Origin of the sequence: Ruegeria profundi (assembly GCF_001507545.1) — a bacterium.
In the GTDB taxonomy this organism is placed as follows: domain Bacteria; phylum Pseudomonadota; class Alphaproteobacteria; order Rhodobacterales; family Rhodobacteraceae; genus Ruegeria; species Ruegeria profundi.
The window spans coordinates 57,672-103,001 of the sequence record NZ_LQBP01000011.1; the positions used below are offsets into that span (position 1 = coordinate 57,672).

41 protein-coding genes, 1 tRNA gene and 3 pseudogenes (1 of these 45 cut by a window edge) are annotated in these 45,330 nt (G+C 57.6%); 31 read left to right on the plus strand and 14 right to left on the minus strand.

Annotated features, from left to right (window positions below; all coding sequences use genetic code 11):
• The 6 genes in view from AVO44_RS17980 to AVO44_RS18005 are tightly spaced (at most 22 nt apart) and all read left to right on the plus strand, a layout consistent with a single transcriptional unit that may run on beyond the window.
• Positions 1 to 1,002 carry the 3' portion of a GMC oxidoreductase gene (locus AVO44_RS17980; RefSeq protein WP_068340104.1) on the plus strand. 489 nt of this gene lie to the left of the window's left edge, so the window shows 1,002 of its 1,491 coding nt (coding positions 490-1,491); its start codon lies off the left edge, out of view; the stop codon is at positions 1,000 to 1,002.
• The gene (locus AVO44_RS17985) at positions 999 to 1,757 is read left to right on the plus strand and encodes a 3-ketoacyl-ACP reductase (RefSeq protein WP_068340107.1); all 759 of its coding nucleotides are present in this window, start codon (positions 999 to 1,001) and stop codon (positions 1,755 to 1,757) included. The genes AVO44_RS17980 and AVO44_RS17985 overlap by 4 nt, the downstream gene beginning before the upstream one ends.
• Before the next feature lie 22 nt (positions 1,758 to 1,779).
• Positions 1,780 to 3,372 carry a GMC family oxidoreductase gene (locus AVO44_RS17990; protein WP_068340111.1) on the plus strand — a complete coding sequence of 531 codons (1,593 nt, stop codon included), beginning with the start codon at positions 1,780 to 1,782 and terminating at the stop codon, positions 3,370 to 3,372.
• Positions 3,369 to 3,677, plus strand: a complete 309-nt coding sequence (locus tag AVO44_RS17995) for a Dabb family protein (RefSeq protein ID WP_068340114.1) — start codon at positions 3,369 to 3,371, stop codon at positions 3,675 to 3,677. Before AVO44_RS17990 ends, AVO44_RS17995 begins: the two co-directional genes overlap by 4 nt.
• Positions 3,678 to 3,681: 4 nt before the next feature.
• Positions 3,682 to 4,851 carry a dihydrodipicolinate synthase family protein gene (locus AVO44_RS18000; RefSeq protein ID WP_068340117.1) on the plus strand — a complete coding sequence of 390 codons (1,170 nt, stop codon included), beginning with the start codon at positions 3,682 to 3,684 and terminating at the stop codon, positions 4,849 to 4,851.
• Positions 4,852 to 4,856: 5 nt separating this feature from the next.
• The gene (locus tag AVO44_RS18005; RefSeq protein WP_068340120.1) at positions 4,857 to 5,864 is read left to right on the plus strand and encodes a LacI family DNA-binding transcriptional regulator; all 1,008 of its coding nucleotides are present in this window, start codon (positions 4,857 to 4,859) and stop codon (positions 5,862 to 5,864) included.
• 108 nt (positions 5,865 to 5,972) lie between these two features.
• Here the strand turns inward: AVO44_RS18005 and AVO44_RS18010 are convergent, their stop codons facing one another.
• Together AVO44_RS18010 and AVO44_RS18015 are read right to left on the minus strand one after the other, a co-directional pair.
• Positions 5,973 to 8,207 carry a CHASE2 domain-containing protein gene (locus AVO44_RS18010; RefSeq protein ID WP_068340123.1) on the minus strand — a complete coding sequence of 745 codons (2,235 nt, stop codon included), beginning with the start codon at positions 8,205 to 8,207 and terminating at the stop codon, positions 5,973 to 5,975.
• 102 nt (positions 8,208 to 8,309) lie between these two features.
• Positions 8,310 to 9,353: a FecR family protein gene (locus AVO44_RS18015; protein ID WP_233422019.1), complete on the minus strand. Its 1,044-nt coding sequence runs from the start codon at positions 9,351 to 9,353 to the stop codon at positions 8,310 to 8,312.
• Positions 9,354 to 10,686: 1,333 nt separating this feature from the next.
• Here AVO44_RS18015 and AVO44_RS18020 point away from each other — a divergent pair.
• The 8 genes from AVO44_RS18020 to AVO44_RS18055 all read left to right on the plus strand — a co-directional run bounded on the left by AVO44_RS18020 (position 10,687) and on the right by AVO44_RS18055 (position 19,941).
• A complete protein-coding gene (locus AVO44_RS18020; protein WP_157770028.1) occupies positions 10,687 to 12,111 on the plus strand; it encodes a capsular polysaccharide export protein, LipB/KpsS family in 1,425 nt (474 codons plus the stop codon).
• A gap of 4 nt (positions 12,112 to 12,115) precedes the next feature.
• On the plus strand, positions 12,116 to 13,126 hold the full coding sequence (locus AVO44_RS18025; RefSeq protein ID WP_068340129.1) for a KpsF/GutQ family sugar-phosphate isomerase: 1,011 nt from the start codon (positions 12,116 to 12,118) through the stop codon (positions 13,124 to 13,126).
• Positions 13,127 to 13,212: 86 nt separating this feature from the next.
• Positions 13,213 to 14,475 carry a stealth conserved region 3 domain-containing protein gene (locus tag AVO44_RS18030; protein WP_082677541.1) on the plus strand — a complete coding sequence of 421 codons (1,263 nt, stop codon included), beginning with the start codon at positions 13,213 to 13,215 and terminating at the stop codon, positions 14,473 to 14,475.
• A gap of 35 nt (positions 14,476 to 14,510) precedes the next feature.
• Positions 14,511 to 16,586 (plus strand): capsular polysaccharide biosynthesis protein, encoded by a 2,076-nt coding sequence (locus AVO44_RS18035; RefSeq protein WP_099045681.1) that lies wholly within the window; start codon positions 14,511 to 14,513, stop codon positions 16,584 to 16,586.
• Positions 16,587 to 17,807, plus strand: a complete 1,221-nt coding sequence (locus AVO44_RS18040; RefSeq protein WP_068340135.1) for a KpsE/RkpR family capsule polysaccharide export protein — start codon at positions 16,587 to 16,589, stop codon at positions 17,805 to 17,807.
• A gap of 10 nt (positions 17,808 to 17,817) precedes the next feature.
• Complete coding sequence (locus AVO44_RS18045; RefSeq protein WP_068340138.1) at positions 17,818 to 18,585, plus strand: ABC transporter permease; 768 nt, start codon at positions 17,818 to 17,820, stop codon at positions 18,583 to 18,585.
• A 2-nt stretch (positions 18,586 to 18,587) separates the two neighbouring features.
• Positions 18,588 to 19,241 (plus strand): ABC transporter ATP-binding protein, encoded by a 654-nt coding sequence (locus AVO44_RS18050; protein ID WP_068340142.1) that lies wholly within the window; start codon positions 18,588 to 18,590, stop codon positions 19,239 to 19,241.
• 427 nt (positions 19,242 to 19,668) lie between these two features.
• Entirely contained in the window at positions 19,669 to 19,941 is a 273-nt protein-coding gene (locus AVO44_RS18055; protein ID WP_157770029.1) for a relaxase/mobilization nuclease domain-containing protein, read from the plus strand.
• 83 nt (positions 19,942 to 20,024) lie between these two features.
• Here AVO44_RS18055 and AVO44_RS18060 read toward each other — a convergent pair whose 3' ends face one another.
• Positions 20,025 to 20,939 carry a LysR family transcriptional regulator gene (locus tag AVO44_RS18060; RefSeq protein WP_068340148.1) on the minus strand — a complete coding sequence of 305 codons (915 nt, stop codon included), beginning with the start codon at positions 20,937 to 20,939 and terminating at the stop codon, positions 20,025 to 20,027.
• Between the two features lie 106 nt (positions 20,940 to 21,045).
• On the opposite strand from AVO44_RS18060, the gene AVO44_RS18065 reads away from it, so the two are divergent.
• Together AVO44_RS18065 and AVO44_RS18070 are read left to right on the plus strand one after the other, a co-directional pair.
• Positions 21,046 to 22,053, plus strand: coding sequence for an ornithine cyclodeaminase family protein (locus AVO44_RS18065; RefSeq protein ID WP_068340151.1), 1,008 nt, complete (start codon positions 21,046 to 21,048; stop codon positions 22,051 to 22,053).
• A 1-nt stretch (position 22,054) separates the two neighbouring features.
• The gene (locus tag AVO44_RS18070) at positions 22,055 to 23,581 is read left to right on the plus strand and encodes an aromatic amino acid ammonia-lyase (RefSeq protein ID WP_068340154.1); all 1,527 of its coding nucleotides are present in this window, start codon (positions 22,055 to 22,057) and stop codon (positions 23,579 to 23,581) included.
• A gap of 260 nt (positions 23,582 to 23,841) precedes the next feature.
• Here the strand turns inward: AVO44_RS18070 and AVO44_RS18075 are convergent, their stop codons facing one another.
• Genes AVO44_RS18075 through AVO44_RS21630 form a run of 3 tightly spaced genes read right to left on the minus strand, consistent with a single transcriptional unit; the run spans position 23,842 to position 24,763 of the window.
• Positions 23,842 to 24,327 (minus strand): DUF1214 domain-containing protein, encoded by a 486-nt coding sequence (locus AVO44_RS18075; RefSeq protein WP_068340156.1) that lies wholly within the window; start codon positions 24,325 to 24,327, stop codon positions 23,842 to 23,844.
• A gap of 33 nt (positions 24,328 to 24,360) precedes the next feature.
• Positions 24,361 to 24,660: a DUF1214 domain-containing protein gene (locus AVO44_RS21485; protein WP_233422023.1), complete on the minus strand. Its 300-nt coding sequence runs from the start codon at positions 24,658 to 24,660 to the stop codon at positions 24,361 to 24,363.
• Complete coding sequence (locus AVO44_RS21630; RefSeq protein WP_233422024.1) at positions 24,569 to 24,763, minus strand: hypothetical protein; 195 nt, start codon at positions 24,761 to 24,763, stop codon at positions 24,569 to 24,571. The genes AVO44_RS21485 and AVO44_RS21630 overlap by 92 nt, the downstream gene beginning before the upstream one ends.
• 39 nt (positions 24,764 to 24,802) lie before the next feature.
• Here AVO44_RS21630 and AVO44_RS21490 point away from each other — a divergent pair, with 39 nt between their 5' ends.
• From AVO44_RS21490 to AVO44_RS18095, 4 genes are all read left to right on the plus strand, one after another.
• Positions 24,803 to 25,066 carry a hypothetical protein gene (locus AVO44_RS21490; RefSeq protein WP_068340157.1) on the plus strand — a complete coding sequence of 88 codons (264 nt, stop codon included), beginning with the start codon at positions 24,803 to 24,805 and terminating at the stop codon, positions 25,064 to 25,066.
• Positions 25,067 to 25,527: 461 nt separating this feature from the next.
• Positions 25,528 to 26,340, plus strand: a complete 813-nt coding sequence (locus tag AVO44_RS18085) for a formate/nitrite transporter family protein (RefSeq protein ID WP_068340160.1) — start codon at positions 25,528 to 25,530, stop codon at positions 26,338 to 26,340.
• Positions 26,341 to 26,391: 51 nt separating this feature from the next.
• Positions 26,392 to 26,658 (plus strand): DUF7218 family protein, encoded by a 267-nt coding sequence (locus AVO44_RS18090; RefSeq protein WP_068340163.1) that lies wholly within the window; start codon positions 26,392 to 26,394, stop codon positions 26,656 to 26,658.
• Positions 26,659 to 26,713: 55 nt separating this feature from the next.
• Positions 26,714 to 26,929 carry a hypervirulence associated TUDOR domain-containing protein gene (locus tag AVO44_RS18095; protein WP_068340165.1) on the plus strand — a complete coding sequence of 72 codons (216 nt, stop codon included), beginning with the start codon at positions 26,714 to 26,716 and terminating at the stop codon, positions 26,927 to 26,929.
• Positions 26,930 to 26,936: 7 nt separating this feature from the next.
• On the opposite strand, the gene AVO44_RS18100 is transcribed toward AVO44_RS18095, so the two are convergent.
• The gene (locus AVO44_RS18100; RefSeq protein WP_068340167.1) at positions 26,937 to 27,149 is read right to left on the minus strand and encodes a hypothetical protein; all 213 of its coding nucleotides are present in this window, start codon (positions 27,147 to 27,149) and stop codon (positions 26,937 to 26,939) included.
• 282 nt (positions 27,150 to 27,431) lie between these two features.
• Here AVO44_RS18100 and gdhA point away from each other — a divergent pair, with 282 nt between their 5' ends.
• The 5 genes from gdhA to AVO44_RS18125 are packed head-to-tail and all read left to right on the plus strand — an operon-like array spanning position 27,432 to position 32,884.
• On the plus strand, positions 27,432 to 28,775 hold the full coding sequence (gene gdhA, locus AVO44_RS18105; protein ID WP_082677544.1) for an NADP-specific glutamate dehydrogenase: 1,344 nt from the start codon (positions 27,432 to 27,434) through the stop codon (positions 28,773 to 28,775).
• The gene (locus AVO44_RS18110) at positions 28,775 to 30,406 is read left to right on the plus strand and encodes an acetolactate synthase large subunit (protein WP_068340173.1); all 1,632 of its coding nucleotides are present in this window, start codon (positions 28,775 to 28,777) and stop codon (positions 30,404 to 30,406) included. The genes gdhA and AVO44_RS18110 overlap by 1 nt, the downstream gene beginning before the upstream one ends.
• Before the next feature lies 1 nt (position 30,407).
• On the plus strand, positions 30,408 to 31,361 hold the full coding sequence (locus AVO44_RS18115; RefSeq protein ID WP_169794874.1) for an amidoligase family protein: 954 nt from the start codon (positions 30,408 to 30,410) through the stop codon (positions 31,359 to 31,361).
• The gene (locus tag AVO44_RS18120; protein ID WP_068340179.1) at positions 31,358 to 32,119 is read left to right on the plus strand and encodes a gamma-glutamyl-gamma-aminobutyrate hydrolase family protein; all 762 of its coding nucleotides are present in this window, start codon (positions 31,358 to 31,360) and stop codon (positions 32,117 to 32,119) included. Before AVO44_RS18115 ends, AVO44_RS18120 begins: the two co-directional genes overlap by 4 nt.
• Positions 32,120 to 32,179: 60 nt before the next feature.
• A complete protein-coding gene (locus tag AVO44_RS18125) occupies positions 32,180 to 32,884 on the plus strand; it encodes a hypothetical protein (RefSeq protein ID WP_068340182.1) in 705 nt (234 codons plus the stop codon).
• A 26-nt stretch (positions 32,885 to 32,910) separates the two neighbouring features.
• Here the strand turns inward: AVO44_RS18125 and AVO44_RS21635 are convergent, their stop codons facing one another.
• The 3 genes from AVO44_RS21635 to AVO44_RS18135 all read right to left on the minus strand — a co-directional run bounded on the left by AVO44_RS21635 (position 32,911) and on the right by AVO44_RS18135 (position 35,498).
• Complete coding sequence (locus AVO44_RS21635) at positions 32,911 to 33,273, minus strand: hypothetical protein (protein ID WP_233422020.1); 363 nt, start codon at positions 33,271 to 33,273, stop codon at positions 32,911 to 32,913.
• 7 nt (positions 33,274 to 33,280) lie between these two features.
• Positions 33,281 to 34,120: an MFS transporter gene (locus AVO44_RS18130; RefSeq protein ID WP_233422021.1), complete on the minus strand. Its 840-nt coding sequence runs from the start codon at positions 34,118 to 34,120 to the stop codon at positions 33,281 to 33,283.
• A gap of 142 nt (positions 34,121 to 34,262) precedes the next feature.
• Positions 34,263 to 35,498 carry a DUF2254 domain-containing protein gene (locus AVO44_RS18135; protein ID WP_267885782.1) on the minus strand — a complete coding sequence of 412 codons (1,236 nt, stop codon included), beginning with the start codon at positions 35,496 to 35,498 and terminating at the stop codon, positions 34,263 to 34,265.
• Positions 35,499 to 35,717: 219 nt separating this feature from the next.
• On the opposite strand from AVO44_RS18135, the pseudogene AVO44_RS21640 reads away from it, so the two are divergent.
• Together AVO44_RS21640 and AVO44_RS18145 are read left to right on the plus strand one after the other, a co-directional pair.
• Positions 35,718 to 36,184 (plus strand): annotated as a pseudogene (locus tag AVO44_RS21640) (site-specific integrase); the annotation flags it as partial.
• Between the two features lie 687 nt (positions 36,185 to 36,871).
• Entirely contained in the window at positions 36,872 to 37,813 is a 942-nt protein-coding gene (locus tag AVO44_RS18145) for a hypothetical protein (RefSeq protein WP_205626557.1), read from the plus strand.
• A gap of 356 nt (positions 37,814 to 38,169) precedes the next feature.
• Here AVO44_RS18145 and AVO44_RS18150 read toward each other — a convergent pair whose 3' ends face one another.
• The 3 genes and pseudogenes from AVO44_RS18150 to AVO44_RS18160 form a co-directional block, all read right to left on the minus strand.
• Positions 38,170 to 40,275 carry an alkyl/aryl-sulfatase gene (locus AVO44_RS18150; RefSeq protein WP_082677545.1) on the minus strand — a complete coding sequence of 702 codons (2,106 nt, stop codon included), beginning with the start codon at positions 40,273 to 40,275 and terminating at the stop codon, positions 38,170 to 38,172.
• 164 nt (positions 40,276 to 40,439) lie between these two features.
• On the minus strand, positions 40,440 to 41,444 hold the full coding sequence (locus AVO44_RS18155; RefSeq protein ID WP_169794875.1) for an AraC family transcriptional regulator: 1,005 nt from the start codon (positions 41,442 to 41,444) through the stop codon (positions 40,440 to 40,442).
• A 533-nt stretch (positions 41,445 to 41,977) separates the two neighbouring features.
• Positions 41,978 to 42,202, minus strand: a pseudogene (locus tag AVO44_RS18160) (transposase); the annotation flags it as partial.
• A 259-nt stretch (positions 42,203 to 42,461) separates the two neighbouring features.
• Between AVO44_RS18160 and AVO44_RS18165 the strand changes: the two are divergent.
• From AVO44_RS18165 to AVO44_RS18180, 3 genes are all read left to right on the plus strand, one after another.
• Positions 42,462 to 42,551: transfer RNA gene (locus tag AVO44_RS18165), tRNA-Ser, on the plus strand.
• Between the two features lie 147 nt (positions 42,552 to 42,698).
• Complete coding sequence (locus AVO44_RS18170) at positions 42,699 to 43,886, plus strand: tyrosine-type recombinase/integrase (protein WP_068340192.1); 1,188 nt, start codon at positions 42,699 to 42,701, stop codon at positions 43,884 to 43,886.
• Positions 43,887 to 44,305: 419 nt separating this feature from the next.
• Positions 44,306 to 44,515 carry a MerR family transcriptional regulator gene (locus tag AVO44_RS18180; protein WP_058272409.1) on the plus strand — a complete coding sequence of 70 codons (210 nt, stop codon included), beginning with the start codon at positions 44,306 to 44,308 and terminating at the stop codon, positions 44,513 to 44,515.
• A 159-nt stretch (positions 44,516 to 44,674) separates the two neighbouring features.
• Here the strand turns inward: AVO44_RS18180 and AVO44_RS21360 are convergent, their stop codons facing one another.
• Positions 44,675 to 44,863 (minus strand): hypothetical protein, encoded by a 189-nt coding sequence (locus AVO44_RS21360; protein ID WP_169794876.1) that lies wholly within the window; start codon positions 44,861 to 44,863, stop codon positions 44,675 to 44,677.
• 169 nt (positions 44,864 to 45,032) lie between these two features.
• Here AVO44_RS21360 and AVO44_RS18190 point away from each other — a divergent pair.
• Positions 45,033 to 45,330: pseudogene (locus tag AVO44_RS18190) on the plus strand (helix-turn-helix domain-containing protein); the annotation flags it as partial.

Here is a 45,330-nt window from a genome sequence, read left to right on the forward strand (position 1 = left end):
CGGCTCGGCCGTGCAGGTCTGACACCGTCTTCGGTGCCGCTTGGGGTGGATATCGACAGATGGCTGGCGGCAGGTCAAACGACCTGGGATGCATTTCCCAACACCTGCGGTGGCAAGATGGATGCGGAAACCTCTGCCTTGGCAAAGGCGCTTGTGCACAAAAATGTCTCGCTTTTGACGGGGGCGACGGTACGGGAATTGATCGCGGATGCGACTGGCAAGATCACGGGGATCAAGGTCGACGGGCACGGCACGTTGAAGGCACCGCTGGTGGTGCTCGCTGCTGGTGCTGTTCAATCGGCGGCCTTGCTGCTGCAATCTGCGAATGACGCCTATCCTAGGGGGCTGGCGAACCGGTCCGATCAGGTTGGGCGCAACTTCATGAACCACAACAGCTCGGCCGTGCTGGCCCTGCACCCTTTGCGCCGCAATCGGTCGATCTATCAGAAGACGCTGATGTTCAACGATTATTACAACAGTGACGGCAACGGCGGGCCGCCACTGGGCAATGTTCAGATGCTGGGCAAGATCACAGGCCCGATCCTTGCCTCTCAGACCGGGTTGCCCGGCCCTATCGCCGCGCTGATTGCAGGCCGTAGCTATGATTTCTACGCCATGTCAGAGGACCTTCCGAACCCCGATAGCCGTGTGACTGTCGAAGGTAACCAGATCCGGCTGGATTGGAAACGTTCGAATTGGGCGGCGCATGAAGCTCTGGTGGAGCGGCTGAAAACGCACCTGCGCCGGTCGGGTTTTCCAATTGTTCTGTCGCGGGCATTCGACCGCCGAACACCATCCCACCAATGCGGGACCGCGAGGATGGGAAGCAACCCTGACAACAGCGTTGTCGATCCCTTCTGCCGCAGCCACGATTTCCGAAATTTGTTCATCGTTGACGCGTCGGTCCTGCCGACCTCGGCTGCGGTGAACCCGGCCCTGACCATCGCGGCGCTGGCCCTGCGCGCAGGCCGCCACATCATTGAGACGGAGTTTGCAGCATGACCGGGATTGCGTTGGTCACAGGTGGGCAGCAAGGCATTGGCCTTGGCATTTCGCGCGCGTTGATCGCGGGGGGATACAAGGTGGCGCTGGCGTCGCGCTCGGCCCCTGACAAACTAGCAGTGCAACAGGCTTTGGCCGAGCTTGGACCAAACGCGATCTATGTGCAGCATGATGTATCGGATATTGACCACGTACCCGCCATGCTGGATCAGGTTGAGGCTGACTTGGGTCCGATCACCGCTTTTGTCAACAATGCCGGCGTCGGCGCTCCGGTGCGCGGCGACATGCTGGAGCTGAAGCCCGAGAACTGGGATTTCGTTCAGAACATCAACCTGCGCGGAGCCTTCTTTCTGGCGCAGGACGTTGCGCGGCGTATGCTGGCGCAACCTCAGGACCTTTATCGCTCGATCACATTCGTCACCTCGGTCAGCGCCACTATGGTGTCTATCGAACGGGCTGAATACTGCGTTTCAAAGGCGGCCGCGGCCATGATGGCGCAACTCTTTGCCGTGCGTATGGCGCCGCACGGGATAGGTGTGTTCGAACTGCGCCCCGGCATCATCGCAACCGAGATGACGGCAGGTGTGCGCGACAAATACACCGACCGGATCGAAGGTGGCCTTGTACCCGCCGCACGATGGGGTGAGCCCCAAGATATCGGGTCGGTCATTATGCCCATTGTCGAAGGCCAGATGCAGTTCGCCACCGGTGCTGCAATCCCTGTGGATGGTGGCCTATCGATCACGCGTCTCTGAGAAACTCTGAGGACAAATCAACATGTCTGACGGATATGATTTCATCGTGATCGGCGGCGGCTCGGCCGGGTCGGTCATTGCCTCGCGCCTGTCCGAAGAACCCTCGGCCAGGGTTCTGCTGTTAGAGGCTGGCTCAAACGACCGGCATCCGTTTTTTCACCTACCCGCCGGGTTTGCCAAGATGACCAAAGGCATTGGCAGCTGGGGCTGGTCGACGGTGCCGCAGAGGCACATGCAGGATAAGGTTTTCAACTATACGCAGGCCAAAGTGATCGGAGGTGGCTCGGCCATCAATGCGCAGATTTACACGCGCGGTGCAGCACAGGACTATGACGACTGGCGTCAGATGGGGTGTGAAGGCTGGGGCTTTGATGATGTGCTGCCCTATTTCAAGAAGTCCGAGGACAACGACACCTACGACAATGAGTTCCACGGCAAAGGTGGTCCGTTGGGCGTGTCGAGGCCTGCCGCGCCTTTGCCGATCTGCGATGCCTATATCAAGGCCGCCGGGCAGGTTGGTATCCCTGAAACCCGCGATGTGAATGGGGCGAAACAGGACGGGGCGGGGTATTACCAACTGACCCAACGCAACGCGCGCCGGTCCTCGGCCGCGATGGCGTTTCTGGCGCCGAACCGGGGCCGGACGAACCTGACCGTCCGCACTGGCGCGCAGGTTCGGCGCATCATGATCGACCGCGGCCGGGCGACCGGGGTAGAAATGATGGATGGTGAGACAATCACCGCCGCGCAAGAGGTTATTCTGTCTTCGGGTGCAATCGGCTCACCACGTCTGTTGCAACTGTCGGGGATTGGTCCGGCAGATCACCTGGAAAGTCTGGGGATCAGACCGGTTTATGATCAGCCGAATGTGGGGGAAAACCTGCAGGATCACCTTGATCTCTACGCGATTTGCGAGGTGACGGGACCGCATACTTATGACCGGTTCGCCAAGTTGCATCTTTCGGCATTCGCCGGGCTGCAATACCTTCTCACGCGCAAAGGGCCGGTGGCGTCGAGCCTGTTTGAAACCGGAGGGTTCTGGTATGCCGATCCTGACGCGCGGTCGCCTGATATTCAGATGCATCTAGGGCTGGGCACCGGGATTGAGGCCGGGGTCGAAGCTATGCCCAATGGCGGCGTGACCCTGAACGCATGCTTCCTGCGGCCCCGGTCCCGCGGCTCGGTTCGACTGCAAAGCGCGGACCCGGCGGCGATGCCGTTGATCGACCCGAACTATCTGGCCGATCCCTATGACCGTGAGATGTCGATCCGGGGTTTGAAACTGGTGCAAAACATCCTCGCGCAGGATGCGCTGAAACCGTATGTTTTGGCCGAACGTCTGCCGGGGCCGGATGTGCGGACCGATCAGGATTACTTCGACTTCATCTGTGTGCATTCCAAAACTTCGCACCATTGCGCAGGTACGTGCCGTATGGGCAGCGACCAAGAGGCCGTACTTGACCCACGTCTTCGGTTCAACGGGATTGACGGGCTGCGTGTCGCGGATGCCTCGATCATGCCCACTGTCAATTCATCGAACACCAACGCTCCGACCATCATGATCGCAGAGAAAGCAGCGGACATGATCAAACAAGATCAGGGATTTACACAATGATCCGCCATATCGTGCTGACCAAGTTTCGCCCCGACGTGACCGAGGAAACGGTTGCGGCCATCTATGCCGGACTCGCTGATGTGGCAGAAACACTGCCGGGTGCCAGCGGGTTCACTGGCGGCCGCAGTCAAAGCCCTGAACAGATTGAGCGCGGCTATATGCATGGCTTCGTGATCGATTTCGACGATTGGGCGGCGCTGGAAGCCTATCAAAACAACAAAACCCACAAGGCGCTGGGCGCGCAGTTGGTCGAGAATGCGATAGGCGGGATCGACGGCATACTGGTTTTGGATCTGGAGGTCTGAGGCGATGACACTGATACTGCCAACCCCTGAAGGCGTGCTGCAACCTTATGCGTTGACCGGAACCCCCTTGGTGCCCCGTGCACCGCAGGTGCCATTGACACGTACCGCGTTTGCTGCGGCGCATGTCGTCTCAGACCCGCTGGCTGAGCGCAACCCCTGGACAGACCGTCCGGCGGTGGATTGGGACACGACGCTCAGCTTTCGGCAGGGGCTTTGGGATCAGGGGCTGGGCCTGGCCGAGGCGATGGACACCGCGCAGCGCGGCATGGGTGTGGATTGGGACACCGCACTGGAGCTGATCCAACGCACCATGGCTGCCGCCCGGGCGCATCCGCTCTCACCGCGCGTGGCATGCGGGGCAGGGACCGACCATGTGTCGCTTGGCGCGCTGAACACGGCGGGCGAAATCCTGTCCGCCTACGAACATCAGGCCGAAGCGATCGAGGCCGCTGGCGGGCAGCTGATCCTGATGGCGTCGCGTGCTTTCCCGACGATCGGCGCTGGGCCGGACATTTATCACGACGTCTACCGCACGCTGATCGACGGCGCGTCAGAGCCTGTCATACTGCATTGGCTGGGTGACATGTTTGACCCGGCACTCAAAGGGTATTGGGGCAGCACGGATGTTGCTGCGGCCAGTGACTTCGTTCTGTCCCTTATCGCCGAAAACCAGGGCAAGGTGGATGGCATCAAAATCTCATTGCTTGATCAGGCACACGAAGAGTCGTTTCGCGCACGCCTGCCAGATGGCGTGCGCCTCTATACCGGCGACGATTTCAACTATGCTGATCTGATTGCCGGGGATGGGACGCATTTTTCGCACGCGCTGCTGGGTATTTTTGCCGCAATCGCCCCAGCCGCAAGCCAGGCACTTGAAGCCCTGGCGATGGGGGACATGGACCGCTACCACGCGCTGTTTGCGCCTACGGTGCCTTTGAGCCGTGAGATTTTCCGGGCACCGACGCAGTTCTATAAAGCAGGCATAGCCTTTCTGGCTTGGCTGAACGGCGCACAATCGCATTTCGTGATGCCCGGCGGATTCCAGTCCAGCCGCGATATTTGCCACTATGCGCAGGTATTCCGGCTGGCGGATGAAGCGGGTTTGCTCTTGGACCCAGATCTGGCAAAGGAGCGCATGATCACATTGCTGGCCCTGCACGGAGTAGACCAATAACCTGAATGCGTAGACCGACGATCATAGATGTCGCCAACAAGGCAGGTGTGTCGAAATCGACGGTCAGCCTGGTGTTGCAGGGCGGCGCGCAGGTCAAGCCCGAGACCAAAAAGCTCGTCCATGCGGCGATGAAAGAGATCGGTTATGTCTACAATCGCTCAGCCGCCAATCTGCGGGCGTCCGGGACGGCACTGATCGGGCTGGTGATCAATGACCTGAACAACCCGTTCTTCACGGAATTTGCCACGTCGCTGCAAATGGCGCTGGGCTTGCGCGGCTATGCGGTGGTGGTGGCAAATACCAACGAGGATGCAGCGATACAGGATCAGGTCGTCGCGGCGATGTTAGAGCACGGAGTCTCGGCTCTGATTGTCTCACCTGCTTACGGGGATGTATCCGAAACCCTGACCGCTTTAGCGCGCGCCCAGATTCCCGTCATGCAGGTCTTGCGTCAGGTCAGCGACGATACCGCCCGATTTCCCTTCATATCCCCGAATTATCAAGAAGGCGGACGTGTCGCCACGCGTTATCTGATCGAGTCAGGCGCGCGCCGTATCGCTTTTGTGGGTGGGCTGGATGGGCGACAAGTCACGCAGGAACGGGTTTCGGGGTATTTGGAGGTGATGTCCGAACACGGGCTTTCGCCTTTGGTGCTGTCCGGTCGCAGCAGCCGGTCTTTTGGACACCGTGTCGCCGCGCAATTGTTCCGCGACTATTCGGAGTGCGACGCGGCCTTGTGCTTCAACGATCTGGTGGCGTTTGGCATGATCAACGCCTGTCACGAAGCCCGCAAGGATATTGGCACTGATTTTCAGATCATTGGGTTCGACGACATTCAGGAAGCCGCCGAGTGTTGGCCAACCCTGTCCACAGTCCATTGCGGCGTGGATGCCTTTGGGAAACAGGTTGCCGACACGGTCTTGGAGTGGTTGCAGAACGCAACGGTGCCTCCGCCCAGTACCCGCACCCCGGTTCGTCTGATTCAGCGTCAGACAACAAGGCAGGGAAGGTGAAAGCACATTTCAAAAGGGTTTTGTGACAACGGTCGCAATAAATTGCGATGCGCCGAGGGTCGGGAAGTGAAGATAGCGATTGCCCGCTCAGCGGGTCCGGGCGCCGTCTTAGGCAGATGGTTTGCCTGCACGTTCGTGATGGCTAAAGATCAACTGCCCGGATTGGAAATCTGACCGAAAATCAGCCAATCTGCCGGACAGGGCGTGGTAAAACCCGATCAGTCCCGGCTCAACCTGCCGCGCCTGCGCGACGCAATCCTCACATGTCTTTTCGATGTGTTCCTGCGGGTGACGGTCCCGAATGGATTCGATCAGCTTTTGATGGGTTGTTTCCAATCTTTGGAAGGCGGGGGTTTCCAGCACCTCTTGGTTGCCGACCAGAACGAACACGGGCTCAAGGTCGGTTCTGCCTTTCAGGTCGATAAACCCGGCTTCAAGCATCGCCATGTGGTCCCTCATTTTTTCATACACCGAAGTTGAAACGAGAATGTCATAGTCGACATGCCGGCAGCTTTGTTCGATCCGCGCGGCAACATTCACCACATCCCCGATCACGGTGTAGTTGAACCGGCGTTTCGATCCGATATTGCCGACGCAGGCCCGTCCAGTGGCGCAGCCTGTTGCCAATGCAATCGGTGGTCGCCCCTGCATCACCTCTGACGCATTGAAATTCACTAAGGCCTGACGCATCAACAGCGCGGCTTCAGCCGCGCGGCGCGGGTGGTCTTCGACTGGCAAGGGGGCATTCCAAAATGCCATCACCGCATCGCCGATGAACTTGTCAATAGTGCCACGCTCCCGCAGTATCTGGTCGCCAACCTGAGAGAATAACTGGTTCAGCAAGGTCACAAGATCGGTGGCCGAGACGGATTCTGACAAGGGGGTAAAGCCCCGAATATCCGAGAACATAACCGTGATCTCCTGCGTTGAGCCGCCCAGTTGCAGTTGATGTCCGCTTCCCTCCATCTCATCCAGAATTTCGGGGGCGACATAGTGGGAAAAGACCTGCCGGATGACGCGCTTTTCGCGCTCAGTTGATACAAACAGATACCCCGCCAGCAGTCCGAAATTGGCCATACCCCCCAGCAGCGGAAAGGTTACATCGAACAGGACCAACTGGTTCTGAAACGCCAGCCAGCTGATACCAAGCACGACCGTCGCCGATGCTCCGCCTGCGACAAACGATGCCACTGCGCCGAACCGTGCCATGACGGCCGTTACCACAAGGCCCAGAGTGACGAAGGACAGTATTTCAAGAGCCGCAGTGACGTCAGAGCGGCTTAGCATTTCACCGGTCAGGACCTGTTCCAAGATCTGCGCGTGGATTGATACACCTGGAACGGATTCGCCCAACGGCGTCTGATGCCTGTCGAACAATCCTGCCGCCGATGTACCGACCAGAATGATCCGCCCTTCAATTTCGGCGCGCAGGTCAGCGTTGTCCTGCGGCTGCATCACATCATGCGCCGATAGATACAGGTCTTGATTGTCACGTCTGTATTTTATCCAGACCTCGCCATTCTCGGTCGTTGGCAAGCGAAATTGACCGATCTCGAGTGCCAGCATGATGCCGGCCTCGTCCGGTGTGCCCTCGACGAGGATCACGGGCTCGCCCATGGCGACGCGCAACGCCTCGATGCCCAGACCCGGTAGGGCGCCGTCCGGCCCGCCCCACAAAACGGGAACACGGCGCACAATGCCCGTACCACCCAAGGGTGAGACGTTGACCCCTCCGATACCTGCTGCCGTTCGGTCCAGAGGCGCGGCGGGTGGCGTCCAGTGAGGGACAGTGACCAGGCCCGAGGTCGGAGCCTCTCCGATTTCTACAATTCCGGCCAAAGGTGTGACGCGCCTGCCATGGGCGGTTTGCCGGGCTGCCGCACCCAGAACGACAGGCCAATTCGCGATTTCCATCCCGAACATCACATCATAGTCCAGACGCTTTGCGTGATGCTCGACCGTTAAAACACCTGACAGCGCCGGATCGTTCAGCAGCCGGGCGGGCGAAAACCTGTCTGGTTCGATAAACAGCATGTCAAAGGCGATAGCGGCAGCGCCATATTCGCCCAGGTTTTGGACCATCTGCGCCAGCAAAGTGCGGGGCCAAGGCCATTGCCCCCAGGTCGCAAGTGACTGCTCGTCGATATCCACCACGCGAACTGGCAAGTCAGGATTGTATTCCCGAGGTGAAATGCGCTGCAGAATGTCGAAGTAGACCAATCGTGTCATGCGCACAGGGTAAGGATCAAGGACCCGGATGAAGCATCCGAACAGGATCAGACCCAGCCCGACCAGCTGAAAAGCGCGTCTTTGCCCTGCGCGTTCCCTGGGCTTTCCGGTCACGTTTGCCTCCGATTATCTTGGCTAGCCCGGACGGGCCATCACCCACGGTACGCGTTTCAAGAACCTCGGCAGCGTCCGAACTGGCGGCATGAACAAGGGGCTTTACTGCCCCTGGCCGCTATTGCCCCCATTACCACCAGCGCCGCCGCTGCCGACCCCGCCACCAAAGCCATCTGTGCCGCCGCTTCCGATTGTGCCGCCACTGCCAGCACTTCCGCTGCCTGATCCGCCACCGATTGAGCCGCCTCGGCCATTCCCAGTGCCGCTGCCCGTTCCGACATTGCCACCTGTTCCGGAATCACTGCTGCCATTTCCGCCAATGTTTCCGCCGTTGCCGTTGCCGCTGCCGGTGCTTCCACCGACGCTGCCGCCATTGCCGCTGCCGGTGCTGCCAGGGCTGGTGCTACCTGACGACGCACGAGCCTCGTTTTGTGGCGCGGATGCAGCGGCGCTTTTAACTTCTCCCCGCTCAGGGGTAGAAGCACGCGTTTCCGATCTTTGCTGAAGTGGAGGTACGGCGTCCCGCCCGCAGCCTGACACATCTACTTGCAGTGGTACTTGCAACTGTTGTTGCGATTGAACAAATGGAAAGCCATTTTTCACCGCCTTTTCATAGCTTTCCTCGTCGGTGGGGCGACCTATATTCCCGCTTTGCGTGGTGGCAAGAAGGCTGCATTTCCGCCCTGTTTCCTGACAATTTCCACTCTGCCCGCACATCTCGACACGGCCCTGAAGAACCATCATGGCACTTTGCGTGCCTGGTACGACCCAAAGGTCAAATGTCGTTCCCCTGACGGCCATGGTCGCGGTGGGTGTCTGGATGGAATAGGCCCGTTTTTTGCTTTTGCCTGAAATGAAGCGGAAGCTGCCGCCCAGGGCCTGAATTGCAAAGTTCTTGGCCTTCCTGTTTCCGCGCAGCATTGTCACATCCAGTTGCATGCGCGCATTTGGGCCAATCGCAATCTTGGTTTCGTCATCAAATACCAGTTGAACCAAACCGCTGCCATCGGTTGAAATGGCATCCCCGGACGCAACGGTCATGCCTGCACGCAACGGCTGCGATTTCCCGGAGCGCGTTATCTGCGCGCCTTGTTCGACACCGATGACTTTTCCAATATTGGCTGCAACCGGCGAAGGAAGCAGCAAAATACAACATATTACCAGTATAGTTTTTAACCAGGCCAAACCCCACGTCCTTCCCCCACAGATAGGTACAGAGCGCATCGCGCCCGCCGCTCGGTTTGTGCCTCAAAACATTCTAAATACTGACTTCAGAATTAATAAATATATACAAATATGTCCTAAACATCGTGTCATTTGCAAGGTTTTCTAACAAACGGGCCGAGTTTATTCGGAATGACGGGGTATTTTGCGTGAAAGCTATCTACGTGAAGAAGCAGCAGTTATCAGAAGAGCGTCAATCAAAGCTCTGCCTGACGATCCGCGTTAAATGGAAACAAGAAAATTGAACCCAACGCAGGAAATCACGTTGTATCCGGGTGAAGAGCAAGGGTACCCAGGCAAACGGAGGCGTGGACGAATGGTCAAAACTGCTCCACTGCCAAGGTGCATGCGCACTGAAGCTAACGCTTTCAAAATATGAGAAAAGGTAGCCTGCTCCTACTTCGTTGTACGAATTCTGCACGCGTTTGTCTGACTCCGCTATGCTGCGCCGGATGTTCACTGTTGCAATGTCGCGCCTACTTGCAGCAGTTCGTCAGTGACTGACTGTTGAGTATAAGCGCCGCATTGGCTGATCTGGTCCAGATCAGCCGTTCGCCTTACGACTCTCAATAACTGGTATAGAAAACGTGGTACTGGTTGAGCTTGTCCCCCTATCCAATGGCCGGCCGAAGATTCTTGGATCCGAAATAGTCGGCTTGACGCGCGCGGACTTAAGGTGCGGGTGAGACGGTGCAAAGGTCTGCGTCGGACTTCCTTTGAAGAACGTGGAGGAGCAAAGGCTAGTCTTTGGGTTTGTCTCTCTAAACAGGGTGATTTGATGAGCCCGTGTGCGGCTATCGTGGTTTTCATCGAGGCGCGCGACGACAATCCAAAGCCAGACAAATGAGTCAAACCAGCAAATGAAATCTTGGCATCAAAAGACGCTTGCGCTGACGGGCAATGAACCGAATGTCGAGTTCGGGTATTTAGTATCGATTTCTCGAAAAAAGACCACAATCCTGAAGCCCATGGCTTAGCCCAAGGCGGTAAAAGCCCGGTCGCATACGAGTAGAAAGTGGCCCAAACAAGCACATTGGGGCGGCCTTCTAGCGATACAGGTCCAACCTCCACAGCGATACAGGCCTGGCATCCACGGTGCGGACGCGACAACTGGTATCGATAACAAACACGTGATCCTGTGAGCCGGGAAATCCCCTTTTCACGTTTTCATATTGAGACTAGAAGAACACGCTGAAAGTGCAGAGAACTACCCCTCTCTCGTTAAAGGCGACAATATTGATCTTTGGATAAACATTTGGCAAACAAGAATTATCACAATTCCGTGCGGGCCATTTGCCAACAAAGCGCCTTCTGGAAACCGTTTTTTGCAACCAATGGTTTATCTCAGAGAAAACGTGGTATCCTTCTGTTGCAGGGTCCGGTCGGCCCATTTTTCTCGCGTTTGCAGGTCTATCTCGAAACCCGCGGGCTGGACGTCAGGCGTGTATGTTTCAATGCCGGGGACCGGTTCTTTGCTCGGGGTATGAAGCGGTTTTCGTTCGGTGGCAGTCTAGACGAATGGCGCAACTGGTTGACCGAATACCTGTCTGCGGCCGATATCGGGTACATCATCCTATTCGGATCGGAGCGACCGGTACACAAGGTTGCTCTGGCAGTGGCCCGACAACACGGCATCCGGGTTCTATCCCTAGAGGAAGGGTACATACGGCCAGGATATGTAACGGTCGAGGAAGGCGGCAATAATGCGAACTCGCCGATCGCGGGTTTGCTGCCACCCGACGACTACGACCCTGTCGAACAGGAGGCTGCCAACGTAGTCCCTTATCGCGGGTTGCATTCGATGTGCGGTTACGGCGCGCTTTACTATGCGTTGCGGACCGTGTTTCAGACCAGTCGTGAAAAGAATATATTTCATCGCCCAATCTCGGTGTTGCCGGATATTTTCCTGTGGGCGCGGAACGGTACTCGCAAAGTGTTCCGGCAGCATCGCTGTTTTGCGGCAATTCAGAAATTGCTGGAGCACAAGGACGGTCGCTATTTCCTTGTGCCGTTGCAGGTCGCGGTCGACAGTAACATGCAGGACGCGGCAAAGGGGTGGGACACAACCCGCCTGATCACCGCCACGCTGTCGTCGTTTGCGCGAAACCCGGATACCGAAGCGAGGCTGGTGTTCAAGGTCCACCCGCTTGAGAGGGGGCACTTCCGCCACGGCCCCTTGATCCGCGCAACGGCCGAGGCGCTCGGGATCGGGGATCGGGTTGACGTCATCGAGACCGGGTCTCTGGGGCTATTGGCACGGCATGCGGCTGGGATGATCACGATCACCAGCACCTCGGGCCTGTCAGCGATCTACCACGGTACACCGCTTCTGGTCATCGTAGAGGCGATCTACGCCAATCCGCGACTGGCTATCTGCGCTAATGGTGCACCTGATTTTGATACCTTCTGGTCAACCCGGCATACCGCCAGCACTGCGGCACGCGCATCCTACATCTCATGGCTGATCAAGATGTCACTTGTGCCCGGCGATTTCTATGCGGCCGATGGGATGAAGGCCGCCTGCGAGGGCGTGTTTGCAAAGCTGATCCATGGTGCCGCTTCGCATAAGACCGCGACAACTGACGCGCGATCAGTCGCGCCTTCAGCAGGTTTGAGAATCGTCGCCAACGCAAAATTGCCGCCGCAGTCAAATCACCACGCGGTCAGAAATTTGGAGTGAGCAGGTGAATATCCAGGCTTCAACATCGAAAGATTTCTTTTCGGACGACAAAACCGAGAGGACAGGCGCGCTGACGGGGATCGTGCGCTCGGCGCTACGCGCCGAGGCTGAGGCGATTCTGAATCTTCCGTGCGAGTCCATCGAAGCCTGTGCCGCAGCGATCGAAAGGATTCACGACTCGACCGGTCCGCTGGTCGTTTCCGGGATTGGCAAATCCGGCCATATCGGCCGCAAGATCGCCTCCACCTTCCGCTCACTTGGCAAGCCGGCGATCTTTCTGCATGCCGCCGAAGCCAGCCACGGCGACCTCGGGCTGGTGCAGCAGGGCAGCGTTGTTCTGGTGTTGTCAAATTCGGGGGAAACCACTGAATTATCCGATCTGCTGCACTACTGCAAAGCCCACAGCATCACTGTTATATCCCTCACTGGACACGCCGACAGTACGCTGTCTTATGCCGGTGACGTGACCATTGCCTACGGCAACGTTGACGAGGTTTGTCGCAATGGGCTTGCCCCGACCACCTCAACAACGCTGAGCCTTGCGATTGGCGATGCCCTGGCCGTCGGCGTCAGCACCCTGTTGGGAACCGCGCCCGAAGATTTCCGCCGCTATCATCCGGGTGGCAAGCTGGGCGCGCGACTGCTGCGGGTGCGCGACTTGATGCGCACCGGCACCGCCTTGCCGCTGGTCGGCCCCGGCACGGCGATGTCCGAAGTGGTCGTGACCATGTCGGAAAAATCGCTGGGCGTGGCAATTGTTGTGAACGAAAACAGGATCCTTGGCGTCGTCACCGACGGAGACATGCGCCGCAACATCGAAAACCTGTGGGACACCACAGCCGCTGACATTGCCACTGAAAACCCGGTGATCATCGACGTAGAGATGCTGGTCTCGGACGCTGCCGAATTGATGTCGGAAAAGGGCATCACGGCCTGCATCGTGGCCGATAAGGACAATCGCCTGATGGGCCTGCTTCACATCCACGACTGCCTGCACGCACGGGCTACGACCTGACGGTCTCAATCCTTAATCCGGAGCCGTAAGTTAACTTTGGGGGACGGCGCCTTTTCCAGATAACTTTAATAACAAAGGGGTAACCTATGAGCAGAGCAATGGCCAAGAGCCGCAAACTTGTTTCCAAACCCGGCCTGTTTTTCCGGGACATGTTATTGAACAAGTTTCCTATTGAGGCGGAGATTGACATAAACAGATCTAATACCGCGCAAGAAAACGCCAGAAAACTCACTAAAAAACTAAGACGTGATGTGTCGACGCCTGTTAAAAAAACGACAAACGGAATTCCGCGGCCTCAACCTATCGGCGTTATTCAAGCCAGCTTCCCTGTTGACATAGTATACACTTGGGTGGATCTGGCTGACTCGAACTTTTTTGAGGTCCTTTCACGCTTCAAAGAAACCAATCAGGCAACCAATTCTGAATCTTCCGACAAAAGCCGTTTTGAAAACCGAGATGAGCTGCTCTATTCTCTTCGGTCCATTGAAGCATATGCGCCTTGGGTGAATCATATCTATATTGTCACAAACGGTCAGGTTCCTGTCTGGCTAGATGCATCCAACAAAAATGTAACAATAGTAAGTCACGAAGAGATTATACCGGAGCAGTACCTTCCGACCTTTAACTCCCACGTCATCGAAAGCTGCATTCACCGTATTCCCGGACTTTCGGAGCACTATATCTACTTTAACGATGATGTTCTGCTTGCCAGACCACTATCGAAAACCGACTTCTTTACCGAGACCGGTCTTGCCTATTTGTTTTCGACAAATTCAAGGCTCCCAAATGGACCAAAGTCTGAGAGCGACACTCCAACGCAATGGGCGGCAAAAAATGCGCGCAGTCTCATCTTTGGCGAATGGGGTTGTTACCTAGACACGATGTTTGCTCACACGTTCCACCCACAAAGGAAATCAGTTGCGCAAGATAATGAAAGTCTATTCGAAAAAGAACTGCACTATTGCCGTCTCAACCGGTTCCGCGGTGAGGAAGACTTATTGTTCACAAGCTTTTTGAATCATCATGTCGGCTTTTTGACGGGGCGCGGGCTGTTGACGCGGACGCATGGGTTCTACTTTAACATCCGCCAACGTGGAGCAATAAACAGCTACCGAAAACTTCTGCAACTGAAAGGCGGGCCCGCCGCTCCTGCTTCTATGTGCTTAAATGATCGTATGACGGACGACGAGTGGCCGGAGTACGAGAAGCACCTAGTGGATTTCTTGAATGCCTATTTTCCAAAGCGTTCAAGCTACGAAAAGCCAGAGCAAGAAAAAACCTTCGAAAACTTTCAAGTAGATTCAGTGGAATCAAAAGAATCTGAGTTTTTTGTTAAAGCTGCTGAATAGGCATCTGCGTTCTTCGGAAGAGTTCGTTGTTCGGAATGAAGAAAATCCGCCGCCTCCGCAAAGCCCCACAATGGCTCACCCTTTTCGCCCAGCGGTTGCGTATGTCGGCGACAGGGGTGGCTTGCGACTCGCTGACCACCTCAATGGACCTTGCGCAGCATCCCACACTGCGCGGGCTATTGGGGTTTGCTCCGGCCTTTCATAGCCGTCTGCTCACGTCCAGCGCCAAGACCTATATCGGCTGGGGCCGCAAATGGTCTGGGCGGCGGGCGGTGGCGATTGCGGCGCAGAAGGGGGCAGAATTCACCTTGCTGGAGGACGGGTTCCTACGCTCGGTCGGGCGGAGGGCTTCGAGTCTTTCGTTGGTTTTTGACGACCTTGGCATCTACTACGATGCAAGTGCCCCGTCGCGACTTGAGGTTCTAATTCCAAAGACGATAACGACAAAGCAGGAAGCAAGGGCAAAGCGGTTGGTTGCTCTGTGGCGTGAACACCGCCTTTCGAAGTACAACGAGGCGCGTGACTATGAGGGTAGATTACCTGAGAGTTACGTGTTGGTTGTCGATCAAGTCGCCAGGGATTTGTCGATCCGCTACGGCGAGGCGGACCGGGCCGCTTTCGCGCGCATGTTGCGTGCGGCACTGGCAGAGCATCCACGGCGGGACGTCATTGTAAAACTTCATCCCGACGCGTTGAATCGCAGCGGCTTCAGTCATTTCGACGTGGCGGAGTTGCGAGCCATGCCGCGCGTGCAGGTTATTGCCGAAAACTGCCATGTGTCCAAGTTGATCGAGCGTGCAGAGGTGGTGTATGCGGTCACCTCCCAGGTCGGGTTCGAGGCGTTGATGTGGGGCAAGCCAGTGCGCTGTTTCGGCATGCCATTCTATGCCGGCTGGGGATTGACCCGTGACGAATTGCCACCACCCGAGCGTCGCAGCAAGGCAACACTGGAGCAATTGGTGCATGCGGCGCTGATCCGCTATCCACGCTACCTACACCCCGAGACGAAGCAACCCTGTGAGGCTGAAGATGTGATGGCCCATATCGGCCTGCAGCGCCAGCTTCGGCAGCGGTTCCCGGGTACCGTCTATGCGTATGGGTTTTCACCTCGGAAACGCGGAATTTTGCAACGGTTCATGCAAGGCTCCGATGTGGTTTCCGCGCCGAACCCACGCGATATTCCGGCAGATTGCACTGTCGTCATGTGGGGCGAAACAAAACCTGACGGGTTGCCGCCCACCAGCAGAATCCTGCGGGTTGAGGATGGGTTCCTGCGGTCCTCAGGGCTTGGCGCAGAGCTTGTGCCACCGATTTCGTGGGCTCTGGATGATCAGGGAATATATTATGATCCGACGCGGTTGTCGCGTTTGGAGACCCTGCTGCAATGCACGAGTTTTGATGACTCGCTGATCGCGAGGGCGCGAGAATTGCGGTACAATCTGCTAAGTAACCGCATAACGAAATATAACTTGTCCGGCAGCGCGACCTGGCGCAAACCAGCGTCGGCGGCGCGCGTTATTCTGGTGCCCGGGCAGGTTGAAAACGATGCCTCGATCCGCTGTGGCGGTGGGGAAACCCGGACCAATCTGCGCCTTCTGGAACTTGTACGTGCGGCCAATCCGGACGCCCATATCGTCTACAAGCCGCACCCCGATGTCGTTGCCGGGCTGCGCCGTTCCGGCGAAGACGAAGCCGGGGCGAAGCAGTTTTGCAATGAAATCGTCTCATCCGGTGATATGGCCGGATTGTTAGACCAAGTGGACGAGGTCCACACCATAAGTTCGCTTTCAGGATTTGAGGCGCTTTTGCGGGGCCTTTCGGTCACTTGCTATGGATCGCCTTTCTATGCTGGCTGGGGGCTGACCCAAGATCGCTGCGCAATTCCACGGCGCACACGGAAACTGTCGCTTGATCAATTGGTGGCCGGGGCGCTTATTGCGTATCCGACCTATGTCAGCCGGGACAGCGGCGCTTTTACAACACCGGAACGAGCGGTCGAGGAATTGGCGCAGTGGCGCGCCACCGGTCCCGGATGGATGCCGTTCTGGCGCAGCGGGCTGCGGATCATTCTACAAGCCTGGGTGGCGTCCGGATTGAGGAGCAATTTTTAGATGACGGTTGAGAAAGTCGATACCCCGAACGAGGTGCTGTCGCCCCGAACCGTGGTGTCCCTGGCGCCCGGCCGCGCGGCTTCGGGCGACACCGGAACGCAGGTGCGACCGCAAACCCGGCGTCGGCGTTGGCTCACGCTTTCTTTCGTGTTCTGCGTTTTGCTGCCAATCACACTGGGAACGCTCTACTATACGCTTGTGGCTTCGGATCGCTATGTTTCCGGCGCGGGCTTCGCTGTCCGCGGCTTGGATGGTGGCGGCGGGATCGACGTTGTCGGCGCGTTTACAGGTATGGCTTCAAGCGGTTCAACAACTTCGGAATCCTATATTGTCTTAAAGTACCTTAACAGCCGCGATCTGCTTGAAAATATACAGACTGCTTTCCCGTTCCAGGAAAAATACAGTGCGAGTGATGTTGATTTCCTGTCACGGCTTGACCCAAATCTGCCAATCGAAGATCAGGTTGACTATTGGAACGGGGTCATTGCGACAACCTTTGACTCCACCTCCGGCATCATAACGTTCGATGTGGACGCATTCCAGGCCAAGGATGCAGAGCGGATGGCCAACCTCGTGCTGGAAAACACGCGCGCACTTGTAAACCAGCTGTCCGAATCCGCGCGCCGGGACTCGGTGCGCTTTGCCGAGGCCGAGGTGCACCGCGCCGAGGCGCGGCTGCGCGAGGTATTGCAGCAGGTCCGGACATTCCGAGATCAGGAACTGTCGATCAACCCGGCAGCCAGTGCGCAGTTACAGATCGAACTTTTGGCTTCGCTGAAAATGCAGCTTGTGGACCTGAGATCCCGTATCGCCGCCCTGGGTCGGGTCGATGAAAGCTCTCCGGCCAAGATCAACCTTCAGCGCAAGGCCGACGCATTGAAGGCGCAGATCGCGGAACAGACCTTAGGTATCGCGGCACCACCGGGTAAAGAGAACCCGGACTCTCCGCTCACCGGTCTGCTGGCCACTTATGAAGCCCTGGAGATTGAAAAGACATTTGCCGAGCAGGCCTATGCCTCAGCCCTGTCCTCCTTGGAGCAGGCGCGCATTGATGCGGACCGGCAGCAACGGTATCTTGCGGTTTACAGCTACCCATCGCTCCCTGAGGACGCGATCTATCCGCGCCGAGCGTTGAATATCTTCATCTTGTCGGTGGTCGCAATCAGCATGTGGGGGATAGGCGTATTGGTCACCTATTCCGTGCGCGACCACATTTCGTGACGGACGGATCATGGGTAAATTGCTGACTTTGCAAGCTCGGGTCATAGGGTCGCTGGTCTTGCGCGAAACAAGGGCCAGTTTCGGGACGTCGCAGTTCGGCTATCTTTGGGCCATCGTGACACCGGCAGCCAGCGTTGCCGTGCTCGTAACAATATTCACGCTGATCGGCCGGCAACCGCCGTTTGGTCAGAGCCTTGCACTGTTTTTTGCGACCGGCATTCTGACGCTGGAGTTTTTCAACAAGCTATCCAACACGCTGATGGCGAGTTTCGACGCGAACAAGGCATTGCTGACTTATCCGCTGATCCAGGAAACCGATGCCATATTCGCCCGTGTGATCCTGATTTCGGCGACTTACCTGCTGGTTTTTGTGTTGTTCTATGGCGGCCTTGTCCTGCTCGGGCTCTCGAGCATGCCCACCTTTCCTGAGGTTGTCATTCAGGCCTTCGCGGCCACGGCGCTTTTGGGCTTTGGGTTCGGCACGGTCAATGCCGTGATCGTATCGCTCTGGGACTCCTGGCTGCATATCGAGAGGGTCCTCACCCGGCCGCTCTTCTTTCTGTCCGGGATATTTTACATTCCCAGCAACCTGCCACCCGAAGCAATCGCCATCCTAGAATGGAATCCGGTTCTGCATCTGGTCGAGTGGTTCCGGGAAGGGTTCTATCCAAACTATGAAAGCACCGTTTTGAGCAAGACCTACCCGCTGGGTCTCGCTGTCGGTTTGATACTTTTCGGTCTTGCTGGCGAACGCCTCTATCGCAAAAAGCGGGTGTAACTATGATTGAGCTAGTCAATGTTTCCAAGTCATACACGCTTAAGGGTGTGCGCAAGCAAATCCTCGATGGGCTGAGCTATCGGTTTCCCAAAGACCGCAACGTCGCCATCATGGGCCGCAACGGTGCCGGGAAATCGACGCTCATGCGGATCATCGCTGGCACGGAACAGCCTGATAGCGGCCGCGTTTACAGATCGGTGAAAGTGTCCTGGCCGCTTGGCTTTGCAGGCGGTTTCAACGGCTCCATGACGGGGCTGGAAAATGTACGCTTCGTCTCCCGCATCTACGGACAGGATACCGAAAGAGTTATTGATAGCGTCCAAGCCTTTGCAGAACTTGGCGCTTCGCTCAATTTGCCGATCAAGACATATTCTAGCGGTATGAAGGCCCGCCTGGCCTTCGGACTGAGCATGGCCATCGACTTCGACTGTTATCTGATCGACGAGATCACTGCGGTAGGAGACAAGAATTTCAAACTCAAGAGCCAGCAGGTTTTTACGGACAAGCTGGGCCATAGCCAGATCATTATGATCTCCCACTCGGCCTCCGCTATTAAGACCTACTGCGATTGCGGCTTGTTTCTGCGTAGAGACGGCATTTATTTTTATGATGACATCGACCACCTGATTGCAGACTACAATCGCGACCTGACATGACCATGGCCGCCGACCTTCAGCCCAAGAATGTACCTCGAAAAGGTCGAACGCTACGCCACACAGCTCCTTCAGCTACACGCGCTAGTAAATACAGAACCTGTCGTCGCGCTGCTGAACGCACGCGAGCTTATCGGGGAAGAGTTTCAAAAGTGGCTTGCCCTGACCCTCGTTGTCCCCGCACCCTGAGGGGCCTCGAAAGACTTCAGTCAGGCGAAAATCCGCCCGTAGACAATCCGGATTTTCCGCGAGCACTCTATGCAAACTAGGAACGCGCGTGAAGCAAATTTCCCTGCTTGGCCCTTCCGGTTTGCACAAAATCTTTCCAAGATTGGAAGTTCCGCAATCCCTTCGGGGTTTTCCACATGTATCGCACGGACAGAAATAATATACGTCTTATCAATGGATTATGCGGTGATTGCTTGTGTGTATGACCACATGCTTACGAAAAGACGCCGCAACATGGCAAAGGATCGCGGCCTTTCAGTTGCATCTCATGGGGCTTGATCCGCTCATAACAGCATGGATCGCTGCGCGTCATTTCGACAGCAACTGCGATCACATTCACATCGCCGTATCGCGCACAGCGTTTGACGGTCAGAGGATTGCCCCGCGTCTGTCTGCGCTGCAAACAGATTGCAATCAAATCACCATGGCTGCGCGTCTGGGACTGGACGTCTCGAAGGATAGCAATTCGGTCTAAGTCGCGGAAAATGGCCGTGCTGGCGATACACTTCAATGATGAAGACATTTTGCAACCGCCCCCGATCGCTTCATTAAGCGGCGCTATGGCGAAGCGGGAACTAATTCATTGAGCATTTTCTTCACCAGACGCTCTCGTTGTCCGGCCGCGGTTGCTGCGTCCGTTCTAGGGGTGATTGCGAAATAGTCGTAGGGCAGGGGCAACCCTCGCCGAGCGGGGAAGGTGAATTGGTCTTTGTCCGGCTTTGCGTCCGTCAAAAATTTGGGAACTAGTGCAATGCCAGCCCCTTGCACAGCGAGAGCGAAGGCAACGGCAGCACCGCCGGCACGCAGACCCTTGCGCATGTCGGGGGTTTTGGCGACGCCCTCGGCACGAAACCAACCCGCCCAAGTCGGGTGTGAGGCGTATTGTTCACCCCAGTCAGTATGGATCAGCAGGTTGTCCGGCACTGCGGCAATTCCCCCCTTTGCAATATACCGATTGTAAAAGTCCCGGGTGCAATACGGATAAGCCGTGTCCCGGAACATGGGAACCGAAGAATGCTGCGGATAAAGGTGGCTTTCATAGGTGATCCGGATGTCAGCCTGTGTGCGTAGCAAGTCCACCGGGTCCGGCTCAATCCGCAGTTCGATACCGGTACCGGGGTAATGCTTGCGGAACCGTGAAACTGCGGGAACTACCCAAATTTCTGCCAAAGACTGGATAGTGCTGATGACAATCCGGGAGCGCGCCTCGGTTTCCAGGAGTTGATCTGTAACGGTCGATATCCCCATCAGCGCTTCTGCAATGGCCGGATAGTAGGACCGTCCCGCATCCGTCAGCAGCAGGCTATTGTGGGTTCGGCGGAAAAGAGTTTTTCCAAGGAATTCCTCGGCTTTCTTGACCTGCATGCTGACTGCCGCCGGGGAAACACCAAGTTCGTCCGCCGCAGAGGTGAAGCCGCCCAGGCGCACTGTGGCCTCAAAAGCTTTTAAGGAGTTGAGCGGAGGAAGCCGCATCAGGTTTGCTCGCTTTGAATCAGAAAATCTTAGGCAACGCTTACATTTTTCGATCTGTAATGCCAGCGTCAGAATCCCATGATGCAGCAAACTCGGAGAGACACGCATGGCAAAGATTGAGATTGAGTATCTGGGGCAGCCGGAGATTGATCAAGTGGCGCTCACCAATGACGATATCCTGGATGCTGTTGAACAGGGGCTGATTGCTGCCGGGCAGGGTAAAACGGTGATCGAGCCGCGCATGCATCTGACCCCGGATCCGGCCTTCAACGGGCATTTCAACGTGCTGCGCGGCTATGTCGAGCCTTTGGGCTATGCCGGGGTCAAGGTAGTTGGCGATTTTGTCGACAACTACAAGCAAGGGCTACCGTCAGAGCTGGCGCTCTTGAACCTGTTTTGCCCGCGTACCGGCGTGCCGCGTGCAGTGATTGATGCGGCCGGAATTACCGACATGCGAACCGGAGCGCTAACAGCACTTGGTGCCAAATGGTTGGGTCCGAAGAAACCCAGGGTGCTGGGTCATGTGGGTGCCCGCGGCACCTCATACTGGAACGTGCGCTTGCTGGACCATCTGTTCGATTTCGAAGAAATCCGAGTGCATTCACGTCGCCCGGAAAGCCGCGATGCCTTTGGAGAAAGGCTCAGCCGCGATCTGGGCAAGCAGATCATCGTCACAGAAGACTGGCAAAGCTGCCTGGACGGAGCCGACATTCTGATCGAAGCGACCCGGCTCAACCAGCCTACCCCGATGTTCCACCGCTCTTGGGTAAAGAAAGGGGCCTTGGTCGTGCCCTACGGCACGATGAGCGCGCTGCCTTTGGATTTCACCAAAGGTTTCGACAAGTTCGTGATGGATGATTTGGGGCAGATGCGGGCCGGGCATCTTGGGGCGCTGCGGCCGCATATCGATGCGGGACTGATCAGCGAGGAGAGCTTTTATGCCGAAATCGGTGAGATTGCCGCCGGGCTGAAGCCGGGCCGGGAAGCTGACGATGAAACAATCCTGTTCTGGCACCGCGGCATGTCTACCGGGGATATCGCCCTGGGCGCTCGGATTCTGGAAAAGGCCCGTGACCTGGGCATCGTTCAGAACCTTCTGTACCGGGACGCCTGAGATGGAGAAGCTCCGGCTGGATGGCACTTCGCTGACGGTTGAGGCGCTCAGCCAGGCTGCCAGGAATGCTGCACCCATCGAGCTTGCGCCTGCGGGGCTGGAAGCCATGGCACGCTCCCATGCTCTGGTCGGCCAGGCCATCCGGGACCGGGTTCCGGTCTATGGAGTGACCACGGGTCTGGGCGCCCGTGCAACCGAAGTGCTGAGCGCAGAGGCATTGGCGGAGTTCTCCGTCCATACCCTGCGCGGTCGGGCCCATGCCATTGGTCCGGAAGAAGCCCCGGAGCTTGTCAGAGCGGGCTTGATCGTGCGGCTGAACACCATGCTCAAAGGTCACAGCGCCGCCAGGCCCGAGGTCGCAGAGCATATTGCCGCCTGCCTGAATGCGGGCCTCACTCCGGTTGTCGGGCAAATTGGGTCGATCGGAGCGGCGGACCTGGTGCTTAATGCAACTGCTGGCCTGTCACTCATTGGCGGGGGGCGAATGCGTGATTCTAAGGGTCGGGTCGGGCCAAGCGCAGACATGATGGAGGCCCATGGCATCAAGCCGCTGAATTTGGCACCGCGCGACGGGCTGGCGCTGGCCAATCATTCAAGTACCGTCAGCGGCATGGCGGCCTTGGCAGTCTCCGGTGCAGCCGGTGTCTTTGAGGCGGCACAGACCGCCGCCGCCCTGTCGATGGAGGGGTTTAGGGCCAACACCGGGCCATTGGCGCACCACGTGCTGATGGTCAAACCCCATCCAGGCCAATTGCAGGCGGCCGAGGGACTGCGGTGGAGGCTGGAAGGCGGCGCGTTGCTTGAACCCGGCCACGCGCGCCGGCTGCAGGATCCGCTGTCGTTTCGCAACATTGCCCAGATCCATGGTGCTGCAGGCATGGCGCTGACGCGGGCTGAGGAGTGCCTGGAACTGGAAATAAACAGCGCCAGCGACAACCCCGTTGCCTTTGCTGAAAAGGGCGAGATCACCTCTTGCGGCGCCTATTTCACCGCCGAGATCACCAGCGCGGTAGAAACCCTTAGCCGCTCGCTTGTGCCGCTGGCAGCGGCACAGCTGGCGCGGACTGCAAAGCTCTTGAACCCAGAGTTCAGCGGCCTGCCGAATTTCCTGGCGATGCCGGACAGCTCCTCTAACGGGTTTGCGCCCGTGATGAAAGTGGCCGAGTCGCTGTTCTGCGAGCTGGCCCATACAGCACAGCCAGTGCCGGTCTGGCCAAGCCTGAATGCCAACGGGGTGGAGGATTGCCTGACCAATTCTCCAGCCACGGTGAAAGCGTTGCTCCAGATCACTGGGCACCTGCAGCGGCTGACCGCGATTGAGTTGTTGGTTGCCTGTCAGGCGGTCGAGCTGCGCGGAACCGCCGGGTCTTTGGGCAGCTTTCTCTCTGGCAGCTGCCGGCAAATCCGTGAGATATCACCTGCGTTGAATGAAGACCGCCCTCTGGCAGAAGACATCGAACGGCTGGCGGAAAGCATTTCGCAGAACCGATTTACCGCAGAACCACGGCTGGCGAGCAACATTCCCTGAACTGCGGGGCTGCCTTCAGTAGCAGGCATCAAAAGAGAGGGCCGTGACAAAGACAATTCAACAGGGCAGCGGGCCATGGCCCCACTTGCGCCAGTCCGATTTGTCCGGCGTCTTACCTGTTCACAAACCACGTAGAAAACCGGGCTGTTTCCCGAGCAGGCCACGGGTGACCAGCGCGGCGAAGGTGTCGAGAGGGGCCGTTGCGGCTGTCCCTTGGACCATTTCGGGGTGTTCAGCTTTTCAAAGTTCCGAGGTCAATATCACCCGGCGGAAAGAATGTCGGGGAATACCCAACTTCCGTCGAGGATTTCTGCGCGGGGCTGATATAGGCGGATCGTGTAGTTCCAGCCCGGCGTGATTGGGATGCAGTTGATCCGACCGTCCTCGCAGCCGCCGAAATGGATGGTGAAGGAGCCGTCGTCTTTTGGCGTGGCGGAGGTCTGGTTGTAGATGTTCCGGCCGAGATCGTTGGGCGCCAGGCAGCCCTCGGCGTCGTAGACGGTGATCGTACAGAAGGCGTCCGCCGGCACGTCCTTGACGGTCACCACATGGGGTGTTTCGCCGTCATTCACCTCGACGGCATCGACGATTCCCTGAGCCGTGGTGCCCGGTTGCCCAGCCCAGCCTGCCATTCCGATCAAATGGTCGAGCGGGTCAATTTCGCCTCGGCGACCGAAGGAGGTGGTGGACTCAAGCCCGACGACCGCTGCCAGGTCGCTGACGGCCCTGTGCTGCGGCGAGGGCAAGAAGAAGGCGTCGCATTTTCACTGTCCTCTCTATTAGATCACCGGCTGGACGGTAGGAAAGGTCCACGACCCGTCGAGGATCTCAGGCCCCGGCTGGTACATCCGCACGGTGTAGTTCCACCCGTCCATGAGCGGCAGGCAATTCTCACGCCCGTTGTCGCAGCCACCGAAATGCACAGTCATGGAGCCGTCATCGTTGCGCGCGCCCATAACCGAGTTGACGATGCAGGCGTCGAGCGCGTTAGGTTCGAAGAAGCGTTGAGCGTTGTAGAGGCTGATCGACCAGAAGGCGTATGTCGACCGCGACGTAGGGCGTATCGAAGGTCTCCATATCCAGCGGGTTGGTGCCACCACCGTGGAACTCCTCGTTGATGTAGTGATCCTGGTTGACGATCATCGCCGACATGTACCGATCCCCCACCTCGGGCAGGGTCAACCTTGCGCCCTAGATGATGTCGACGTTCGGGGCGCTATAATGCGTCTCGCGGTTCATGCTGACCGTCGGCTGATTGTCTACGGGCGTCGGTTCGCGGAAATGGTAGAAGCGGTTCAGCCCGCCCGCGAGCGCGACATACTTGGCGAACTCGATGTCTGTAGCGGCGCGGTTGAAGTTAGCGATCGTGATCGGAATCTAGCGGGCGTCCAAGAGAGCGTCCAGGTTGTCGTCGGCGAACTGCGCCAATGCTGGCGCACAGAAAAGACCGATCGTCAGAGCTATGATCGGACCGAGTTGAATTAGGCTCATCATATAGCACGTCCCCCTGCCGAACATACAATCAGCCTTATTAAAGACTTACCGAAGCCAAGCATTGATCTGCCTAAATGACAGAAAAGTCCGCTTTTTTTCATTCCCATACCTTGCAGCTAAGGTCCGGAGCGAGCCCAACTGGCACCTTGGGCTTTTCTGCTGCGCGCGCAGCACGTGAATAGATGCACGTGCTTGGTTCATGACGCCGCGCGGCGGCAGAGATCGCGGTTATTCGTTCACAGTACGACCTGCTCGCCCGTCTGCGCAGCACCCGTGCTTTCTTGAGACAACGACATCGTCTCCGAAGAACGTCGAGTGAACAGAGACAGGGCGCGTAAATCAATGAGCCAAAACAATAGTCAAATCCATTAAACGGCGTGGAGAACGCGATTTCACCCGACGTTGGTGTGAAGGCGCTACCCCAAACGTGAAATCGGACTAAGTCACCGCAGATGAACGACACGACAGAAAAGGAAGCTATCGAGGAGGCAACAGGCCTTGCGCCGCGCGAGATCTATGAAGTCATTCGACGCGAAGGCAAAGAAGAGCTCGAACGACCTCATAAGTCTTTGGTCTGGTCCGGTTTTGCCGCTGGGATAATGATTAGCTTCTCAGTGCTCGCTGAAGCCATATTACGCACTTATCTCCCGGATACCCCCGGACGTTATCTGATCGAGAATTTTGGTTACAGTTTCGGCTTTCTTCTTGTCATCATGGGGCGCTTGCAGCTTTTCACAGAAAACACGATCACCACGGTTTTTCCGCTCGTCGCCTCGCCGACGCGCACGATGCTCGGCCGTGTTTTACGTCTATGGAGCACCGTTCTTGCGGCAAATGTGGTCGGAGCGTTTTGCGCCGCCTCGCTCTTTGCGTTCACGCCCGCAATCCCGTCCGATCTCCTTCCGGCGATCACAGAGCTTTCCGAGCATGCTTTGGGCTTTTCTCCCGGCGTTGCCTTTGCCCGCGCCATCCCGGCAGGCGTTCTTGTCGCGGCTCTGGTCTGGATGCTTCCACAGTCGCTGGCCTCCTCATTCTGGCTCATCATCGCGTTCACCTGGCTTATCGCGGCGGGCGATTTCGCACATATCGTCGCGGGCTCGGTCGAAATGTGGTTCCTGCTTCTGACGGGGGCCAAAGGGGTTGCTGAGGCGGCTTTTGGTTTTTTCATACCGGTCTTTTTCGGCAACGTCGTCGGCGGCACAGTTATCTTCACCCTCATGGCTTGGGGGCAAGTCCAAGAAGAGGTGGATAATGGATCAAAATAGGTCCGACAAGCTGCGTCAGAAGGGAAAATAGCTGGTTAAGGAGGATATCGAATGAGCAAGGATCATGGGCCCTCAATCAAGGACGACGACACCTACGAGGCGCTGCGCGACGATGGCTATTCCAAGAAGAAAGCCGCGCGCATCGCCAATGCACAGGCGAGCGATGACATGTCACCAAGCAAGAAAGGTGGCAAGGCTCCGCCCTACGAGGAGTGGACCAGGGACGACCTGCTCAAGAGAGCTACCGAACTCGGCATCGAGGGGCGGTGGGACATGTCGAAAGACGTGTTGATCGAGGCCCTTCGGGACAAGACCTGAACCAACAGTGCATCGTGGATTGTGCTCTCAAAACTATAGAAACAGGAGACAACCGATGAGTGACTATGAAAGCGGCGACTCGGTGAAGTGGCGGTGGGGCGATGGCACCGGCACCGGCAAGGTCGTCGAACGGTTCACCGACGACGTTACAAAGACGATCAAGGGCACCGAGGTGAAACGCAAGGCGAGCCAGGAAGACCCTGCCTATCTGATCGAGCAATCAGACGGGGATCAGGTTTTGAAGTCGGGAGCCGAACTCTCTCCCGCGTAAGCGAAGATCAGGCCGTCGAAAACGCTTGCGCGGGCACCGCGATCAGCCGCTTGCGGGTCCTGAACAGACCGACGGACTGGGCCGCTATGAGGGCACCCAAGACGACGAGCAAATTGGCCGCGACTGCTGCGGCGAGGATGCCGGTGTATCCGAATGCCAGTACGCCGATCCAAGCCAGCGGCAGATAGATGACGAAGATGCGTCCCGAGCTCAGCGACATCAAGTGAATGGCTCTGGAACGCGCGTTCATTGCGGTGTTGGCTGTCGCGAAGATACCGTATCCACAAGTCCTCTCATCTATATACCGAGTGGGTGAGTTACCCAGCCGGCCACACCACCTTACCGGATGATCTGAGGCAATTGATGCACTAAGTACTGCGCGGTACTGGGTCTCACGCCAGGCATGTGCAAGGGTAGGCAGCCTCTCCTAAACCTCGACAAGTACCGCTTAGACGCTAGTTCCTCGCGTCTGATCCAATATTGAGATGGACAAGGGGGTGCCGTGGCATCGCGAGAGACACTGGTCAAAGACTTCATGGAACGCATCAGCTCCCGCAACGCTGGGCAGCAGGAGTTCCTGCAAGCCGTCGAAGAGGTCGCCAATGACGTTTTGACCGTCGAAAAGGCAAACAGCGCCTACGCAGCGGCGCGTGTTCTGGAGCGGCTGACCGAGCCCGACCGGTTGATCTCTTTCCGGGTGGATTGGGAGGATGACAGTGGTGCGCTGCAGGTCAATCGCGGCTGGCGCGTGCAGATGTCAAACGCTATCGGCCCGTACAAAGGGGGCATCCGGTTTCATCCGACCGTCAGTCCGTCGGTGTTGAAGTTTCTGGCCTTCGAGCAGGTATTTAAGAACGCACTGACCGGCCTGCCGCTCGGCGGCGGCAAAGGCGGGGCGGACTTCGACCCAAGCGGCCGAAGCGACAGCGAAATCATGCGCTTCTGCCACGCCTTCATGGCGGAACTGGCTCATCATATCGGACCCGATCGCGACGTGCCAGCGGGCGACATTAATGTCGGAGCGCGCGAAATCGGCTTTCTATTCGGGGCCTACAAGCGGCACCACCGCGAGTTCACCGGCGCACTGACCGGCAAGGGTGATAGCTTCGGCGGCAGCGCCATGCGTGTCGAGGCCACGGGCTATGGGCTGATCTACTTTCTGCAAGCCATGTTGGCGGAAAAGTCTGAGGATGTTGCCGAGCAGCGAATTGCGATCTCTGGCATGGGAAACGTGGCACTTCATGCCGCAGAGAAGGCAATTGCTGAAGGAGGCACGGTCGTTTCGCTCTCACATTCGGCCGGAACGATCCTGGCAGAAGACGGCTTGAATGCGGAAGCGCTCGAATGGATACGGACTGCACGCTCGGAAGATCGAGATGTCGCCGACGCACCGGCGCGTCTTGGGCTTGTCTACAAGGCTGGAGAGAAGCCGTGGGGGATCGAAGCCAGTGTTGCTCTACCCTGTGCGACGCAAAATGAGCTTGAACAAAGCGATGCAAAGGCGGCCGTCGATGCGGGTTTGCGGTATCTTGCCGAAGGCGCCAACATGCCTCTGACCGGTTCAGCGGTCGCACATATTGAACAGGCCGGGGTCGTCTACGGGCCCGGAAAGGCGGCGAACGCGGGCGGTGTGGCAATCTCGGGTCTAGAGATGAGCCAGAACGCACACCGGCAATTTTCCTCGGCAGAAGAGGTCGATACTGCGTTGAAATCGATCATGCGCGAGATTCATGACCGCGCCGCCGACGAGGGGCGCAAGAGTGATCGGTTTAACTACCGCCGTGGTGCGAACATCGCCGGTTACCGGAAGGTCGCAGAGGCCATTTCCAGCTTCGGGATCGTGTGATGACTGGCGCGGAACTCTTCGTGGCCTGTCTCGAAGCGGCCGGAATTGAGGTGATCTATGGATTGCCGGGTGAAGAAAACACCGCGCTGATGCTGGCGCTCAAGACCTCGTCGATCCGGTTCGTGTTGACCCGGCATGAGCAGAGCGCGGCCTTCATGGCGTCAGTGTATGGTCGCATGACCGGGCGTCCGGCGGCTTGCCTTGCCACGCTTGGGCCTGGGGCAACAAACCTCGTCACCGGGGTTGCGGACGCCACGCTGGATTACGCGCCACTTCTCACGATCACGGGCCAGGGCAGCACGGACCGATTAGCCTTGTCGGAAAGTCATCAGGTAATTGACCTGACTGCTCTGTTCGCGCCGGTGACAAAGCATTCACAAACTCTGATGGATGCAAGTGAAATCCCCGGCGCCGTCGTTGAGGCCCTGCGCGTCGCAACCGCCCCGCGCCCCGGCGCGGTGCATCTGTCACTTCCGGAGGACGTCGCCGCGCAGGATGTCGAAGCACAGCCGCGTTCCGTTCCAACCCGCACACGGGTTATTTCGCACAGCGATGCAATCGCGAACGCGACCAGCCTTTTGTCGAACGCTGAAATGCCGATGATCGTGGCCGGTGCAGGGGTTGTCCGCACAGGTGCCGCACATCGTCTCGTCGACTTTGCAGAAGCGCATGATCTACCGCTGGCAACAACATTCATGGGCAACGGGATCGTGGCAGCGACGCATCCTCTGAGCCTTGGAACAATTGGACAGCCTTTCGAGGATCACGTTGATCGCGCCGTTCGGGCGGCTGACCTTGTCTTGGCCATCGGCTTCGACGCGATAGAGACATCGCCAGCCGGATTTTCTGGCGACGGGCGACCACGGGTTCTACATATCGCGGAAACAGCGGCAGCGGCGGATCTTGGCTGGGAGGTCGTCGCCGACGTCGCGGGTGACATCGATGCATCCCTCAGCGCCTTATCGAGCGCCTTGGGAGACCGCCAATGGGGGATCTTTGAAGAGGCGCGGAAGGCGCAAGAAAAGATCCGGAGCGAGCGCGCTCGACCTAGGCCGTCAGGCAGCTCAGCACAGCTTTTGCCGGAAGGCATCTTGGCGGTCGTCGAGGAACAACTGAGGGAGCAAGACACGGTCGTGTCCGGCGTCGGCACCCACAAGCTCAAGGTTGCCCGGTCGCTCGCGGCAAAGCGCCCCGGCCAGATCATCATCGCGAACGGTTCAGCAGGGATGGGAATAGCGCTTCCGGGCGCGATGGTGGCAGCGGATTTGCAGCAGCAGGGGCGTGCAATCGCCATTGTCGGGGACGGTGAATTCCTGATGAATGTGCAGGACATGGAGACCGCAGTGCGTCTGAAGTCTCCGCTGACCGTCTTGCTCTGGGAGGATGGCGGGTACGGCCTGATTGAGGAAAAGCAGGAAAGCGAAGCGGGGTCGCATACTGACCTTGCCTTCGGCAATCCCGACTGGGCCGATCTGTGCCGCGCCTTCAAATGGCGACACATTCCCGTCGAGACCTATGCTGATCTTGCTCCCGCGCTTCGATCGTGCCGGAAGAGTGACGGACCTGTGCTGATCACCCTGAAGGTCGACTACAGTGAAGGTTTGGGGCCGAATTTTGATGACAAAAGCTGATATGACCCGCGTTCAAAGTCTTCCGGTGCCGGAAACGGTCGACGGGTCCCCTCGGCGCGTCGGCGTAGAAATCGAACTGGGCAATCTCGCGGCCGCTGAGGTGGCAAGGAAAATCTGCACGATCTGCGGAGGGAGCGTCAGCGAGGATGGTCCCCACGACTACGCGGTGCGCGGTACGGTCTTCGGTGATCTCGAGGTGTATCTCGACACCCGATTTCGCAAAGACGCAGAAACATGGTTGCATAAAGCGGGGCTCGATCTTGCGCAACTGGTGGTTCCGGTGGAAGTTGTGACGCCGCCCATCCCACCCGAGATGCTGCCCCGGCTTGACGAAACGATCGCCATGTTGGCCGATCAAGGTGCGACAGGCACGTCCGGCGGTATTCTGTTAGGCTTCGGCGTACATCTGAACATCGAGATCGCAGAACATACTTCGGAGCATCTCGGTGGTGTTTTGACAAGTTTCGCCTTGCTGGAGGCGGCCCTGCGAGAGGTCATGCAAATCGACGCGTCCCGACGTCTCTTGCCGTTTACATCGCCCTATCCGCAGACTTTGGTCGATCGACTGGTGGCAGAGCGCGGCTGTAGTCTCGACGCGTTGACGGAGATTTACCTCGAAGAGAATCCTACGCGGAATACGTCGCTCGATATGCTACCCATCTTTGCGTATCTCGACCCCGACGCAGTCACGAACCGCATCGACGACACCGCCGTGTCGGCACGGCCAACGTTTCACTATCGCCTGCCCGATTGCCGCCTCGATGATGCGGGCTGGAGCGTCACAGCAGAATGGAACCGCTGGACGGTTATCGAACGAGCCGCCGATGAGGCAGTCCTTGCCGACCTGTGCGGTGCTTGGCTGGAATACCGGGCGGCGGGTCGTGCTGTGCGGGCCGATTGGGTCGAGACATGCCACACTGTTCTGGCGGCGCACGGATTGGAGATCCCGGTATGACGCGGCCGAACATCGGCGTAACCGTATCGCAGCGCAGCGGGTGGCGTATCTTTCCCCTAATGGCGTTCAACATCTGGCTAGCTGGTGGCAAGGCGCTGCGCTGGCAGACCGCATCGGCAATCGATCTTGACGCGGTTGACGGGGTCGTCATCGGCGGGGGCGACGACATTTCACCAATGCTCTATGGCGGCAAGATTTCCGCCCGGGCACGCCTGGATACTGACCGGGATGAGATGGAAAAACGCATCGTGCTCGAGGCCGCCGCGGCCAACATCCCGGTCTTGGGCATTTGCAGGGGGTCGCAGATGCTCAACGTGGCGCTTGGAGGCACGTTGCACCAAGACGCCTACAGCGCCTTTCCGTCGCGTTTCTACAAAACGATCCTTCCGCGCAAAGCTGTCGAGATCGACGAAGGCACCCGCTTGGGTCAGATCCTCCAGACTAGCACCCTAAGTGTAAACGCCCTTCATACGCAGGCCGTTGAAAAGCTGGGTGAGAATATCGGAGTGGCGGCCAGAGACGACGGCGGAATGGTACAGGCAATCGAGCGTATGGCAGACCCCTTCGCGATAGGGGTCCAATGGCATCCCGAACACCTGTTCTACCGCACGGGCCACCGCCGGCTTTTCAAGGCGCTCGTCCTTGCTGCGCAAGCGTACAGGGTGAACCGTCCGCAGGGTCGTACCGTGGACCTGGGGTTGCAGGACGAAGCGGCGCGGATCGGGCGCGACAATTCCGATCCAGCTGGAAAAGCCTGAAAGCGGGCTATGTTCTAAGTTCGAAAGACGGCAGAACCGGCCTGCCAAAACTGAAATGCGTTGGTACCGGACACAAAAGCGGAGGTTGATTTGCTCTTTTCCCTAAATGACTTGGTTGGCTTTTCTGCTAAAGCGAAGGACTTCGAGGCATCGGTCGTCGATGTCTTTCTGGAGCGCAACAGCTGGCAGGTCAGTCATCTGGTGCTGGACACCGGGGGAATTCTGGAGAACCGGCTTGCCGTCGTGCCTAGCAGCGCCATTTCGGACGTCTCCCCGGGCGAGCGGACGCTGCGCGTTGACCTGACAAAGGAAAAGGCCGAGGCGCAACAATTACTCGGTGGGGCGTCGCTCCTCGAGGACGGTGATTTGTCGGTGCTGCCCGAGCTCATTTTTGGAGCCGATGAAGAAACGGTCACCAAGGCGTTCTTTTCGACAATCGGCACGCAGGATCAGTACTTTTCGTTTGTTGCCGCAGCTTCTTCGAAGGCTGTGAACACATCCGAGACAATCGGCAGCGTGATCGGCTTTATTGTCGAAGCGGACACGATGACTGCAACCCACATCACCGTAGATACAGGCATAACCGTGCCAAAATCGCAGCACGTGCTGCCGGTATCACTGGTCGAGGAGGTCGGCAGCACTGACAGCGAAACCGTATTGGCGGTCGACAAGAAAAAGCTTGGTGAAAGCCCGGAGCTTGAACAATTTGACGGGCTGGACCGGCACTGGATTGACCGCGTCGCATCATACTACGGCCTAAGCTAAAGTCGCTATCAGCCGCATTACCAACCTCAGTCCTTCTCACGCTGCACTTCTGAAAGCTTCGTGCCTGTGAATACAGACGCGCCGCTCATGAGCGCGAGAAGGGCGAGCACGCCCTCAGGCCCTGCAACATCGGCAAGTAGGCCAAGCAACCCCCCGGCCAGCAAAAGAAGCCCAATCAGCGAATTCGACAAGGCCGTGTAGACCGCCTTTCGCCCGCCGGTGTCCATGTCCGTCAGATGTGTCTTCCGACCTGCGCGGGCGCCTTCGTAGGCGATCTGTGCCGCAAAGACGAAACCCGCCACGATCGGACCGCCGACAGCATCTGCCTCCGTCAGCCCCCAGACAGCGGCGGCCGCATAGCTCAGCGCGGCGAGGAGGCCCGCCAACATGAGGGTCTTACGACTTGATCGGTCCGACGACGCCCCCCCAGACGTAAGCGGAGACGATAGCGGCAATAGACGAGGCCAGGAGAAGCAGTCCAAGGTTTCCGAATTCTGCCCCACGGTCGCTACCGAGGAGCACGAGGAAGGGGGGTGCCAGGGCCGTTGAGATCAGGAGCGCCCGCGTCGCAATGTAGCTCCGAAGCTCGGCATCTTCCTGTAACGGGCGAACAAGGTCGCCGAGCGCGTCTTCCGATGCCTCTGCGCCCTTATCAACTCTCTCCTCAAGCGTGCTGAAGAGGCCGGCGGCAAACAGCCACAGAACACCGGCGACCGCGATGGCGCCAGCCACGTAGGAAGGCTCGCGCGGGAGCGTGCCGGTCGCCAGCAGGATCGCGAAGGCGAAGACCGCGATCGCTGAGATCGTACTCGCGGCTCCGGACACCCGGCCGCGCTGGCCCTTTTCGACCGTGCGCGCGAGCACGTCCTTGTAGCTGACCGAGCAGGCGGATCGGGCGACCGCCAGAACGGCGAGGCACCCCACGATCAACAGTGCCGCCGGCTGACCGGGAAGAAGAAGCGCAGAAGCGGCAATGCCGAAGGCGGCGAGGCCTTGCACTACAGACCCCGCGACCCAATAGTACTTGCGGATCGCCGAGTGCTCGACCCGCCGCGCGAGCAGAAGCTGCGGAAGCAGCGACCCCGCCTCGCGGACGGGGACCAGAAGGCCGATCAGGTAGCCTTGCGCTCCGATCGCGTTCATGAGCCAGGCAAGTACGAGCTTCGGATCAATGAGGCCGTCGGCCGTCTTGGTCGACGACAGCGACCCGATATGAATGAAGATATTCCGTTTCATGGCCCATTGACTCCGTGATCCGCGATCTGATTGCAACCGCGAAGCGCCGCGATCGAAGCAGGCGTCCGTCTGGTCGCTTGGCAAGCGGGCGTCGGGTTCGTTCAGCCGGGACGGGTGTCGGCACGGCCGGGGTCACGTGCGCCTACCCTACCTCCCGTTCCTCAGAGTTGGCCCCCGCTTTCGGAGCTGACTTCAGTACGGCGTAGTCAGACGCGCTCATGGACTCGCGTGCCCATGAGTCGGCGTCCGTGGCCATCTTCGACGCCGGATCGGCGAAGACGTTCGGGCGAATCGAGGCCAGCGCATGCAGAGCCTTCTGAAGCCTTAGCTGAACCTCGATGCAAGAGGCGCCGTCCCGGGCGATGGGCCGAAATGCATCAACGATCAGGTCCGCCGAACTGACCGGCGGCACGAATACGTTCAGGTACGCGATCTCCGAGGACGGATCGTCCCTCCAACGAGCGAGAATCCGCACAAGCCGCCCCAGAACGCTGATCGCGGTTCCGGGGTCGTTGACGGCTGGCGAAAGAGAGCGGGAGGCAATCTCTGACAAAACGATGAGGCCAAACCTCGGATCCTGATCGAAACTCCGCTCGGTGCCAATCGTGAAGGCCTCTCGGAGCTTCTCCAATGCGTCCTTGTCGCCGATCTCGCGCTCAATGTAGAGACATGGCTGTGCCTCGTGCACGAACGATCCCGGTAGCGCATCCAGCCAGACCTTGGCATTCAGATCTCCCGCGACCCTGTCGAGCGCTCCGACGTCGACATGGAGCACGTAGCCCGCCCCGGATGCACAGAGAGGAACGCAGGAGGTCGGAATTCCCGAAACAAGAGGCCGGGCGCACAGAAACGGATTGGCAAGCCGCGTTTCGAGCGAGCTTGCCGCCGCAGCCTCCACCCGATCGAGGGTATTTTCCATGCGTCCAAAGGTCATGAGGTGACTAATCCAGCGCAGGAGCGCCAGCACGACCAGCGCGATGACCCCGGCGGTGGCCGCGAATAAAACCACCCGGCCGGTACTGCTGAAGTAGCCGGCCTGAAGCGCGATAATTCCCACAAGGCTGAACAGAAATGCGCCGAGGAAAGTCGCAAGAACGTTCTGCGTGGTTGGATCCTGCTGAAGCAGAGCCGACGCACGGGGGGTGGCGGTGCTCGCAGCAGCCGAGAAGGCCGAGATCGCGATCCCCAGTGAGAATGTCGTTACAGCAAGCATCGAAGACGCGAGGATGTTGAGTACCTGATCGATCGACTCGACCCCGATACTCCCCGTCCATGACTGCGGTATCAGGGGCGCGACCAGCTGCGCGACGCCGACCGCCACCACTGCGAGCAGCGCCAGCGCCACAGCGCGAACCCAAACTTTGCGCAGTTGCCTCACGATTTGCCAAAGAAACTTCGACGTCAATTCAGGCCCTCGCTGAACCAATTAGGATTAAATTTCGCTTCGCCGATATTGATCGGCATCTGCTCCGACGTCTCGGGTCGTCGCAATCTAAACAGTAGGGCGTTTCCCGTCCAAGACCTGAATTCGACCGCGTCAGCACTGGGATCTCCCGATTTTGCAGGTTCTGTCCCCTACATTTCAAAAAGTGGGCAGATCAGTCATGCGCTCACAGAACGAGAGATCGCTTCGGAACCAAAGGGGCGGATCATCGGGCAAAAACGACCTTTTCTGCCAAAACAAGTCTAAGCGATCCGCGCTCGGCTGGAACTCGTGGTGTCAGATCTTGTCAAAGAAGAACGCGTACGCGAACGGATTTCCGTCATCCAAAACAAGACGAAGCGACCCGTTCAGTTCGAACTAACTCAAAACACACGCGAAACCGTCCTGAGCTGGATCAATGCGCCTGAGATGGTTGCGTGCCGATTCATGTTTCCAAGTCGGTTTCACGACCGCCCACACATATCAACGCGCCAGTACAAAGGTCGCGGAAATTTATCGAAAGACTGGTAACCTTCGCGCTGTCCAACTGCTGCTTGGTCGCAACAAGGTGCGATAGCACTGTTCGATACCTGGGCGTCGCACTCGAAGATGCTCTAGGAATTGCAGAGCGCATAGACATCTGGCCCGTCGTGGCGAGCGGCTCGGCCACTCGCCATTTTGATGCGGTTGTTCGTCTTTCGCGCGGTGGTCGTCGGTGCCGAGCCCGTGTTGACGTTCGACTTTCGGCCAGATTCGGACAAGCGCAGGTCCATCGACGGGCCGCCCCCGGTCTGTCGATTTGGTGTAGCTTGATGCTGTTACTGAGCGTCGCGATGCCCTTGCAACATCAAACTGCTCAGGAATGAGCGGTAGATGGACAACTTGCGGCCTGCCGATCGAGCGGCACGTCAAACTCTATACTGTTCGCGTCTGAGCCGCAGGCTCAAGCGGCTGCAAAAGCGCGTTTCTACTTAGACCTAAACACCGCTCGCGAACTGCTGCTTCGGTGACGCGCGCTGCATCGCAACGACAGGCCCGCCGCGAGTGCGAACGGATGCTGCGTCAGCGAGAGGCTGAAGTTCAAGTTCGGGCTTGTCTGCTTAGCGGTCACTAATGCCGAACACAGCGAATGACTCCATTGAGCTCTTATCGCCGTTCTACTGTTCTGCTTACCACGGATGGCGGATACTTATTGCGTTTTCAGAGCGAGACCTCCGCCTACCAGCGATTGACGTGGATCATAGCGATGTTGACGCTTGGCGAGTAGTTTGCAACGACTTGGGGTGGGAGCCTGTGTTATGCTTGACCGGCGAGAAATTGCAGTTCTTGTGATTGCACTGTTCTTTTGGTTGGCTGGGGCTATCGCAGCGTCCGCTGACGTCCCAATGTTCTTCTTCGTTGCAACACTCCGCATCTGGTACTGGTGGGCAATCCCGGCAGCAATCATTCTTGAGGCAATTGTTTTTCGGTTTGCCTTTAAAACCACTTGGCGAATTGCTTTCGGCATTTCGGTTGCTGCGAATTTGGCCAGTGGCGCTTTGGGCGTACCGCTTTACCCCGTTGTCGGGATGATGATGTATACCATTCTGGCACCTCTGGTAACTGGCATGTTCGGCTATGGAATGGTTGTCGAAGCAGCTGCGACGTTGATTGCCCTGGTTATGCTCGACACAGCAGTGGAACTCTTAGCATTGGTTCTGATGTATCGTGTTTTCCACGTGCGAGCCTCGATTTTGAACGCTTTGTGGGTCTTTTGTGCCAACTTTATCAGCACGGCTCTACTCGTGACCGTCATAACATCCGTGCCAAATCTGCCCGCGCTTGATGGCCAGCCAGAGTATTTGACGCAAGAGCAACTTGATCAAGTCGCGCTGCAATTTTCTGATGAACTACAACAAATGAACAGAATGGGTGCGGCGCTCTTTCAGGGCGAGCGGATTGACAAGCCAGAGTTGGATCCCAGTTGGCTCGCTGCTCAGCGCGAGGAAGCTTTATTACGGAACTTCCGCGATCTAGCTATCGTAATTTCAACCGGAGAAGATCGGGAAAATGTCGAGGCAACATTCCTAATCGGCGAAGCTCACGGCCGAAACCTAATGGCCTGGCAATTCGGTGAGCAAAACGACGCATACGGTTGCTATGAACTCGCGTGCTTCTCGCGGTCAGAGGATGAAAATGGCTCGACAATCTACTATACAGCAATGGGTTACTCTGCGTCTGGCTACTCTCTAAGTATAATTGCCACACTCATTGAACGGCCAACGAATTGAAGATGCATAGTACGGTTCATTTTAGTTGGACGTCGCGCAGAGCCCGATTTCGCGCCATCGGCTAACGGCAGAAAAGTCCAGAGCCTTCGCATTTTAAATTGGGTGGCGCCCATCCATGATTTGATCGTGCCGTAGGGGTCCCGACGGTCATGCTGCGTAGCTCCAATTTCCACAAAGCCCCGGACAAACCAAACCTCCGGTTCGTTTCAAGCAACCAGCGGTGCGGCGCGTCAAACCTGCAGTTCGCTGTGTGAGCGAATTTAGCGGTAAACTGAACCTACGCAGAGCTGACAATCCAGCTGCATAATGCAAGTTAGGCAGGGCGCTTTGAAGCGTCCTGCCCGGTGGCCCTCTTCCTACTCAGGAATGGTTGCTCCGGTAGCGGCCTCATACGCATTCGCCGCAAGCGATACGGCGTCGTGATCGCTGGTTCCGGGCAGGACCTCAAAGAGAGGATCGAAATCGACCATCTTCTGAGCAAGCTGCCCGAGGATCGAAACATCACCCTCGGCCTGGATTGTGCCATCGCCAATCAGGGCCTCGAACTCGGCTTCACCTATCATGACCCGTTCAAGATCCGCGCGGTTCACTACCAGCGTCAGATCCGGGTCATCGGCAAGGAAGCCCTCGATATTGGTCAGCGTCGCGTTGGCGAGTTCGAGAATGAACTTCTCGCCATTGTCGGGCGTGACGATGTTCACGGTAAATTCCAAACCCTCCGCCTGGCGACTGTCCATTCGGATACCAAGGAAGTTCAGAAACATTTCCGTCGACATTGCTCGGATCACGTCAGGCCCCGAAGTGCTCGCCCGCTCGCCCGCGGGAATGCCAGACCGAAGCTCATAGGCACCTGCAAGGAAGCTGTTGCGCAGGCCCGGGTTCTCCTGCTGGTACCCCAGTTGCTCGAATGCATCGGCAAGCGCGTCCTTGGCCTCTTGATTTCCTGGTTCGGCATGGACCAGTTTGTCGAGGATCTCGGTCGCCTGCCGATATTCACCCGCCTCATGCAGTTCCGCTGCTTTGGCGAGGATCGGGCCGGATCCACCCATCATTTCGACATAAAGCGGCGCGCTGTCGGCGGGGGTGTGGGGGATCAGTGTGGTCGGGTTGCAATCCCAAAATCCAAGGTAACGCTGGATCACACCGCGTGAGTTATGTTGCGGCGAACCGTGATAGCCTCGTGTGTGCCATGTCTGTTTGAGCCCCTCGGACGGCTCATAGACCTCGTGAATCTGATTGATCGTCACCCCTTGGTTCGCATAATGCAGCACCTGGTTGTTCATATGGGCATAGACGTCGCGTTGCGCGCGGAGCACCTCTTGAACGCGGTCGTTTCCCCAACGCGGCCAATGGTGGGAGGCGAAGAGCACCTCGGCTTCGGTGCCGAACAGGTACAGAGCGCGTGCGATGTACTTCGACCAGCGCAGCGGGTCGCGGACCGGCGCACCGCGCAATGTGTAGATATTGTGAAGCGAGGAAACGACGTTTTCAGCCATCCAAAGCGCCTTCATCTCGGGGATATAGGTATTCATCTCCGATGGCGCCTCGGTGTCAGGCGTGTTCTGGAAAACCATACGAACTCCGTCCACATCGAGGTATTCGATATCGGCTTCCACGATTTTCGACGGGGCAATCAGCCCAACTTCGCCCGCCGAGACACCCTGACCCAAGCCCTGGGTCACAAACCCATGCGGCGCGACGGGCAACACCTGACCGTATTGGAATGACAGCCGCCGGTTCATTGCATTACCAGCATAGACGTTCTCGGAGATGGTGAATTCCATAAAGTCGCGCGGGGCAATGATCTCGACCTTGCCGGCGCGCACATCCGCTTCATCGACAATCCCGCGCACGCCTCCCCAATGATCGGTATGGGAATGGGAATAGATCACGGCCGTGAGCGGCAATCCCTCACCCCGGTGTTCCTGAAAGAACTCCCACGCGGCACGGGCGACCTCGGCCGAGATCAGCGGATCGAAACAGATCCAGCCCGTTTCCCCCCGGACAAAGGAAATCTGCGAAAGATCGAAGCCGCGGACCTGATAGATTTGCCCCTCGAGCACCTCATAAAGCCCATAATCCTGATTTAGCCGCGCCTGGCGCAACATGGACGGATGGATGCTGTCCCATTCCCTGTCTTCGTTCAGGAAGTCGAAACGGGCCTTGTCCCAGGCGACATGTCCGGCATCCGCCATGATCTGTTTTTGCGGCATCTCAGCGATCAAGCCGCGGGCCTGCTCGTCGAAGTCTCGCGTATCTGAAAAGGGCAAAGTCTCGCGCGCTTCGGCGAGGATGCGTAGAGTATGCTCGGACGGCGCTTTGCCTTTGGGATGGAAATGTTCCGGCAAGGGCGCGGCCCCCTGTGCCCGGGCAAGACCGTCCTCTCCAAGCATGGCTGGTGCCACGGCAAACGCGGCTCCGAGTGCAGGTGCAGATTTGATGAAATCGCGACGTGTGGTCATTATTTCCTCCTCTCAAAATAAACGGGTCGCATCGATGCGTAGCCCTAAAGGCCTGATCAGACACGCCGCTCGGTCAATGCCCGAACCAGTCTATAGGCGCCCCTGTACCTGTCCACAGGAAAACAGCTGTCATTTCGCGACAATCAGAGGCCACCCTGAATCTTTCACGAGGTGTCGACTGCCTTCGACCGGAAATCTGTCGGAGTCACATTTTGCCATTTGCGGAATGCACGTGTGAAGTTTTCAGGCTCGGTGTAGCCAAGCTCCATCGCGATGGTTTTGACAGGGAGATCCGTCTCGGACAGGAACGCAATCGCACGTCTGCGCCGTGCATTTTCCAGCAAATCTTGATAGGTCAGGCCACGTTTCGCCAGCTTTCGCTGAAGCGTTCTTGGGCCTATGTCGATGACTTTCGCACAACCATCCAGATCGACCTCGCCATCCATCAGACGCAGGTCGATCACCTCAAGCAGGCCGTCGCATCGCTCCGCGTTCGTTCGATCTTGGCTGGTTTTGAGGTCAAGTGACAGGAGTGGGCGCGTAAAGGGGAGACCTGAGACCAGTCGCGCTTCGAGATCCGTCTTTCGAACAGCTACACCGAAATTCGGTCGGCCAAAAAGAATCTTCGCATCCACCAAGGCCTCCAGCCTGTCGATCTTGGCTGGCTGGTCGTAGTCGACCTCAACCCAGTCGGGCCGCCAGTTCGCGCCCAGAAAGCCGCGAAAGAAAACCAGGACCGTCTCAAAAAGATGATCAGTAAAATGCCGAACGGTTTCTACCTTCGCCAATCCGCTTTCATAACACCAGACGAGATGGTCCTTGTGTTCCGCCAAGTACATTCGGCTGCCGATTTCATGCGCGGGCAAGGTGGCGCACACACGTTTAAGCGCCTGACCCAGATTTGGGGCACAATAGGCAAAACCTGCCCACGGCCCATAGTGCTGCGCTGTCGTTCTGGCGCCAAGCTGCACTCCAAACTCGTCACACCCTACCGTCCGGCCAGCGGCTTCGATCACGCGGATCATTTTGGCCAGTGGAATCCGGCGATCCGGCGCGCAAAGAACACTGAGTGGAAGATCATGGCGCCGCAAGATCGTCCGCAGCGCCTTTGCGCTGGCCATCTCCTCGACCATTCGCGGGAAGTTCCCCCATCCCCTGATTGTCGTCATCGGCACCATGTGGTTAAATTTCTCTCGTCATCCGATGGTCTTATGTCCCGCGTGTTGCGCGTCCCGGGGTGGTTGAGATGAAAGGGAGCGGCGATTGTGATTGGTTCTCCGATTCCTTTAACGGATATCATAAATTCGTGCGAAAAGCAGCTTGCTGCGCGCGCGTATGCCCCTGTCTCAGCCGTCCCAAGCGTCGCGGCGTGCCGAGTGAGACCGATGTCGGGCTTTGATCTCGGAGCTGACTTGCGGCGACACAGAATTGTTCCCGATCCTGCCGCCTTTTGAATGTGGGTTACGAAATTGGCAACCAAACTGGTTCGCATCCGCGGAGAAAGCTCGCCTTCCGGCGGCCTGCACCATCTGTAAAGTTCGGTACAGATGCGCAAGTTCGTTCAAGAACGGCTGCTTTCGCTTCCCAAGGGCTGGACCTAGACACTCGCAGCGAAGGTCTGCTTCCCGCTGATCCTGTTGAAAAACATCGTGTTGCGAGCGCGGAAAGTGGTGTTCTGAACTGAAGACGAGCGCCTTTTTAGTCACGCTTTGCACGTGTGCTGCTGTGCAGGACAGATCTTAGTCAATATGCGGAGGTTTTGGGCGGTGGTGGTGAGGACGAATTCGTCACTTGCGCCGCATAGGCCACGTAATCGGAGGCGTCCGACGCCAAGGATGCGTTTGAGCTGGACGAAGAGCATCTCGACTTTCTTTCGGAGTTTCATCGAGAAGTCGTACTGCCTTGTCGTGGCAATGTCGCGGGCGACCTGTCACATTCATGTGCGGCCGTTAGCATGCAGCATCATGATTGGGCGACTCACAATGCGGCCGGAGCAGGGGGTAATCAAGTTCAGGATGATTCACGTGAACCTTGCGGGAACATGTCTGCACGGATTTTGCACGCGTATCAGGTGCAGTTCCTTAAATGTTCCCGGAAATTTGAAAAAACTCCCTATTTTTCTGGTGCGGTAAAAAACTGAAAAAAACGCCTTGTTTCTCTAGGTTCCGGCAAATATACGGATCAGCGGAGACGTGGCCGAGTGGTCGAAGGCGCTCCCCTGCTAAGGGAGTAGGCGGGAAACCGTCTCGAGGGTTCGAATCCCTTCGTCTCCGCCATCAACCTATTTGAGTGAATTATCATGGCATGTTCAACATGCCGTAAACTCAAATATAATCGGCACTTACTATTTTGTAGTATCATCTTGAGTTTGACTGAATTGTCTTTAGTATCTTTCGTTGAGTGGTATATTTTGTGGTATTTTCATGTCTGCGCTTGGCGGGAAGCTGACAAAGAAGCTGGTAGAGAATCTCGGCCCGGGTCGGCATGGTGACGGTTCTGGCCTGTATCTCGTTGTCGATCCATCGGGCGCACGGCGTTGGATCGTGCGCGTAACGGTCAAGGGGCAGAAGAACCGCAAGGGCGCACCGCTACGAACGGATTTTGGATTGGGCGGTGCTGATGTTGTCACTTTGAATCAGGCCCGCGAGAGGGCATTGGAATACAGGCGGATGGCGAAAGCCGGGTTAAACCCTCGGTTCAACGCCCAGCGTGAAATCCCGACCTTTGAGGAACTCAGCCGTCAGGTTCACATTGACCGCCTGCCAACATGGAAGAATGCCAAGCATGGCCAGCAATGGCTCAACACCTTGCGCGACTATGCGTTCCCCAAGATCGGTCGAATGCCCGTGGACAGCATCGATCAGCCCGAAGTGCTGATGTGCTTGTCCCCTATCTGGACCGAGAAACACGAAACCGCAAAGCGACTGTCTCAACGGATCAAGACAGTGCTCGACGTGGCAAAGTCCAAGGGCTTCCGCTCGGGAGAGAACCCGGTGACCGCGATCCGCGAAGGTAAGGTGCTGCCCACCGTCAAAGCCAAGGTGCAGCACCACGACGCGATGCCGTGGCAAGAGGTGCCTGCGTTTTATGCCGAGTTACGGACCCGCTCTGCCATGGCCGCCAAGGCGCTGCAGTTCACCATTCTGACTGCCTGCCGGACCTCAGAGGTGCTGGAGATGAAATGGCCCGAGGTCGATGTCGATGCGCGACTGTGGACCATACCTGCGGAGCGCATGAAAGGCGGACAGGTCCATCGTGTTCCTCTCACCAACGAAATGCTGGCCATTCTGGAGCCGCTGCGCGCGTTGGCCTCTGACTATGTGTTTGAGGGGCAAAAGCGGCATCAGCCCTTGTCGAACATGTCTATGTTGATGCTGCTGCGCCGAATGCGGCAGGATGGTGTCACGGTGCATGGATTCCGCAGCTCGTTTCGGGATTGGGCGGCGGAGGCTGCAGACGCACCACGCGAACTGGCAGAGGCGGCCTTAGCCCATCAGATTGGGTCGGACGTGGAACGGGCTTACGCGCGGTCAGATTTATTAGAGCGCCGACGCGAACTTATGCACAGTTGGTCAAGCTACTTATACAAGCGTGATGGCGCCGATGGCTAAAGTGGAGACAATACTGGCATTGAGATTCGTGTTGGCCGAGAAGGTTTACCCAATGCAACCCGAACTGGTTCGAAATGACACAAAGACTGCGCAACTAGTGCATCGTTACGTTCAGAAAGTTCAGTCTGAAACCCATGAATGGTGGCGAAAAAAGGCCACGGAAAGATCTAGGTTAGAAGACGAACTTTTGGATTCCAGATTTGCTTTAGAACCTTTGTTCAACATTTCCGAGGATACTTTGAGAAAGTACATTGCGGAGCTTTGGAAAATTGGAGAGTTCACCGGCGACCTCTGCTTTCGCAGTGTCAAGAGCAAAGAGTGATTTTTCCGTTTTGGAATAATGGGATGACTACTGTTCTCAGCTTCTAATTTTTGTGAATATTGGGTGCCATCGAAACTGATCCACGAGGATTTTAACGATGGCAAACGTCTTCAACGACGACCGGGTCTATTTCCCAGAAGACCCTGAAATGCAATTGCTGGGAAACCGCGAAAAGCTGGCTCAATGGCGCCACCGCATGTGCGGTCCGGCCTTCATCCGCATCGGTCGGCGGATCGCCTATCACGGCGCTGATCTAAACGCCTGGCTAGCGGCGCGGCGCACCGATCCCAACAACGAGGCTGCGTAATGAAAAACCCCAACTCCAGGCGCGGAGATGGGGCTTTTCCAGTGACATCAACTGCCACCCTAGCAAGTTCAGTTGATGCCACAGGATGCCCCGCGCCGACAAGACAAAACGAGCGCCGGTACTACTGGTCGCCCCTAAGCCAATCGGTCGAACGTGTGATCATTCGGCAAGGACGGATCGAGCATGGCTGATTTCTCCTACTCCACACCGCGCAACAAAATTCACAACAAGGGGCCTTTCACTGGCCCGCTTACCCGAACCGATCATCGGGAAACTGCTGAGAACTACCGGGGCGAGTTCTTTCGCCTCGGCATTTACCGGGTTGCCGTTTGCCGGGATTGCATCCAATGGCTGTTTCAGCGTCAGAGGCCCCAATTTCAGACCGGGGGAGCGGCCTGGGACACGCTCGGGTACTGTGTGTCCAAATCCGGTCTAACCCGGCTCGTCCGGGCTCATATCGGCTGTGACATTCCCGAACTGGATGCTTTGCCCGGACACTTCCAGCGGAGGTGTCGCGATGAGTAGGCGTCGATCTCCGAAGGGCAAACGGTCGGATGAGGGGCAATACATCCCTCTGCCCTACGCGATGATCAAATCTCCGGCGTGGCGGGCATTGTCCGGACCTGCAGTGAAGCTCTGGCTTGAGCTTCACACCCGCTACAACGGTGGCAACAACGGCAAGGTGTTTCTGTCGATGAACGAAGCGGCAGATATCCTCGGCTTGGGCAAGGCCACGGTTCAGCGCGCGTTCGAGGATCTGCAGCACAAAGGCTTCCTAGTGCTGGAGCAGGAAGGAAACTGGTATCACCGTCGCG

Bases quoted from the DNA above. Each gene is read 5' to 3' on its own strand.
- AVO44_RS18095 (WP_068340165.1), top strand. From the start codon at position 26,714: ATGAGTGACTATGAAAGCGGCGACTCGGTGAAGTGGCGGTGGGGCGAT.
- AVO44_RS18130 (WP_233422021.1), bottom strand. From the start codon at position 34,120: ATGAAACGGAATATCTTCATTCATATCGGGTCGCTGTCGTCGACCAAG.
- AVO44_RS18045 (WP_068340138.1), top strand. From the start codon at position 17,818: ATGGGTAAATTGCTGACTTTGCAAGCTCGGGTCATAGGGTCGCTGGTC.
- AVO44_RS18155 (WP_169794875.1), bottom strand. From the start codon at position 41,444: ATGACGACAATCAGGGGATGGGGGAACTTCCCGCGAATGGTCGAGGAG.
- AVO44_RS18170 (WP_068340192.1), top strand. From the start codon at position 42,699: ATGTCTGCGCTTGGCGGGAAGCTGACAAAGAAGCTGGTAGAGAATCTC.
- AVO44_RS18120 (WP_068340179.1), top strand. From the start codon at position 31,358: ATGACGCGGCCGAACATCGGCGTAACCGTATCGCAGCGCAGCGGGTGG.
- AVO44_RS18065 (WP_068340151.1), top strand. From the start codon at position 21,046: ATGGCAAAGATTGAGATTGAGTATCTGGGGCAGCCGGAGATTGATCAA.
- AVO44_RS18090 (WP_068340163.1), top strand. From the start codon at position 26,392: ATGAGCAAGGATCATGGGCCCTCAATCAAGGACGACGACACCTACGAG.
- AVO44_RS18050 (WP_068340142.1), top strand. From the start codon at position 18,588: ATGATTGAGCTAGTCAATGTTTCCAAGTCATACACGCTTAAGGGTGTG.
- AVO44_RS18060 (WP_068340148.1), bottom strand. From the start codon at position 20,939: ATGCGGCTTCCTCCGCTCAACTCCTTAAAAGCTTTTGAGGCCACAGTG.
- AVO44_RS21635 (WP_233422020.1), bottom strand. From the start codon at position 33,273: ATGTTGGCGGGCCTCCTCGCCGCGCTGAGCTATGCGGCCGCCGCTGTC.
- AVO44_RS18005 (WP_068340120.1), top strand. From the start codon at position 4,857: ATGCGTAGACCGACGATCATAGATGTCGCCAACAAGGCAGGTGTGTCG.
- AVO44_RS18030 (WP_082677541.1), top strand. From the start codon at position 13,213: ATGAGCAGAGCAATGGCCAAGAGCCGCAAACTTGTTTCCAAACCCGGC.
- AVO44_RS18000 (WP_068340117.1), top strand. From the start codon at position 3,682: ATGACACTGATACTGCCAACCCCTGAAGGCGTGCTGCAACCTTATGCG.
- AVO44_RS17995 (WP_068340114.1), top strand. From the start codon at position 3,369: ATGATCCGCCATATCGTGCTGACCAAGTTTCGCCCCGACGTGACCGAG.
- AVO44_RS18035 (WP_099045681.1), top strand. From the start codon at position 14,511: ATGAAGAAAATCCGCCGCCTCCGCAAAGCCCCACAATGGCTCACCCTT.
- AVO44_RS17985 (WP_068340107.1), top strand. From the start codon at position 999: ATGACCGGGATTGCGTTGGTCACAGGTGGGCAGCAAGGCATTGGCCTT.
- AVO44_RS18055 (WP_157770029.1), top strand. From the start codon at position 19,669: ATGACCACATGCTTACGAAAAGACGCCGCAACATGGCAAAGGATCGCG.
- AVO44_RS17990 (WP_068340111.1), top strand. From the start codon at position 1,780: ATGTCTGACGGATATGATTTCATCGTGATCGGCGGCGGCTCGGCCGGG.
- AVO44_RS18110 (WP_068340173.1), top strand. From the start codon at position 28,775: ATGACTGGCGCGGAACTCTTCGTGGCCTGTCTCGAAGCGGCCGGAATT.
- AVO44_RS18180 (WP_058272409.1), top strand. From the start codon at position 44,306: ATGGCAAACGTCTTCAACGACGACCGGGTCTATTTCCCAGAAGACCCT.
- AVO44_RS18115 (WP_169794874.1), top strand. From the start codon at position 30,408: ATGACCCGCGTTCAAAGTCTTCCGGTGCCGGAAACGGTCGACGGGTCC.
- AVO44_RS18085 (WP_068340160.1), top strand. From the start codon at position 25,528: ATGAACGACACGACAGAAAAGGAAGCTATCGAGGAGGCAACAGGCCTT.
- AVO44_RS18150 (WP_082677545.1), bottom strand. From the start codon at position 40,275: ATGACCACACGTCGCGATTTCATCAAATCTGCACCTGCACTCGGAGCC.
- AVO44_RS18070 (WP_068340154.1), top strand. From the start codon at position 22,055: ATGGAGAAGCTCCGGCTGGATGGCACTTCGCTGACGGTTGAGGCGCTC.
- AVO44_RS18040 (WP_068340135.1), top strand. From the start codon at position 16,587: ATGACGGTTGAGAAAGTCGATACCCCGAACGAGGTGCTGTCGCCCCGA.
- AVO44_RS18100 (WP_068340167.1), bottom strand. From the start codon at position 27,149: ATGTCGCTGAGCTCGGGACGCATCTTCGTCATCTATCTGCCGCTGGCT.
- AVO44_RS21490 (WP_068340157.1), top strand. From the start codon at position 24,803: ATGCGTCTCGCGGTTCATGCTGACCGTCGGCTGATTGTCTACGGGCGT.